The sequence below is a fragment of the Candidatus Desulfosporosinus nitrosoreducens genome, from assembly GCF_030954495.1.
In the GTDB taxonomy this organism is placed as follows: Bacteria; Bacillota; Desulfitobacteriia; order Desulfitobacteriales; family Desulfitobacteriaceae; genus Desulfosporosinus; species Desulfosporosinus nitrosoreducens.
On sequence record NZ_JAVHUW010000039.1, the window covers coordinates 1 to 54,604 of the forward strand.

General features: G+C 45.0%; 40 protein-coding genes, 1 pseudogene and 1 riboswitch. Of the genes and pseudogenes, 13 read left to right on the forward strand and 28 right to left on the reverse strand.

Annotated elements, in window-relative coordinates:
- Nucleotides 1-94 precede the first annotated feature (94 nt).
- The 5 genes from REC12_RS06655 to REC12_RS06675 all read left to right on the forward strand — a co-directional run bounded on the left by REC12_RS06655 (nt 95) and on the right by REC12_RS06675 (nt 8,309).
- The gene (locus REC12_RS06655; protein ID WP_308893041.1) at nt 95-460 is read left to right on the forward strand and encodes an ArsR/SmtB family transcription factor; all 366 of its coding nucleotides are present in this window, start codon (nt 95-97) and stop codon (nt 458-460) included.
- Nucleotides 461-511: 51 nt separating this feature from the next.
- On the forward strand, nt 512-4,741 hold the full coding sequence (locus REC12_RS06660) for an acyl-CoA dehydratase activase-related protein (protein WP_308893042.1): 4,230 nt from the start codon (nt 512-514) through the stop codon (nt 4,739-4,741).
- A gap of 124 nt (nt 4,742-4,865) precedes the next feature.
- Nucleotides 4,866-4,972: riboswitch (SAM riboswitch) on the forward strand.
- A gap of 181 nt (nt 4,973-5,153) precedes the next feature.
- Nucleotides 5,154-6,446, forward strand: a complete 1,293-nt coding sequence (locus tag REC12_RS06665) for a homocysteine synthase (protein ID WP_308893044.1) — start codon at nt 5,154-5,156, stop codon at nt 6,444-6,446.
- A 79-nt stretch (nt 6,447-6,525) separates the two neighbouring features.
- Complete coding sequence (metA, locus tag REC12_RS06670; RefSeq protein ID WP_308893046.1) at nt 6,526-7,449, forward strand: homoserine O-acetyltransferase MetA; 924 nt, start codon at nt 6,526-6,528, stop codon at nt 7,447-7,449.
- A gap of 239 nt (nt 7,450-7,688) precedes the next feature.
- Nucleotides 7,689-8,309, forward strand: a complete 621-nt coding sequence (locus REC12_RS06675) for a hypothetical protein (protein ID WP_308893048.1) — start codon at nt 7,689-7,691, stop codon at nt 8,307-8,309.
- A gap of 234 nt (nt 8,310-8,543) precedes the next feature.
- Here REC12_RS06675 and cooS read toward each other — a convergent pair whose 3' ends face one another.
- Nucleotides 8,544-10,457, reverse strand: coding sequence for an anaerobic carbon-monoxide dehydrogenase catalytic subunit (gene cooS, locus REC12_RS06680; protein ID WP_308893050.1), 1,914 nt, complete (start codon nt 10,455-10,457; stop codon nt 8,544-8,546).
- A 204-nt stretch (nt 10,458-10,661) separates the two neighbouring features.
- Between cooS and REC12_RS06685 the strand changes: the two genes are divergently transcribed.
- Nucleotides 10,662-11,009 carry a YggT family protein gene (locus tag REC12_RS06685; protein WP_308893053.1) on the forward strand — a complete coding sequence of 116 codons (348 nt, stop codon included), beginning with the start codon at nt 10,662-10,664 and terminating at the stop codon, nt 11,007-11,009.
- A gap of 191 nt (nt 11,010-11,200) precedes the next feature.
- On the opposite strand, the gene sucD is transcribed toward REC12_RS06685, so the two are convergent.
- Both sucD and sucC read right to left on the reverse strand, forming a co-directional pair.
- A complete protein-coding gene (gene sucD, locus REC12_RS06690) occupies nt 11,201-12,073 on the reverse strand; it encodes a succinate--CoA ligase subunit alpha (RefSeq protein ID WP_308893055.1) in 873 nt (290 codons plus the stop codon).
- A 61-nt stretch (nt 12,074-12,134) separates the two neighbouring features.
- Nucleotides 12,135-13,247, reverse strand: a complete 1,113-nt coding sequence (sucC, locus tag REC12_RS06695) for an ADP-forming succinate--CoA ligase subunit beta (protein ID WP_308893057.1) — start codon at nt 13,245-13,247, stop codon at nt 12,135-12,137.
- A 392-nt stretch (nt 13,248-13,639) separates the two neighbouring features.
- On the opposite strand from sucC, the gene REC12_RS06700 reads away from it, so the two are divergent.
- The 3 genes from REC12_RS06700 (at nt 13,640) to ytaF (ending at nt 16,496) form a co-directional block, all read left to right on the forward strand.
- Nucleotides 13,640-14,554 carry a CsxC family protein gene (locus REC12_RS06700; RefSeq protein WP_308893059.1) on the forward strand — a complete coding sequence of 305 codons (915 nt, stop codon included), beginning with the start codon at nt 13,640-13,642 and terminating at the stop codon, nt 14,552-14,554.
- 201 nt (nt 14,555-14,755) lie between these two features.
- Complete coding sequence (locus REC12_RS06705) at nt 14,756-15,703, forward strand: helix-turn-helix transcriptional regulator (protein ID WP_308893061.1); 948 nt, start codon at nt 14,756-14,758, stop codon at nt 15,701-15,703.
- Between the two features lie 160 nt (nt 15,704-15,863).
- Complete coding sequence (ytaF, locus tag REC12_RS06710; RefSeq protein WP_308893063.1) at nt 15,864-16,496, forward strand: sporulation membrane protein YtaF; 633 nt, start codon at nt 15,864-15,866, stop codon at nt 16,494-16,496.
- A gap of 212 nt (nt 16,497-16,708) precedes the next feature.
- Here the strand turns inward: ytaF and REC12_RS06715 are convergent, their stop codons facing one another.
- Nucleotides 16,709-18,673 carry a methyl-accepting chemotaxis protein gene (locus REC12_RS06715; protein ID WP_308893064.1) on the reverse strand — a complete coding sequence of 655 codons (1,965 nt, stop codon included), beginning with the start codon at nt 18,671-18,673 and terminating at the stop codon, nt 16,709-16,711.
- Nucleotides 18,674-19,002: 329 nt separating this feature from the next.
- Between REC12_RS06715 and REC12_RS06720 the strand changes: the two genes are divergently transcribed.
- Both REC12_RS06720 and REC12_RS06725 read left to right on the forward strand, forming a co-directional pair.
- Complete coding sequence (locus REC12_RS06720) at nt 19,003-20,280, forward strand: PocR ligand-binding domain-containing protein (protein ID WP_308893066.1); 1,278 nt, start codon at nt 19,003-19,005, stop codon at nt 20,278-20,280.
- A gap of 10 nt (nt 20,281-20,290) precedes the next feature.
- Complete coding sequence (locus REC12_RS06725; protein WP_308893067.1) at nt 20,291-20,950, forward strand: cobalamin B12-binding domain-containing protein; 660 nt, start codon at nt 20,291-20,293, stop codon at nt 20,948-20,950.
- Between the two features lie 35 nt (nt 20,951-20,985).
- Here the strand turns inward: REC12_RS06725 and REC12_RS06730 are convergent, their stop codons facing one another.
- The 12 genes and pseudogenes from REC12_RS06730 to REC12_RS06785 form a co-directional block, all read right to left on the reverse strand.
- Complete coding sequence (locus REC12_RS06730; protein ID WP_308893068.1) at nt 20,986-21,669, reverse strand: DUF1638 domain-containing protein; 684 nt, start codon at nt 21,667-21,669, stop codon at nt 20,986-20,988.
- A gap of 128 nt (nt 21,670-21,797) precedes the next feature.
- Nucleotides 21,798-23,300, reverse strand: coding sequence for a glycine betaine uptake BCCT transporter (locus REC12_RS06735; protein ID WP_308893069.1), 1,503 nt, complete (start codon nt 23,298-23,300; stop codon nt 21,798-21,800).
- A gap of 208 nt (nt 23,301-23,508) precedes the next feature.
- Nucleotides 23,509-24,153, reverse strand: coding sequence for a glycine betaine-specific corrinoid protein MtgC (gene mtgC / locus REC12_RS06740; RefSeq protein WP_308893070.1), 645 nt, complete (start codon nt 24,151-24,153; stop codon nt 23,509-23,511).
- A gap of 129 nt (nt 24,154-24,282) precedes the next feature.
- Entirely contained in the window at nt 24,283-25,698 is a 1,416-nt protein-coding gene (gene mtgB, locus REC12_RS06745; protein ID WP_308893071.1) for a glycine betaine--corrinoid protein methyltransferase, read from the reverse strand.
- 47 nt (nt 25,699-25,745) lie between these two features.
- The gene (mtgA, locus tag REC12_RS06750; protein ID WP_308893104.1) at nt 25,746-26,666 is read right to left on the reverse strand and encodes a [methyl-Co(III) glycine betaine-specific corrinoid protein]--tetrahydrofolate methyltransferase MtgA; all 921 of its coding nucleotides are present in this window, start codon (nt 26,664-26,666) and stop codon (nt 25,746-25,748) included.
- A gap of 237 nt (nt 26,667-26,903) precedes the next feature.
- Nucleotides 26,904-27,782, reverse strand: a complete 879-nt coding sequence (locus tag REC12_RS06755; RefSeq protein ID WP_308893072.1) for a glycine betaine ABC transporter substrate-binding protein — start codon at nt 27,780-27,782, stop codon at nt 26,904-26,906.
- 18 nt (nt 27,783-27,800) lie between these two features.
- Entirely contained in the window at nt 27,801-28,640 is an 840-nt protein-coding gene (locus tag REC12_RS06760; protein ID WP_308893074.1) for an ABC transporter permease, read from the reverse strand.
- A gap of 13 nt (nt 28,641-28,653) precedes the next feature.
- Nucleotides 28,654-29,466 (reverse strand): annotated as a pseudogene (locus REC12_RS06765) (quaternary amine ABC transporter ATP-binding protein); the annotation flags it as partial.
- A 249-nt stretch (nt 29,467-29,715) separates the two neighbouring features.
- Entirely contained in the window at nt 29,716-29,925 is a 210-nt protein-coding gene (locus tag REC12_RS06770) for a DUF1657 domain-containing protein (RefSeq protein WP_308893075.1), read from the reverse strand.
- 94 nt (nt 29,926-30,019) lie between these two features.
- A complete protein-coding gene (locus REC12_RS06775) occupies nt 30,020-31,744 on the reverse strand; it encodes a methyl-accepting chemotaxis protein (RefSeq protein ID WP_308893076.1) in 1,725 nt (574 codons plus the stop codon).
- Between the two features lie 393 nt (nt 31,745-32,137).
- Entirely contained in the window at nt 32,138-33,961 is a 1,824-nt protein-coding gene (locus REC12_RS06780) for an LTA synthase family protein (RefSeq protein ID WP_308893077.1), read from the reverse strand.
- A gap of 328 nt (nt 33,962-34,289) precedes the next feature.
- Entirely contained in the window at nt 34,290-34,961 is a 672-nt protein-coding gene (locus REC12_RS06785; RefSeq protein ID WP_308893079.1) for a GNAT family N-acetyltransferase, read from the reverse strand.
- A gap of 327 nt (nt 34,962-35,288) precedes the next feature.
- Between REC12_RS06785 and REC12_RS06790 the strand changes: the two genes are divergently transcribed.
- Nucleotides 35,289-37,151 (forward strand): ABC transporter ATP-binding protein, encoded by a 1,863-nt coding sequence (locus REC12_RS06790; protein ID WP_308893081.1) that lies wholly within the window; start codon nt 35,289-35,291, stop codon nt 37,149-37,151.
- Between the two features lie 291 nt (nt 37,152-37,442).
- On the opposite strand, the gene REC12_RS06795 is transcribed toward REC12_RS06790, so the two are convergent.
- The 12 genes from REC12_RS06795 to REC12_RS06850 all read right to left on the reverse strand — a co-directional run bounded on the left by REC12_RS06795 (nt 37,443) and on the right by REC12_RS06850 (nt 52,835).
- Complete coding sequence (locus tag REC12_RS06795) at nt 37,443-38,159, reverse strand: ABC transporter ATP-binding protein (RefSeq protein WP_308893083.1); 717 nt, start codon at nt 38,157-38,159, stop codon at nt 37,443-37,445.
- A gap of 14 nt (nt 38,160-38,173) precedes the next feature.
- On the reverse strand, nt 38,174-38,959 hold the full coding sequence (locus REC12_RS06800; RefSeq protein WP_308893084.1) for an ABC transporter ATP-binding protein: 786 nt from the start codon (nt 38,957-38,959) through the stop codon (nt 38,174-38,176).
- 12 nt (nt 38,960-38,971) lie between these two features.
- Nucleotides 38,972-39,934 carry a branched-chain amino acid ABC transporter permease gene (locus REC12_RS06805; protein WP_308893086.1) on the reverse strand — a complete coding sequence of 321 codons (963 nt, stop codon included), beginning with the start codon at nt 39,932-39,934 and terminating at the stop codon, nt 38,972-38,974.
- A gap of 12 nt (nt 39,935-39,946) precedes the next feature.
- Nucleotides 39,947-40,822: a branched-chain amino acid ABC transporter permease gene (locus REC12_RS06810; RefSeq protein WP_308893088.1), complete on the reverse strand. Its 876-nt coding sequence runs from the start codon at nt 40,820-40,822 to the stop codon at nt 39,947-39,949.
- A gap of 86 nt (nt 40,823-40,908) precedes the next feature.
- A complete protein-coding gene (locus REC12_RS06815) occupies nt 40,909-42,081 on the reverse strand; it encodes an ABC transporter substrate-binding protein (RefSeq protein WP_308893089.1) in 1,173 nt (390 codons plus the stop codon).
- 773 nt (nt 42,082-42,854) lie between these two features.
- Nucleotides 42,855-44,669, reverse strand: a complete 1,815-nt coding sequence (locus REC12_RS06820; RefSeq protein ID WP_308893091.1) for a sigma-54 interaction domain-containing protein — start codon at nt 44,667-44,669, stop codon at nt 42,855-42,857.
- A gap of 494 nt (nt 44,670-45,163) precedes the next feature.
- On the reverse strand, nt 45,164-46,369 hold the full coding sequence (locus REC12_RS06825) for an MFS transporter (protein WP_308893093.1): 1,206 nt from the start codon (nt 46,367-46,369) through the stop codon (nt 45,164-45,166).
- 61 nt (nt 46,370-46,430) lie between these two features.
- Nucleotides 46,431-47,228, reverse strand: a complete 798-nt coding sequence (locus REC12_RS06830) for a methyltetrahydrofolate cobalamin methyltransferase (protein ID WP_308893095.1) — start codon at nt 47,226-47,228, stop codon at nt 46,431-46,433.
- A 13-nt stretch (nt 47,229-47,241) separates the two neighbouring features.
- On the reverse strand, nt 47,242-49,203 hold the full coding sequence (locus REC12_RS06835) for a hydantoinase/oxoprolinase N-terminal domain-containing protein (protein WP_308893097.1): 1,962 nt from the start codon (nt 49,201-49,203) through the stop codon (nt 47,242-47,244).
- A gap of 27 nt (nt 49,204-49,230) precedes the next feature.
- Nucleotides 49,231-50,691, reverse strand: a complete 1,461-nt coding sequence (locus REC12_RS06840) for a trimethylamine methyltransferase family protein (protein WP_308893099.1) — start codon at nt 50,689-50,691, stop codon at nt 49,231-49,233.
- A 23-nt stretch (nt 50,692-50,714) separates the two neighbouring features.
- Entirely contained in the window at nt 50,715-51,347 is a 633-nt protein-coding gene (locus tag REC12_RS06845; protein WP_308893101.1) for a cobalamin B12-binding domain-containing protein, read from the reverse strand.
- 15 nt (nt 51,348-51,362) lie between these two features.
- The gene (locus REC12_RS06850; protein WP_308893102.1) at nt 51,363-52,835 is read right to left on the reverse strand and encodes a trimethylamine methyltransferase family protein; all 1,473 of its coding nucleotides are present in this window, start codon (nt 52,833-52,835) and stop codon (nt 51,363-51,365) included.
- A gap of 752 nt (nt 52,836-53,587) precedes the next feature.
- On the opposite strand from REC12_RS06850, the gene REC12_RS06855 reads away from it, so the two are divergent.
- A complete protein-coding gene (locus REC12_RS06855; protein WP_308893103.1) occupies nt 53,588-54,187 on the forward strand; it encodes a CHAP domain-containing protein in 600 nt (199 codons plus the stop codon).
- Nucleotides 54,188-54,604: the final 417 nt, after the last annotated feature.

A 54,604-nucleotide genomic window follows, 5' to 3' on the forward strand; every position in this document is an offset into this window, starting at 1 on the left:
AAAGAATTGCTGTAAAGCTTTTTAAAAGCCTGTTTACAAACATTCAAACAATCATTATAATGTTTATTAGATAAATAAAAAAGGGGAAATCGCTTTGAATCATCTTGATAATCATTTCTGTAGTGTAGATTGTCACATTCCCCAGCGACGTTTAAATGAATTAACTCACTCTCTTATTCAGATGGAGGGCGTGACCCCTATATTCAAAGCTCTTGCAGATGAAACGCGGGTAAAGATAATTTATGCCTTACTGCAAGAACCCAATCTTTGCGTTTGCGATCTTGCGCAGGTTACCGATTTAACGGTCTCAGCGGCTTCTCACCACTTGCGCCTACTTAAAAATTTGGGACTAGCCCGTTCTCACAAAGAAGGTAAGCTCGTACGCTATTGTATCCACGATGAGCACGTAAAAATCATCTTGGAGGAAGCGCTCAACCATTGCACCCACCTCCCAAGATAACAGCCTTTAATGTAGAATAATTTTGCACAATATATCCAGTGGAGGATGAAGATGAGTAGAGTTTTAAATATTGGACTTGATGTAGGTTCTACAACTGTAAAACTTGTGGTATTAGAGAACCGGACGATAGTTTATAAAAACTATTTAAGACATTTTTCCAATATCCGTAATACCGTTGTTATGATGCTTGAGGATGCCAAAGCCATTCTCCAGGGACATCCTTTGACCTTAATGGTCACGGGCTCCGGAGGGTATAACATTTCTCAAACATTAGACGTTCCCTTTATTCAAGAAGTTATGGCTTGCTCCAATGCCATTAAAATTGTCATTCCCAAAACCGATGCCGCCATAGAACTTGGGGGCGAGGATGCTAAGGTTACCTATTTTGGAGACTCCCTTGAGCAGCGAATGAATGGAACTTGCGCCGGGGGAACCGGAGCCTTTATCGACCAGATGGCCTCTCTCTTGCAAACAGACGCTCAAGGTTTGAATGAACTGGCCAAAAACTATCATACTATTTATCCCATTGCGTCACGTTGCGGAGTTTTTGCCAAAACTGACATTCAGCCGCTGCTCAATGAAGGAGCTGCCAAAGAAGACATTGCAGTTTCCGTCCTGCAGGCCGTCGTTAACCAGACGATCAGCGGTTTGGCTCAAGGACGCCCCATTACGGGAAACGTGGCTTTTTTAGGCGGTCCCTTATTTTTCCTCTCCGAGCTGAGAAAACGCTTTATTGAAACCCTTAAGCTTGATGAGAACGGCATCATTTTTCCCGAGGACTCTCAATTTTTTGTGGCCATTGGCGCCGCCCTTTCTTCCCGCGAACAGAAACCTTTTACCCAAGAGTGCCTTTATGAGCGCGCCCCCATGATTTATAAAATCAACAATGAGGATAATCTGGATCTCAAGCCCTTATTTAAAGACAGCGAAGACTATGAGTCTTTTAAAAAGAGGCATGCTCAGCACCAGGTCAAACGCGTGGATTTAGAAAGCTATGCGGGAAATGCCTATTTAGGCATCGACGCCGGATCAACGACAACGAAACTAGCCCTGATTGATGATGAGGGGAGCTTGCTTTATTCCTTTTACGGCAGCAATCAGGGAAATCCTCTGGAATCAACTATAGAAGCCCTTAAGGCTCTCTACGGAAAGCTCAATGCCAACATTGCCATCATCAATTCGACGGTTACCGGCTATGGAGAACATCTTATCAAAGCCGCACTAAAAGCCGATATCGGTGAAATCGAAACCGTAGCCCATTACGCAGCCGCAAACTTTTTCCTGCCGGGCGTTGATTTTGTTTTGGATATCGGCGGTCAGGATATGAAAAGCTTAGTCATTCGCAACGGAGTCATTGAATCCATTACTTTAAATGAAGCCTGTTCTTCGGGATGCGGTTCTTTTGTGGAAACCTTTGCTCAATCCCTTAATATGAGTGTCCAGGAATTTGCCCAGATTGGACTGGAATCAAAACATCCCGTCGATCTGGGGACACGCTGCACCGTTTTTATGAACTCGAAAGTCAAACAGGTTCAGAAAGAAGGCGCAGAGGTCAGCGATATCTCGGCCGGTATTTCCATTTCCGTCATTAAAAACGCCCTGTTCAAGGTAATCCGCTTGAGGAACGCTGATGAGCTTGGGAAAAAGATTGTTGTCCAAGGGGGAACATTCTATAACGACACAGTCCTTAGAGCCCTTGAGCAACTTGCCCAGCGCGACGTCGTACGTCCGGATATCGCCGGAATTATGGGCGCTTTTGGAGCTGCTTTACTCGCTAAAGAACGTTTTGTGACCGGTCATCAAACAACCCTCCTTCCTCTAGAGGAGCTTCAGGAACTCTCTTCAGAAACCACTATGAAGCGCTGCGGATTATGTGGGAACAACTGCCTTGTTACAATTCGGCGCTTTTCCAACGGCAATGAATTTTTCTCCGGAAACCGCTGCGAACGGGGAGAAGGCAAAACCATCGTAACGTCTGAAATTCCTAACCTTTTTGCCTATAAATATAAAAGGGTATTTAATTACGTCCCCTTAGCTCCGGCTCAGGCCGTGAGAGGGACCATCGGAATTCCCAGGGTTTTGAACATTTATGAAGATTACCCCTTCTGGTTCACTTTTTTTACGGAATTGAACTATCGCGTCATTCTTTCGGGCCGATCTTCAAAACAGCTTTACGAGCTGGGCATGGATACAATCCCCTCGGAATCCGCTTGCTACCCCGCTAAGCTGGCCCATGGCCATCTTGCGGATTTAGTGAAAAAAGGGGTAACTAAACTTTTTTACCCGTGTATTCCCTACAATCGCACTGAAGATCCCCAAGCCAATAATCACTACAATTGCCCTGTCGTCACGTCTTACCCGGAAACAATTAATGCCAACATGGACATTCTCCGAACTCCCAATATAACTTTCTACCACCCTTTCCTGCCCATTGACAACCCTCGCAGAATGGGCAAACGCTTAATTGAGGAGTTGGCCCCGGAAGGAATCCCCAAGGCTGAAATCCTCAAAGCGATGGAAAAAGCTTACGCCGAATTAGATAACTACCACAGGGATATCCAAAAAAAGGGTGAAGAAGCCCTTCACTATATCGCAGACCGCCAAATTAAGGGTATTGTCTTAGGCGGAAGACCCTATCACATTGATCCGGAAATCAATCACGGGATACCGGAAATGATTCAAGCCTACGGTTTTGCAGTCTTGTCAGAAGACTCTATTAACCATTTGGGCCAAGTTGAACGGCCTCTTCGGATTGTGGATCAATGGGTTTACCACACCAGATTGTATGCGGCGGCGAGCTATGCCGCCCAGCAGGAGTCCCTGGACTTAATCCAACTGACCTCTTTCGGCTGCGGCCTGGACGCTGTTACCACAGACCAGGTTAAAGAAATCCTCGAAGCCTACGGGAAAATTTATACCGTTTTAAAGATCGATGAAATCAACAATTTAGGGGCCGCCAGAATCCGCGTGCGTTCTTTAATCGCCGCCATTCGGGAACGTGATAAACGAAATGTTACCCCGCAAAGACTCATCACTAAACGCCCCCGGGTAATCTTTACCAAAGAAATGAAAGAAACTCATACCCTTTTAGTTCCGCAGATGTCCCCTATTCACTTTCAGTTTCTCCAGACCGGCTTCGAAACGGCAGGCTATCGTTTGGAGATTTTACCCTCGGTTGATAAATCCGCCATTGACGAAGGCCTGAAATACGTCCACAACGACGCCTGCTACCCGGCTATTATTGTCGTCGGGCAGATTATGAAGGCTTTAGGGTCGGGCAACTATGATTTAAACAACACCTCCGTGATCATCTCTCAAACCGGTGGGGGATGCCGGGCCACAAATTATATCGCTTTCATCCGTAAAGCTTTAGCGGATGCTCATCTGGAACATGTCCCCGTTGTTGCTTTAAACACGGGCAGCTCCTCAAGCTTAGAACAAAATCCGGGCTTTAAAATTACTCTGACCGTCTTTAGAAAACTTATGCAAGGCCTGGTTTATGGAGACCTTCTGATGCGTGTCCTCTACAAAGTACGGCCTTATGAACTTATTCCTGGTTCGGCTAATAATTTGTACGACAAGTGGGTCAAACAATGCCAGGAGTCCCTGAAGGCCGGCAAACGGAGAGACTTTGTTCAAAATGTTCGTGGGATCGTTGCGGATTTCGACAGCCTTCCTATTCACGAAGATTGGATCAAACCTAAGGTTGGCGTCGTGGGAGAAATCCTCGTCAAGTTTCACCCCACAGCAAACAATAATATTGTGGAGCTGTTGGAAACCGAAGGCGCTGAGGCTGTTGTCCCCGACCTGGCAGACTTTCTTTTATACGGTGCCTTTGACAACCGCATCAAATATGAGCAGTTGTCAGGCAAATTTTGGAGCATGGTTTCCGGAAACTTTACTATCAGCAGGATTGAATCTTACCGGCGCGAAATGAAAGAAGCCTTAAAAGCCAGTAAGCGCTTCACTCCTCCCAAAGCTATCGAAGAGATTGCTAAGTATGCCCGCAATCACCTCTCACTTTCCAACCAGTCAGGCGAAGGCTGGTTCCTCACAGGAGAGATGGTCGAATTGATTCGCAGCGGGGTCAACAACATTGTCTGCCTGCAGCCTTTTGCCTGTTTGCCGAATCATATCACAGGGAAAGGTATGGTTCGGGAGATTCGCCGCTCTTACCCGGCGGCAAACATCGCCCCTATTGACTATGATCCCGGAGCAAGTGAGGTCAATCAGCTCAATCGGATCAAACTGATGTTGTCCGTAGCCATGGATAATTCCTAAAAACCATATCCTTAAATTTAAGCCAAAAGCTAAAACGAGAGCAACCACTATTTTCCGGCTTGACACAGACCCCACTTTGTTTTATAGTAGCTATAATCCAGGTGAGACAATTATATATTAATTTCTCTTATCAAGAGCGGCGGAGGGACTGGCCCTATGATGCCCGGCAACCTATAGCTTAAGCTATGAGGTGCTAATTCCTACAGAACCCTAGGTTCTGAAAGATGAGAGTAGCGTGTTAAATAATGCAACGACCGCTTCTCTGAAGCGGTCGTTTTTATTTACCGTCGAGACTCCAACCGAAGCTTAGGCAGCCTGCCAAAACCAAAGTTGCTTTAAGATCACCTGCCTGTGCTGAGCATGGGCAAAGGCATCAGCTCAAAAAAAACAATAGTAAAGGGAGGAATTGACAATGACTGAAGAACGTCGGTTAGGATTTGAAACTATTTCTTTGCATGGAGGACAGAACCCGGACTCGGCAACCAACGCCCGTGCCGTACCGATATATCAGACATCATCCTTTGTTTTCAACGACACTGAGCATGCGGCCAATCTCTTTTCCTTAAAAGAACCCGGCAACATCTATTCACGGATTATGAACCCTACCCAAGATGTTTTTGAGCAGCGCCTGGCCCTCCTGGAAGGCGGAGTGGGAGCACTGGCAACATCCTCAGGGCAAGCGGCAATCACTTATGCTATCCTCAATATTGCCCAGGCAGGAGATGAAATCATCGCTTCAGGCTCCCTCTATGGCGGCACCTACACGTTGTTTGCCTATACCTTTGCCAAATTGGGAATCAAAGTCCACTTTGTGAACGTTGACAAACCGGAAGAATTCCGTTCTAAAATCACCTCGCGCACCAAAGCCTTCTATACTGAAACCATCGGCAATCCTCAGATCAACATTGCCGACCTGGCGAAACTGACCGATATTGCTCACGAAAACAACCTCCCTCTGATTGTCGACAACACCTTTGCCTCCCCTTATTTATGCCGGCCTATTGAACATGGCGCCGATATCGTTGTTCATTCCGCCACCAAATTTATTGGCGGGCATGGAACCTCGATCGGAGGAGTCATTGTCGACTCCGGGAATTTCGATTGGAACAACGGTAAATTCCCCGGACTGAGCGAACCCGATCCCAGCTACCATGGTATCGTCTATACTGAGGCCTGCGGTAAGGCAGCCTTTATCACAAAGGCCAGGGTGTCTCTGCTGCGCGACACCGGAGCAGCTCTCTCTCCTTTTAACTCTTTCTTGTTTTTACAAGGTTTGGAAACTCTCCCTCTCCGTATGGACAGACACGTCGCTAACACTCAAAAGGCGGCAGAATTTCTAAGCAGCCATGAGTTTGTGACCTGGGTTAATTACCCCAGCCTGCCTGACAGTCCTTATCACTCTCTGGCTCAACAGTATTTGCCTAAAGGTTCCGGGGCGATTTTTACCTTCGGAGTCAAAGGGGGCCTTGCAGAAGGAGCAAAATTCATTAACGCTCTGAAATTATTCTCGCATTTAGCCAACGTCGGAGATGCCAAATCCCTGGTCATTCACCCGGCAAGCACCACGCATCAGCAGCTTGACGAAGAATCCCAACGCGCTGCCGGGATCTCACCCGATATGATCCGCCTCTCCATTGGTTTGGAGACGATCGAAGACCTTCTTTACGATTTAGATCAAGCCCTACACGCCAGTCAAAAAAGCTAAGAGGTATCACGCTCAGGCTTGAGCAACGCTTTACACTTCGCGTCTTGAGCCTCGTGCCTCGCAAAGGTGGTTAGTTGCAATGCCTATTAAAATCCCCGAACATTTACCCGCTATGGAGATACTTAACCGTGAAAACATTTTTGTCATGGGAGACGAGCGCGCCTATCACCAGGATATCCGCCCTCTTAAAATTGTGATTCTCAACCTTATGCCCCGCAAAGAGACCACTGAAACCCAACTGTTGAGACTGCTCGGAAATTCTCCTTTACAGGTTGAAATCACTCTTTTGCGTATTGAAAGCCATCTTTCCAAAAACACCTCTCAGGAACATTTAGATGCTTTTTACCAAAGCTTTAATGACATCAAGCATCACAAATATGACGGTATGATTATCACCGGGGCACCTGTGGAGCACCTGGAATTTGAAGAGGTTACCTATTGGAATGATCTTCAGGCCATTATGGAGTGGACCAAAAACCACGTCACCTCTACCTTTCACATCTGCTGGGGTTCCCAAGCCGGCCTGTATTATCACTATGGTATCCCCAAATACCCTTTAACGGCAAAGATTTTTGGCATTTTCAAACACGATGTCAATAAAAGCGGCCTCAATGGTTCTCAGCTCCTGCGAGGTTTCGACGACGAATTTTATGTTCCCCATTCCCGCCATACGGAAATTAAACGCAGTGATCTCCTCAAGCATCCGGAGTTGGAAATTTTGTCCGAGTCTGACGAAGCCGGGGTCTATATCGCGGTTTCCAAAGATGGCCGTCAGGTGTTTGTTTCCGGGCACTCTGAATACGATACATTGACCCTCAAAGAAGAATACGAGCGTGATCTCGCCAAAGGTCTGCTCATTGCACTCCCTAAAAACTATTTTCCCAACAACGACCCCACAAAAACCCCGGTCCATAAGTGGCGATCTCATACGAATTTACTTTTTCAAAATTGGTTGAATTATTATGTCTACCAGGAAACACCGTATGATTTAGGCGGCCGCTAAATTGCCATCTGCACTATAAAGAAAAAGGGAATTGCAAGACGAATTCCGGTTCGTGGAGCAAGTTCCCTTTTCTTTTCCCAAAAACAACACTGCGAACCCCCGAAAGCCGCAGTGTTATACCTAAAATCTGTTCTCGCCAGAAAACTTCTCTTCGTTTAAAAACTTTATTCTAGCAAATTTTAACGTAATAGTTCTCTTAAAGCCGGGCAAGCTACGTTTAGAAATACGAGGTGATAATTTTGAGAAAGATAAATGACAGGTTTTGGTTAGGCACCATATCGGGCCTCGGAGGGAATTTAGCTAAATTAATGGCGGAACAACTGTTTAATAGAATCGGCTTCACGAAAACGAATGGTTATACAACTGCTGCGGGAATTTTTTTAAAAAAATCCAAGGTTGCATCCCCATACGGTAGAGCCGTGGGAATCCTTGCCGACAATATGATTGCTGTGGGACTCGGGGTAACTTGTACATATTGGCTTACGCTTATGGGAAAAGATAGGTTTCTGATTAAAGGCGCCGGATTGGGAGCTGCAGAGTGGGCCTCGCTATACGGAGTCGTTTCCAAACTTGGGGCAACGACAATATACCCCGTAAAGCCTCAAGACGCACTCGCTACATTCGTATCTCATCTTTTGTTTGGCCTGACAAAAACCACTATTGCCGTCACTTTAGGGGATGAACGTTTATTCAAGCCCAAAAACCTGACTTTAGAAATTAATCATCCGCAAAGTTTCAAACCTAAGCCCAGAGAGACAAGCACTAACTCTCAATCCCTAAGATATCTAAGTAAAAGCAATCGCCCACATAATTTCCCGCACCCCCAGGAATCCTTATCTCACTTTCCCTCGCCTTCATAAGCCCTTCCCTATCTATAGGAAATGATAAACATCCTTTGCAAGATTCCCATTTAGACCCATCAATGTCCCAGCCGAAGGATAGCGGGCCTTATCCTTTTCCCAAAACCTCTGCCATAGTGTCAATTCTTGCCATAACCGTCGTCTTGTCAAGGTTAACAGACCTAATTACTTTAAAATAATAGGTGGATAGATCTTCTACTGTTCTACTGATCTGTCCACCTATTCGTCATTTAGTTAGCTTAGCCCTAACCCTTTTCTTTTAGCTAAAATATGAGCTTCAATATTATTGGCGACTTCCACGGGATCATCTCCCAGAGCAATCTTTCCTCCGGTTAAACCCTCAACATCCTGAGTCAGGAGCTTTACAAGTTGAGGCGCCCCTGTGACGAAGGGAGTCGGAGATAAATGAGTATAGGCACCATAAGCGACAGCAAACACCCCATCAATCGTGGCCTTTTGCTCCATCCATTCAGGAGCGGTAACAGCAATCGGCAGTTGAGGAACATCGACATCCAGATGATCCGCCAGTGCTGTTACCAGCATAGAGATTCTGCCCGTATCCGTACAAGTGCCAAAACTCAAAACCGGCGGGATTTTCAAAGCGCTGCATACTTCTCCCAAGCCTTTACCGGCCATCTTAACAGCTTCAAGGTTACAAAGCCCCGCCACTTCCAAGGCATGATTGCCGCACCCTCCGGCTATAACCAAAATATCCTTTTTAATAAGTTCTTTCGTTAGGTTCACAGTGTTCCAGTCCTGGGGCCCATTTCTTAAGGTGGAACAATTGGCTAAGGCGACAACTCCTTTGATTTTTCCGGCGGCAATGACATCAACCAACGGATCGAGCTTGTTGCCTAAAACTCCCAAAACTGCTTCCGTTGAAAAACCCGCGATCGCTTTTTGAGTGATTTGGGGTACCTTGGCAACTATGTTTCCATGTCGCTTTTTAAAATTTTCGATACTTAAATTAATAAGCTGATCCGCCATGCTTTCAACATCACAGGGGTGATACGGTATTTTATGTTCCAGACCCGGAACTCCAATAATCGTGCTGACACTTACCATAGTGACTTGGTATTTTTCAGCATACATATCAATGGCCGGCGGAGAACAATTCTCCTCCATGGCTAAAACATCAACAGTCCCTGTCGCCAGCAGAGGCTCTATGGAGAGCCAATTCCCCATAAGCCCTACAAAGACAGCGTCGGTTTCAAACCTTTGCAGCAACTCCTGCCCTGTTTCGATGGAACCAACAATTCTCAGCCCTTTGGCGCCGGCTGCCTTGGCCCTCGCCTGGATTTCAGGGGTTCTGGCCTTTTGAATAGTTGCAACACCTGCCCAAGGCTGATGTCCGTTAAAAACGATGTTAATGTAATCCGGGTCCATAATCCCCAAATCAACGGTAACCTCGTGAGGATGAGGGGTACCGAATAAGATATCCTGAACCATTTCCAGTCCGATCTGAGCATTATAAATTGTAGCCAGCCCTAAGCGCAAAGCCTTGAGAGCCAGAGAAACATAATCGCCGTCAACATTCGTTAAACAGCTTGCCACAGCGTTCTGCTCTTCATGAACGGCACCTGCCGGATAAATATGTAGATCTCTCCAGATCTGTTTTCTCTTTTTGGGGGCAAATGCCTCAACCATGAGATTCGGTTCTTCCGTCCCAATGTTCATTTGCCGGTTAAGCAAATCCGCCAATTGAATTGCCATCTGGTTAGCATCCTGATTGGCATTAATTCCAAGCGTCTCACACATCCATTTTAATTTATCAGGATCAGCAATTTTAAAAGGGGTTTTCCCTTCTCCCGTTGCCCGGAGAGTTCGGAACGCTTCGTAGGCGTGATGACTGTATGTCCCTGCACCCATAATATTTTGCAGTAGCAGCTTTCTCATCGCCATAGCGTCCGCTCCGATCCCGCAAACGCCTTTGTCCTGACCGCTCTTCTCACTAATCCGGCAGGGTCCGTTTGAACATTGCTGACAGCTAAGACCTTGCAAGCAAAAGTTACAGCGAATTTTTTCCTGTTTAGCCCAGCGGTCAAAGACATTAGACATTCCATCTTCTCTAATTCTAGGCAGCATTTCCTCCACAGAATTATGATAGCTTACCCGTCCCTCTGACTTCTCTAAGATTGTTTCAGGCATGGCCTATCCTCCTTTATTAACTGCTAAAGAAAGTTTGCTCATTAGAATACTTAAATATGTACATGCTATAACAGAACCGGCGATACTTTCCGACAGTTAATTGAGGATTGACAGCCAATAATTTGGCTTACGAGAGTCAGTCTGCCGTTTAGTTAGCAGAGAATTTGAGAAAATAACACTGTATCTATTTATGGAGGGATGAACATGGACGAAATTACCGCCAAAAAACCCGGCTCAGAACACCTTAAAGCAAAACAAATTGTCTATTATGTCTTGGGGGTTATCGAGGTCTTATTTGCTTTTCGGCTTGTCTTTAAACTTCTGGGAGCCAACCCCCAAAGCCCGTTCGTATCTCTGATCTACTCTATAACCCAAGTGTTTTTAGCTCCTTTTTCCGGAATTTTCCCATCGGCTGTTACCAAAGGTCTGGAAACTCAGTCTGTACTGGAACCCTCAACCATCATCGCCATGATCGTCTATGCTATCCTAGCCTGGGGAGTGATTAAACTGATTGAAATTAACCGAACTCCACGTCATACGGAAACACATTAAATGCCCAAAACAGGCCAAGGGCGCAGCAAAACTTCTACAGTTTCACCGCGCCCGGCCGGTAGGACTTCGGACTGCCAAAAGCCCCTGAATTCTAAAATTAATCCCCATCAAATTGACCTCGGCAATCTGATGGGGATAGTTCATGTATAGAGTTTAAACTAAGCTTATGCTCCCTTCCGATTGTTCGGAAGCTACTGTTTCTCCAGTATGTCTTTTACAATTTCAGGAACTTCAAAAGGCAATTCAGCTACCCTTGCACCTGCTAAAGTCAAAGCTTCCACTTTGCCTTTATAAGTTCCATTGCCCCGCTCGATAATTGCCCCCGCATGTCCCATTCGTTTGCCGGGAGGTGCGCTTTTTCCGGCTATATAGGCAACCACTGGTTTCGTCATTTCTTTAATAAACAGGGAAGCCTCTTCTTCAGCGTTTCCGCCGATCTCTCCAATGAGAACAACCACCTTAGTTTCCGGATCTTGATCGAATTTCCTCAAGACATCTACAAAGGTAAGTCCTACTACCCGGTCTCCTCCCATCCCTACAACAGTGGATTGTCCAATGCCCCGGGCTGTCAGATTCCCGACGATTTCGTAGGTCAGAGTTCCTGAACGGGCCACAACACCTACCGAGCCTGGAATAAAAAATTGATTGGGCGGTATGCCTATCTTGCATTTTCCGGAAGATACAATGCCAAACGTATTGGGACCAATAACAACCGCATTAACCCGTTTAGCATAAGCGACAATTGTCATTTCATCGTGCACCGGAATATGCTCAGTGACCACTACAACAACCTTTATGCCGGCCTCTAAGGCTTCTAAGACTGCATCCTTGGCAATAGGCGCCGGAACAAAAATAACCGACGCGTCAATTCTATGCTCTTCACAAGCTGCCCGCACACTGTCATAGACCGGAACACCCTCAAGAATAGACCCGCCTTTCCCCGGGGAAGTGCCAGCCACAATATTTGTTCCATAGGCTAACATCTGCTTTGTATGGAAAATACCCTGTTTGCCGGATATTCCCTGGACCATTACATTCGTAGTTTCATCAATTATGATGGCCATTTTCCAGCCCTCCTTTTAACTTTTCAACATCTACGAGTGCCAAAGTCTCCCGCTCCGAACTTTATCCGGCAAGCTCAACTGCTTTTTTAATGGCGTCCTGCATGAAATCATAAGCCTCAATTCCAGCTTCCTTTAAAATGGCCCGTCCCGCATCCTGGTTCGTTCCCACTAAGCGAATCACCACCGGAACCGGGATGCCTATGTTCTTCTTGACTGAGGCAAAGGCTCTGGCAACGTCATCGCAACGGGTAATTCCGCCAAAGATATTTATGACGATTGCTTTGGGGTTTCTTGATAAAATAAGCTCAAGAGCCTTGGCGGTCCCTTCTTCGCCTGTTCCGCCGCCGGCATCAAGGAAGTTTGCCGATTTGCCGCCGAAATAGGCAATTGTATCCAATGTACCCATAGTAATCCCGGCACCGTTAGCCATAACTCCGATGTCCCCATCCAGTTCCACAAAAGAAAGCCCCAGGTCATGCGCTGCTTTTTCGGCGGCAGTGCGTTCTTCCACCCGCGGCAAATCCGATTGCCGATAGAGCGCCTCATCATCAATCGTTACCTTGGAATCTGCCGCAATCACCCTGTCACCGCTGATTACCAAGGGGTTGATTTCAACAAGTTCGGCATCTTTTTCAACGAAAAGTTTATATAGGCCTGTAATAATCTTGATCAACTCTTTGCCTTGTGGGCCGTTCAAGGCAATACCCATTTTTCGAACAACATCACTGGCGATAAATTTTTGCATCCCTAGTTCCACATCAATATGTTGTTTAATAATATGTTCTTCATCTACCTCTTCAATATCCATACCACCATGGGAAGAGGCAATGAGCACAGGCTTTTTCGCTGACGCGTCAACTGTGAGGGATAAATACAATTCTTTATCAATTTGAAGCTTTTCTTCCACAAGGACATGGCTTACCGGCAAACCCTGTATCGTCATCCCAAACAATTCCCGGGCTGCTGCTCTTACTTCCTCCGGGGTATCGGCAAACTGAATTCCTCCGGCTTTTCCCCGCTTACCTGACAAAACCTGGGATTTAACCACAACAGGGGCGCCTATCTCCCTCGCTGCTTGGGCAGCCTCATCTGGATTGCTAACCATTCGTCCTTTTGGAATCGGAATTCCAAACTCTGCGAATAGTTGCTTTCCCATGTATTCGAACATTTTCACAAGTAGTTCTCCCCTCTCAACTTGTTAGTTACTACCTAGGTTTTACAATAGCTTTTCCCTGTACTCCTAAACGAAGTACAAAAACCTCTCGTCTGGCAAACGACTGCGAGAGGTTCCCATATTCGCATATAAATTATACAAAACAGCATTGATTATATTATACAGGAGAGATTTCGCTAACGTAAGTGTTGTCCCAAAATATTTAATTTTCTAAAATATGCACCTGAAATCCCTCTCCTCGTTTCTGCCGTATCGATTTAGCGGAGATTCGATGTAATGGGATTCTAAAAATTTTACTGCTTGCCCAGATCATTTGCACAAAAACGCTGGTTTGAACGTAGACTAACTTAGGACAAGGATCATATTTTATCTGAAGAGAGGGAAGAGAAATAATGACAGATCGCAACTGTTGTCCACATGAGTGGATTCAATGCTCAACGTTTACTCCGGCTTGGGTTTCGGCCATGCCTCCAACTCCAGTTTCTCCTCAGCCGAATCCGGTCACACCCAATCCGGTTCTCCCCAGTTCGTCAACTCTCCCAATGTGCGCCCCTCTGGAATTGAGAAAAGTTGCCCCGCGCACACTTATAGTTACTGTGTCAATTCCTGCCGAATCGATTTTCACATTGCCGTCCAATGCACTGGAAATTAAAATGATCAGGAAAAATCTAAAATTGACACAATGCCGCTTTTTTAATTCTCCTCCGCCTGCGCCGTGTATTCCTCATGACACTCCGAAATTATTCCTGGGAGGTTTCGTCCGCAAAGACATTCAGTATTCCGAACCGGCACGACAAACTGTAAACACAGTTGAAGGCTCTATAAAAGACTTTGTCATAGATCTGCCTTTCACCTGTGTCGTTGATCTTGGCAATCTCCATGGAATATCTCCCACCCGCTTCAGCGGACAGCAGGAATATGAATTTTCCAGCACAACACCCCTTCCGCTTGGCTTCTCGACAAAGGACAAATTAATGTCGGGCGACATGACCGAATTCAACGCAGTAAGCCAAGAGTTCTATAATTCGTTGCCCAACTATGAGCTCATCTACAGTCAGATCCAGGACATGAATGATCCACTCGACCGCGTATCTATGGCAAATGGCCCCTTTGAAGAAGGTATTTTTAGAACTGTACAGGAAAAGATGGTCATTTTGCTTCAGCTTCGGGTAACCTTCCCAAATGAATTTAACCCTCCGCCTGTGCATTGCACTTGTCAAAGTCAAGATCAGCCCATTAAGAATCCCTGCTGCCCCAATCCTATTTTCGCGGCGCTGGCAAAATTACTGAAATGCCTTATGAAATAGCTAACAAGATAGCAAGATTAACCGCCTAACATCTTATGGCTTTTATAGGCATCCTATATCGTGTTAACAGTTACCGCGATATGGGATGCTATTTTTGTTATGCATTATGCTATAATGGTCTATATAAAAATAACCTTGTACATACTACAATAAAGGCCATTCTTTAAAAGAATTTAGGACAAGGGGTGGGTGCGGTTAATTATGTCTAATGATGTTTCCTATACCCCCGAAGAAGTCGCCAAAATCCTCAAGATTTCCAGGTTTACGGTTTATGAAATTATCAAGCGTGGCGAGTTAAAGGCCTATCATATTGGGCGCAAAGTCCGTGTTGAAGGAGCCGACATTGAAAGTTATAAACAAAAATTAAAAGGACTGCATTCCCCCGTATCTTCGCACACACCCCCTGCCCAATCTATAGGTTCATTTCATCAAGGGGAGTCCGAAGCGGCTTTAGTTATCTGCGGGCAGGATATTGTTCTGGATATCTTGACCCGTTATCTGGAGAAACAGTTCCCCCACGTTCGCTTCCTAAGACGCTACATAGGGAGCATTGATGGCCTCATGTCCCTCTATCGCGGGCTTGCCAATGTTGTCGCTGTCCATTTGTGGGACAGTGATACGGACGACTATAACATTCCTTATGTGCGAAGGATCTTGCCGGGACATTCAACTTATATAATCAATCTGCTTTTTCGAGTTGAGGGTTTTTATGTGGCTAAAGGCAACCCCAAAAGCATCCTTACTTGGAATGACTTAACCAAACCGGGTGTTCGCTTTGTCAACCGCGAAGTAGGGTCCGGGGCAAGGGTATTATTGGATGAACAACTGAGGATCTTGAAAATCCGCCACCAGGATATTCTCGGGTATTACGATGAGGAGATGACTCATCTGGCAATTGCCAGTAAAGTTGCGCGGGCGGAAGCGGACGTTGGTTTAGGAATCGAGAAAGTCGCGATGCAAGTTAATGATCTGGATTTTATTCCTTTGAAAAAGGAACGTTACGATTTGGTAATTCGTCAAGAGGACTTCGAGCGTCCTCATTTCCAGGCTTTAATAAGTATCCTGAAATCCCCCGCTTTTCAAAATGAAGTGTTAGGGATTGGAGGATATGACCTATCCAGTATAGGACAGATCATTGCCCAAGTATAAAAGACCTCTTGGAAACCAAGAGCGAGAGCTGTTAAATTGCTCTCGCTTTTGTCTTGCCGCCTATGCAATCTATTTATACCTGATCTTTATTAAGTCAAACACCACAGCTTTTCCCCTTGAATATTCTATCGTTGGATTCACGAGAAGGGGGAAAAGCGTAATGCACATAATATCATCATTACTTGTAGGCCTGGCGGCAAACCTCGACAATTTTGGAGTAGGAATCAGTTACGGAACGCAAAAAATCCGCATTCCTTTCCTCTCCAATTTCTTTATCGCCATCTTATCAGGACTTGTTACCCTGCTTGCAGTCTTTACCGGTCACTTTTTAAGCAATTTTATTGCAATCGCCAATACTTTAGGAGCATGCCTGATTATTATCATCGGAATTTGGGTCGCGGTCCATAAGACAACAATAGATCATACTCTGCCGGCGGCCATCCCCGCCATGAAAACATACTCGATTTCAATTAAACCCTTAAGCACTATCGTTAAAATAACAAAGAACCCTTCACTTGCCGACATGGACGCCAATGGCTTTATCTCTACAAAAGAAGCAGTGGCTTTGGGGTTAACCCTGTCTTTCAATTGCATTGCCACAGGAGTTGGAGCCGGGCTTACCGGACTTGCTCCCTTACCTTTAGCTATCTCTGTTTGTCTCTTTAGCATGCTGTCCATTAGTCTGGGATACTGGACCGGGTGGAAAACTGCTTCAAATCATTTTGAGCGCTATTCACAAACTCTCTCGGGAGCTTTGCTCATACTTATTGGCATCTACGAACTGCTAAATTGAATACTTCGCTGGTTTTTTCTTCTTTTCCCGAATTCATCACATCCAGCCTAATCCACTAGCGCTTATGCCCGTGCTCATTCATAGTTATTCAATATATAATACTTCATGTCAAATTGTACAAAAACAAATAAATAAAGCTAAAAAGAGCCTTTAAAGGCTCTTGGCGAACTTTGATTTAAAATGGCTTTCTTTTAATTATGGGGTTTTCCAAATCATACCTTAAGAGAATTCACATAGCGCAGGGCCTCTTCGCCGATACTTGCGCCTTTACTGATTTGCAGCAAAGCATTGTTTACACGGGGCATGTCCAATTTAAAATGCTTAACAAGATCATATAATTCCGGGTTTTCTTTGCTTAAGCCTTTTTTAACGAGGGTAGCGCAATGATCTTCCTTGCCGAAAACTTGTTTGGGATCACGCAAATACTTCAGGTCGTAAATACTGAACATATAGTGGGGCTGCCAACTTGTAATAATAATCCATTCTTGGTTGCTGATAGCGCTATGCAGAGCTTTCAGCAACACGTCTTCTTCGTTGTACTCAATCATAAGCCCACTGACGGAATAGGCCTCGGCCAGTTCTCCCGCCATTCTGCCCAAACTGGTACGCCTTTGCAGTGTATAGAGTTTATTTCTGAATTTGTGGGAATATGGTTGTATTTCATCAAGACTATTAATGGTGACATAGGAAGGAACGACAACTCCCAGCCGGCAGCCATCTAAATTGGAGCCAAGATTCTCCAGGCGGTCTCCGTATTCCTCCTCCAGTCCCCGGCATGAAGGCAGCATCGGCGCAACCGTAAAATCCGCTTTGCCCTCGGCTACCATTCTGAATATCTCCTGGTTGTTAACCAAGATACCTTCCGCAGCCAAACTCAATTTCCGTTTAATAACTTCTTTAAGCACTTCTACTTGAAAACTGGATTCAATATATTCGTTGTAAGCAATTTTAATATATTGATAATCCTCTAACTGACCGGAAATACTTTCAATTTTCTTTGTCAATTCACTGAAGCGCTCGGTTATATTCCCCATTGAATTGGCATTATCCTGCATCGTGGCATTTATCTCTTCAGCACTTGCCGCAGATTCTTGGCTGACTGCAGAAATACTTTCTATATCTGAGTTTACACTCTCAGTAAAAACAGTAAGATCATTGATTTTGGTGTAGATATTAAGAACCTCTTCCTCCACGACACTCATGGACGCGCTAATATTCGCGAAGGCCGATTCGGTATTCTTTAAATGCTTTTCCTGATTAATGACATTTTCTTTATTGCTGTTAATAACCTCAATAGAACTGTCAACACTGCTATTGACTTTTTGGATTAGACTCCTGACTTTCGTCGCTGAAGCATTGGAATCCTCCGCTAATTTTTTCACTTCGCTGGCAACTACCGTAAAGCCCCTGCCTGCTTCTCCGGCGCGCGCGGCTTCAATAGCGGCATTTAGGGCAAGTAGATTAATTTGGGATGATATATTGGAAATCGTATCGACGATCAGGTTAATTTCATGAGCCATATTTTTTAATTGACTGATCACACTTTCAAACTGCTTAAATGATTCAATGGTTTCTAAAGAAGTGATGCTTTGAATCTTTAAAGCTTGATTGCCTTCGTCGACTGTGTGTCTTGTATTTTGAGAATTCTCCTGGATAAGCGTTATTTGTTCCTTGATCTCTAAGGCAAATTGATATATTTTCGTCATGTTGTTCGATGCTTTCACGACGGAATTGGCAACTTCAGAGTTTCCCTGAGCCATATAATTCACTGCAGTGGCAATGTTCTCTGTCGCCTGAGATATGCTGTTAATATCTTTAGTTAAGTATATCCCCGTGTTACCCGCAATGCGAGCAACTCCATATATTTCGGAAATAACTTTTCGAATACTGCTCAGGTATTTTGCTAATTTCCCTTCAAGAATCCCGTCCTCCATTTCTCGTTGAGTATTGGAAAGGTCTCCGGATATCAGCTTATCGACAAGGGCGTCCGCTTCTACATTTCGAGATTTTTGATACTTAAACGACAGATGATCGCCAATAATTACAAAAACGAAAATTGCCATTTGGACAATGATAAAAACATAACTGCTTAGATTCTGATACCTCTTAGACAAATAAAAAACTAGACCGTTCAAAAGAACACAAACTATGGGAATGAGCAACGATTTTATTGCCATCCAACAACACTCCTCACAATCTCAAGCTTGACTGCTTGGGTCTAAACTGCCGACAAGAGCTAATTTACAGAGTATTTTTCTCATTTCTCCGCTTATTTAAGAGGTTTTCACAATGTTGCGACGAAATATTATCTATTAATATAAATTTCATGGGACTTGCATCGTTTTGCTTTTATCCGCTGACTAATCCGCTCTAAGACTCCCGCTTCGGCAAGCGGTGAGTTAAGAGCGGCTAAGTCTCTGGATAAGTGCGACTAAGATTCAGATGGAGTTAAAACTCCACCTGAATCAAGTCTTCTTTATCCTAAACAGGCAGTGAGGGAACGTAAATGACCACGAAAAATATCGAAACCTTCCTTGATCCGCAATACTTGGAGGAAATCCTCGGCAGCTTCTCGAAAGCTACGGGATTACACATAGAAGCTGTTAACAGAAAAGGGGAAACCCTGGCGATTTTGGGCAATAAAGAAAGAAATGATTTTTGCCAGTATGTCCGCAGCAATCTTAAAAGTGAAAAGAAATGTTTAGCCTCTTATAAAGAGGCAATTTTAGAAGCTTCCAAATGGAATGAGCCCTATTTTTTCCGCTGTCATGCCGGAATGATTATTTGGGCTGTTCCGATAATCTTTAATAACGTGTTTTTAGGAAGCATCATTTGCGGCCAAGTATTATTGTGGAAACCCGACGAATTCTTTCTGCGGGAATTAAAAAAATCCAACTCTAAATATCTGGATGTTAAAACCCTGGAGCAAAAGGTCAAAGCCCTTCCCATATCCTCACCAGAGCAGTCTCAAGCCGCCGCCGATATGCTTTTTGTCGTTGTAAATCACTTAGTAAAACGAAACATCCACACTCTGGAGGAGGAAACCGCCTATCATCAAAAACGTCTTCAAATCAAGACCGATCTGGAGAACAGGAAGAAGCATCATACGAATGCCGAGTTTATTGATTACGGAAAATATTTAAAGAAAGAACGACGTTTTTTAAGTTATATACGACTTGGTGATAAAACCAGAGCTGAGAATTGTTTGAAGGATCTGTTGACCGACCTCTTAACTAAAACCGCCGGCGAAAGGACTACGCTCAAAGTACGTGTGCTTGAACTGGCCTCCTTATCCTCCAGGGCCGCCGTCGAAGGAGGAGCCGATCCGGAACGGGCTATGGCAATCTTAAAGGATTTCAATACCGAAATCGATAATATCGAACGCGTCGAGGAATTTTTCGTTAAAGTTCACAAAGTCATATCAACATTTCTGGAGGGAATTTTTAATCTTGCGGACAAAAAGCATCTCAGTTTAGTCACCAATGCCCGCAATTTCATCATTGAAAATTACTATAAGCCTTTAACACTCAAAGCTACTGCCGACTACCTTTTTATCAGCCCTTCTCATTTATCGCGTTTGTTCAGGATAGAATTAGATTGTACGTTTAACGATTACCTGACGAGAGTACGGGTTGAGAAGGCTGTCGAACTCTTAAAGAAACCCGAGTATAGCGTGGCGCAAGTCTCCAAGGCCATCGGGTTCAAGAATCAGAGTTATTTTGCCGAGATATTTCGAAAATATATTGGAGTAACTCCCCTAATCTACAAGAACAGCTTATTCTAGGAGTGATATCATGATCTTTGACGACATCATTTATTCAATTGCCGAAGGGGAATCCGAGGAAACCATGGAATTGACCAAACAAGCATTAGCCCAAGGCTATTCGGCTGCTTCCATCCTGGAAAAGGGACTGATTACGGGGATAAATATCATTGCGGATAAATACCGCAATGAAAAAGTGAACGTTCCGGAGGTTTTGATGGCAACCCATTCCATGCACGCGGGACTTTCTGTGATTGAACCTATTTTGACTGCGCCCACGAAAAAAGGGCTCGGGAAGATGATCTTGGGCACGGTTGCCGGTGATTTGCACGATATCGGTCTCAGCATTGTCAAAGCTATGGCTATGTCCTCCGGTGCTCAAATCATTGACCTCGGAGTTAACGTTTCGCCTAAGAAATTTGCCAGAGCTGTCCGCAAGGAGAAACCTGATATCCTAATGATTTCAGCCTTGCTAACCACGACTATGTCGGTAATGAAAGATGTAATCGCCGAACTTGAAATTCAGGGACTGCGTAACAGTGTGAAAATCATTGTCGGAGGAGCGCCCATCACAGATGCCTTTGCCAAGGAGATCGGAGCAGATTATACCTTTGAAGATGCGTTCCAATTCCGGGATTTCTTAAAAGAAAACTTAAATAAGCTGCTGGCTTCGAATACAAAGCAAACTTAAGCGATTTTCCCCCAATAGTATCAATAACCTGATTTTCAGGTCTTATTCTTATCTTCAGGCTTTCCTCCAGCCAATAGCTCCAAGGTTATTGGTTGTCCGGCTTCCGCATAAATAGCTTCCGGTACCTTAAGCCCTTGGACAAGGGCTTGAAGAAGGTTAGGGTCTCCTTCAACCTCCTCTATTTCCCATTTGAAGAAGTCGGCGATTTCTTTTACCTTTTGCCGGTAGCTTTCAGGATCTTTGATCCCCGGAGTACTGATAAAGACAGCCTTTTGATAATTTCCGTATAAGATTTTAATTAATTTCAGCGCTTTTTTTTCACCGTATCTATCCTTATATTCGAGGTATTCTTCCAGAGGAGTTCGGCCATAATCCAACCAGCCCTGGCTAAAATAGTAGCGAAGAGAATTTTCTTTAAATAAGTTCATATGCCTGGCGGACGACCCCAGCATTAAGCCAATACAATCGTGGGTTGCCGGCAGCAAAAGAGGGACCTTGGGCGACACTAACCCCAAGACAGAATTTGAACAGCGGCTGTAGGTCAGGATGATCAGCTCATAGCTTTGGCTCTGATTAATGATCTCCTGAAGTTTGGCGTGCAATTTATCCGGTCTGGCATGGAAACTGTAATCTAGAAATTCACAATCCAGTTCTTCACCAATTCCCAGAGCCCTAACCTCATTCATAGTTGATTGACAACCAATTAGCTTAATGCTCACCTCTATCCTCCTTCGCAGCCTCAGCTGATTTTGTATATCTTATTATAAGTTATAAGTGGCTTTTTTAAAAACACCCAGGTCTCCACAACCTGGGTGTTCCATTTCTTAATAATGAGTATTGCTTAATATTAGCCTGGAAGTTTTTCTTGATGAAGGACTTTGTAAATGCTGTAACTCATGGCTAACATGATCAGCATGAAGGGGAATGCCGCCACAATCGAAACTGTCTGTAAAACGGATAAAGCAGCCGTACCTCCGCCAACCAGGATCAGAATAATCGTGAAAGCACCTTGGATGATACCCCAGAAGCTGCGTAATTTCTTGTCGGGGTTCATGTTGCCGTTCGATGTCAGCATGGCTAAAACGTAAGTCGCCGAGTCGGCAGCCGCAACGAAGCAGGCTACAATCAGGATGATTGCCAAAGGTGCGGTGAGCGCATACATGGGCATTTGCTGCAAGGTCGCGAACAGTGCCGTCGTATAATCCGCTTTAACAGCAGCCTGAATGGCCCCATTGGCGATCTTGTTCAGATTGAAGCCGGCGCCGCCGTAAATGGCTAACCAGATTAAGGAGAATCCGGAAGGCAGTAAGGTGACTGCCAAAACAAATTGCCGGATGGTGCGCCCTTTAGAAACGCGGGCAATGAATTGTCCGACGAAAGGAGCCCAAGCAATCCACCAGGCCCAATAGAACACAGTCCATCCTTTGAGCCAGTCGATGTTGCCCATCCATAGGGTCTGTCCGATAAAGTTTTGCAAGTAAGCGCCCAAAGAATCCGTAAAGTTGTTTAAGATTAAAACCGTACCTCCGAACAAGAAGATAAAGACCATGAAAGCGATCGAGAGCCAGACCTTGATATTGGCGGCAATTTGCATGGCTTTATGCAGACCGGAAATAGTGGCTAAGGTAAAGAGGATGGTCATCACCGCGATGACGATCGATATAGTTCCAGGCGTCGCTTTTATTCCCCAGATATACTGCATACCGGTGGCGATTTGGCTGGACCCCAGGCCTAAACTGGTAGCCACACCAAACACTGTAGCGAACACTGATAAGATATCGATAGCTTTACCGATAGGTCCATAAATTCTGTCGCCAATCAGTGGATAGAAAGCAGAACTGACCAAAAAAGGCAGGTCTTTGCGGAATTGGAAGTAAGCCAGAGCCAGACCGCAAATGGCGAAGATAACCCAAGGATGAATGCCCCAGTGGAAAAACACAATTCTCATGGCGGTGCGCATAGCTTCAGGGGTGGCGGCAGTCCCCATCGGGGGAGCCAAGTAGTCCATCATCGGTTCGGCAACCGACCAAAAGACAAGCCCGATACCCATACCTCCACCGAATAACATAGAAAACCATTGAAAATTGCTGAACTCGGGCTGATCGTTGTCTTTGCCCAGCTTAATCTGACCAAAACGGCTAAAGGCGATCCCATAAACAAACACTGTGAAAAAAGCAACCGCCAGCAAGTATAGCCATCCGAAGTCAGTTGTCAAAAAGGCAAACACAGCATTGGCAACCTTGCCCATTTCCTTTGGTACGAACATTCCGAAGATTACGAACAATAAAATAATAACTGAGGAGACGTAAAGGACAGTACGATTTGGTGTTGAACCCTTACCATTGTTCATGAACAGCACTACTCCTTTCATAACTTCAGGTAAACGTTGGCTTGTTATTTAAGCTGGAGTGTGGAGCCACCAGACTTAACCGCTCTCAGATCAGGTTATAACTGAAAGAAATCTTAGGGACTTTAAAAGAAAAAGTATTTTTAAGCCTCTTAAGGTCCCTAAGACTAGAGTATACTATCGCTTGATAGGAGATTCTTGGACTTCTTTTTTAGCCAAGCATACGTCCCGCCAGAGTAACTGCCTCATCAGCAGTCTCGGCCCAGCCGTCAGCCCCGATTTCGTCAGCCCATACTTGACTGGTTGGCCCGCCGCCTACAAACACTTTAAATTTATCCCGCAAATTATGCTCTTTTAAATAATCGATGAGTTGTTTTTGCCCTATCATGGTTGTTGTCAGCAGAGCACTGGCCCCGATAATGTCCGCGCCGACCTCTTGAGCTTTTAAGACAAAATCTTCGGCTTTAATATCTGTCCCTAAATCAAAAACTTTATAACCTGCAGCCGTAAACATAGCTCCTGTGATGTTCTTGCCGATATCGTGGATATCTCCTTCCACGGTACCTATGACGATCTTGCCCTTGCTTTCGCCCTCACTCATGCCTAATTTGGCAATCTCCGGTTCCAGCAAGCCTAATCCCACTTTCATGGCCTCTGCCGACATCATAACATCCGGCAAAAAGGCCTCTCCGGCTTTCCAAGCTTCACCGATAACTTCAATTCCCTTGATTAAACCAAGCTGCACCGCATCCACGGGGTTGATGCTTTCATCAATTACTTTTTGGGACAATTCGCCGACAATATCTTCATCTCCATCAATGACTCCCTGTTTTAATTCATCAAAAACTTCTTGCATGACGTATTCCTCCTGTTATTTAAACTATCATTGTCCATAAGATATTAAATTCAAGCTTACTCTTTGCTTTTGACTTCAGTCATAATACTGCTGCAGACTTCAGTCATAATACTGCTGCAGACTTCGCTCCTATTCCGAACGTTTGGCGATAAAATCCAGCAACTGGCTGTTAATCGTCTCATCCAGTACAGGGGGGACATAATTGGCCAGAACTTCCTGCCATTTTTTGCATGCCCTTTGATTCGTATCCAGCTTTTCCTTAGACCAGGATTCGAAAGCTGTCCGATCGCTTAATTGCGGTGTGCGAAACTCTCTTTTGTGGTTTTTGCGAGTATGCTTCTGGGTAAGGAAGTGCCCGCCGGGTCCGACCTTGGCAATAACGTCGAAAGCCATGCCGTCTTCGTCAAAGTTGAAGCCTTTCAGATAGTGTAAGAGCATACCGGCCATTTCATCGTCCATCATGAATTTTTCATAAGACATGGCCATGAAGTATTGCAAGATCCCGGCCGTATGCAGAACAAAGTTAATTCCGGTGACGCTGGCAGCCATTAAGGTCATCATCGACTCATACCCGGCTTGGGCATCCACAATCTTGGAATCATTCAGGCCTCCTCCGGACCGGCTGGGAACTTCGTAGAAACGGGCAAGCTGGGCGCTGGCCGAGATAAACAAGGCACACTCAGGGCTGCCGATGGAGAGGCTTCCGCTATGCATGTCGCTGAGCGCCGAAGTTGAGCCGTAGACAACCGGGGTTCCCGGATTAATGCTTTGCGCGAGAGCTATTCCGGCCAGCACCTCCGCATTTTGCAGGGCTAAAGTCCCAGCCAGAGCGGCAGGTCCCGTCGAACCGGCCATTACCAGGGAAGCGATCACAACTGCTTGACCGGCTTCAGCATAAGCCATCATTGCTCCCAGCATTCTTTCATCATATTTCAAGGGGGTTAAGGAGTTGATCAAGGAGATAAGCACAGGTTTTTCCTTAATGACATCTTTACCGCCGAAGAGAATGGCAGCCATTTCGATGGAGTCTTCGGCGCGTTCCCGACCCTCCGCACTGCCCATAAAGCACTTGTCTGAGTTGGTAATCGAACTGTAAAGCATTTTTAAATGGCGGATTTCATCGGGGATATCCTGGGGTTCGGCGACGGTCCCGCCTGTCATATGCATATTTTTGCTGGCACCCGCTAATTTTACAAAGTTATCATAATCCTGCATGGTCGTTTTGCGGCGCGTACCGTCAACCTCATGGATAAAAGGCGCCCCGTAGCCTGGCATATAGATGATATTTTCTCCGCCGCAGACTAAGTTGTGTTCTGGGTTCCTGGCATGGAGAGTGAATTGCGAGGGCGCTAAACGAACTTTAGCTTCGATAAAATCCCGTTTAAAATAAACACGTGTGCCCTCAACCCTTTGACCCTGTGCTTTGAAGACCTCCAAGGCCGGTTCATATTCAAACTCCATACCGATCTCTTCAAGAATCTTCATGGTTTCATCATGAATCAGCGTTACTTGCTCTTGGGTCAAAACATTATACTTTAGTAACACGGCAAACACTCCTTATCAGTTTCTAATATTGCAACGACCTTCGTCGTTTAGAAAAGCTTTAACAGCGGATGGTCGGAAGTTCCTAATTTCGTACCGGATAGTTTATTATTATAAGCCATCATAGCATCGGTAGTGGCCACTGCCCGGTATACCCACGGAGCGTTGACCATCGGACCGTAGAGAACAAAGTTGGCGCCTTGAGTGACCGGATAAGTAAAGACGGCGGCTCCGGCAACTTCAAAGAACGGCGATCCTTTCGAACGCATCTTCTTCCACAAGTAAACCGCATTGGAAGGTGCGCACCCTCCCGGATAGCCGAATTCCTCCTTGACAACGTTAATCGCTTCACTTGTCCAACTGGCACTGGGCACATCCAGAACACCGGGGTCAATTAAGAACTGTTCAATTCCTGCACGTTTTGCCGCGCTTATAAGCCCTTCCTTCTCCCCGTCACCCGTTAAAAGCTTAATTCTGGCTTTGGGCTTTAAGGCTTTATTGCTAAAGGCCAATATGACCGCGGTCTTAATTCCGCTTGCTTTGATCACTTCTAATTCTTGCTCAGAGTAATGTTCTTCAATCGAATTATAGATTAGTCTTTTACGAATTTCCGGATCTTTGCCAAGCTGCTTCAAAGCGCCTACCCGGACCTCAGGGCTGATACTATCCAGCAAGAAGGGAGCCTGCGAGTTTTTCATGACAAATTCCACATAACGGGTCAGGGCCTCCACGGACTCACCTAAAACATCGATAATACACGGATTGCCGGTCTCGGCACTTAATTCGGCTTCCTGATCCAAGAGAGCTTTGGCAGCGGCTTCATCAAAAATTCCTTTCATCCCATCTTGAACAATTTTATGCCCGCGATAAAAGATACTGCCGATCAATACTGTGGGGTATTGACCAGGTTGTCCGCCTACCTTAACTCCATTGATATCGTAGACATGCTGTTCCGAAGTATACTTAAGCATCATTCATTCCCCCAAATTCATAGTGTTAAGAACTTAACCTGGTGCAATTTTTTAATTATTTCTCCTGTTATTATCTTAACACCGAATCACTTGCCATTTTTCACTACATTTATGCTCGTTTTACTACATTTAAGTCCATATTTAAAATTCCGATTATTCTTTTAACTTAGCAGAAAATGTCAGAACTCAGGTGAATATCCTGAGTTCTGACATTTTTGGATTATTATTTATAATGATCTATTTCAGCCAACTGTTAACGACCGTTTGGTTAGTGCTGATCCATTTCTTGGCGGCATCCTGAGGAGACAACCCTTGGTTGATCAAATCCTCCAAAGTGCCTATTTGTTGATCATTGAGCTTAAACTTCTTCAGCATTGCGGCAACAGCAGGCTGCTTCAGGGTGAAGTCCTTGTTCGCCAGAACATGTAAACCCTCGGATGAGCCAAAATCCTTTTTAGGGTCTGTTAAATACTTCAGGTCATATTTGCTGAACATCCAGTGTGGACTCCAGGCCGTAATGACAATCGGTTTTTTTTCTTTGTACGCTTTGTCTAAGGCCGCCAGCATGGCGGCTTCGCTGCCCTGGACAATATCATAGTTCAAGGCGTAATCCTTCTGCGCTTTATCGGCGGATTTCATAATTCCCGCCCCGGGATCAATGCCAATAATTTGTCCGCCAAAATTAGCTTTTTGGTCGTTTAATTGAGTTATGGAGTCAAGATTGACATAGGTCGGTACCGCTAATCCTATTTTAGCCTCACCCGTATACCAGGAACCGTAATCATCAAGCTTGTCCTTGTATTTTTCCCAGTAGGCCTGCTGAGTTATCGGCAGCCAACTGTCTAAAAATAAATCCAGATCACCTTTATTTAAGCCCACAAAGAGAGGTGCGGCATCGACACTCAATAATTCAACCTGATAACCTTTTTCCTGTAAAATTTCCTGCCAGAGATAAGTAACCGCAACATCTTCCTGCCAATTAATATAACCGATTTTAATCAAGGGCTTAGCGTCCTGTCCGCCCGACTGTTGTCCGCAACCCGTTGCTATGGAAACAGTGAGCAAAATAATCAGGGCTAAGGCACTAATTGGGGTCCACCTTCTCTTTTTCTTCACGACTCTCCCTCCTCATGTTTAAGATCTGTTAATTTTTCTGGGGCTGCGAATAAACCCCTGGCTTAGACGATCTAAAATCATCGCTAAAATGACAACCGCCAAACCATTTTCAAAACCCTTGCCAATATCCATCTGAGATATTCCGGCCAATACCCCCTGTCCGAAACCACCGGAACCAATCATGGCAGCAATGACCACCATAGAAAGAGAAAGCATCATGGTCTGATTGATGCCCGCCATTATGGTCGGCAAAGCCAACGGCAACTGGATTTTCCACAGCAACTGCCAAGGAGTCGATCCGAATGCTTCCCCTACTTCGACCAAATCGACAGGCACCTGCCTTATTCCTAAATTTGTCAGGCGAATGACCGGGGGCATGGAGAAAATTACCGTTGCAAAAACAGCGGGCACGGTTCCCAAACCAAAAAACATCAAAGCCGGAATTAAGTAGACAAAGGACGGCATGGTCTGCATAAAATCCAGAAGCGGAGACATCAAACGTTCAAATCTTTTGCTGCCCGCCGCGGCTATGCCGATAGGTAGTCCAATAATCATGGAAACCAAGGCGGAAATCAGAACAAGTACCAAAGTATCTATAAAAGAAGGCCAGAGCTCTAAATTATAGATTAACAATAATCCTAAACCTGAACCAAGCGCTAAACGCCAATTTTTCACACGCCAGGCCAGCAACACTACCACCAGTATCAACAGCCACCAAGGCAATAGGCTCAGACCGTTTTTCAAAGCATGAATAAATACATTGATCCCAGCTGAGAAAGCGTCAAAGACGTGACCATAACGCCTGAGCAGCCAATCCACTCCCGTACTAACGTATTGCCCCAAAGGTATTCGATACATCTCCAGCGCCTCCCTTTGTCTGCATGATTATGTTAACGAACTTCGCAACATAATCGTCAACCGGACGATTGATGATCTCTTCAGGCGTGCCGACTTGTACTAATGAGCCATCCCGGACAAAGGCAATACGGTCACCTAATTTGAGTGCCTCCGATAAATCGTGGGTGATGAAGACAATTGTCTTATTCACTTGTTTTTGTAAAAGCAGAAGTTCATTTTGCATTTCTTCACGTATCAAGGGGTCCAAAGCGCTAAAGGCCTCATCCATCAACAAAATGTCCGGATTATTAGCCAAGGCTCGCGCTAAGCCCACTCTTTGCTTCATACCCCCGCTCAATTCGTCGGGATAAAAACTTTCCCTCCCCGCCAAGCCCACTAAAGCCAGCGCTTTTTGGGCCTGATGTTCCCGCTCTTCCTTCGCAACTCCTTGAACCTCTAACCCAAAAACAGCATTTTGTAAAACTGTTCGATGAGGCAGTAATGCAAATTGCTGAAAAACCATCGCCGTTTTCGTTTGTCTGATTTGCCGTAACTCACGTGAACTCAACTTTGTAATATCTTGCCCATCTAAGATTACATTTCCTAAAGTCGGCTCAATCAGACGGTTGAGACAGCGTAAAATCGTTGACTTGCCACATCCTGATAAACCCATAATCACAAAGGTTTCTCCCGCTTGTACCGAAAAACTCACATCATTAACCGCAACCGTTTGCCCCGTTTTAGTCAAAATCTCTTCCTTAGTGGCATCTTTCCGCAACATTTCCAAGGCCTTTTTCGTTTGAGAGCCATAGACCTTTACAAGATTTCTTACTTCGATTTTAGTCATAGTCTCCCTCCCTAGACAACTATAAATTTATGATAACACCTTTTCCTTTTAGACAATTACTACGTTTTTGCTTGTTTTACTACATATGTCTCATTTTTGAAAATTCCCACTATTACTGTCCAATTGCTGCGGCCGGCATTTTTATCCCTCCCTATTATAATCTAAATAATCCTGGTTTGTAGTAATCTTAGGGCAATTAAATACCCGCTCCGTTATTTGTCGGGAGCGGGTATTTATGAAGGCTGTGTTTTAACCCAAAGGCTTATTCATCGTGTTATTCTGGGTTACGTATGCAAGTCGACCTCTAAGTAGAGCGACATGACGCTCCATATCGGTGGACAATTCATTAAACATTTGCTTGGCAGTTTCATCGAGCGTTGAACAGGCAAAGGTTTCGTATGTCCCAAGGGCCGATTGTGCGGCGGCTACTGCCTTTTCCAAATCTGCTTGTACCGTCAAATTAATCCCTCCTTATTTAAGAATAGCATGCGCATTGCTTTTGTATTTAATACACTATCTTTAGTTTCGGCGGGATTTTACCTTTGTCATTGAGTTAGAGCTTAAACCGTCCAACCAACTCACTCAGTTTTGTGGACAGTTCTACCTGGGCTTGAGCCGATTGGCTGACCTGCTCAATGGCCATCGTCGTCTGAATTATACTCTTAGAAATTTCTTCAGAGCTCGAAGCAGACTCCTGGGCTGTCGAGGAAACATTCTGAATTGCCTGGCTGATCTGGGCAATGACCTGACTCATTGCTTGTGTCGATGATGACAGCTCTTCCGACATTTGATTTACGAAGCGGGCATCCTCTTCATATTGTGTTCCTGTGTGGGCATAAGCTTCATAATCCGGTCTTACTTTCGATTCAATAAATCCCAGCAATTCCTGAGTATTCAAGATCAGATTATTAAAGGCACTCTGCACCACACTGATAACATTGTGGATATTCCCGACGGCTAATTGAGACTGCTCCGCTAATTTACGGACTTCATCCGCAACCACAGAAAAGCCCCTACCCGCTTCTCCGGCCCGGGCGGCCTCAATACTGGCATTAAGGGACAGAAGATTGGTTTGTTCGGAAATGCTTCCAATCGTTTCCGCCATAACTTTAATTTCTTCCACGACTTTAGCTTCATCCAACGCTTTCTTGACATTTACTTCTTTGTCTTTATAGAGAATTTCTGCTTCATGGATCGCTCGCATACCTCGATTTTTAACGTTACTGGCCCGTTCTTTAATTCCCGCCGCATTATGCTGCCCTTCATCGGCTTTGGTTGCCAATTGTTTCGTGAATTCCTGGATTTCTAGCGAAGAAGCTCCAACTTCTTCGGTACTGGCACTAAGTTCTTCAGAACCTTGAACTATTTGCTGAGAGGACTGTTGAATAACCTGCATGCTTGCTAAAAGCTCCTCCGTGGTGGCGGACAATTCCTGGGATTGAGCGTTCATAGTTTGACAGCTGTCACTGATCGCTGTCACCAGCTCTTCCATATTTGAGGTGGCTTTATTAATGGAAATACCTAACTGTCCAATTTCGTCGCTGCCGTAAATTTTTAATTGCTGAGTTAGATCTTCATTACCCAAAGCCTCCGCAATACGAATGATATTAGCCAAGCGTTTCGTTAGATTCCGTGATAAAAACAAACCAATAATCAGGGCAAATAGGACGCTGATTCCAATCAGAGTAAACATAATAGCAAGAGTTCGTTCATAGTTGCTTTGATTATTTATTTGCCGTTGGCTGGCATCTCGCTCATGAGATGAAATTAGTTTATCCATGTCACCTAAACTTTTATCGGTAGCTTGGGCGAATTGGTCCAGAACCTTTCCGGCTTCAGTAAGATTCCCGGCCTCTACCAGCTGAAACATCTTGTTCCGTATGTTGCGATGCTCGATTTGATTATCTCTGAAATTTTTAAATAATTGCTTTTCCTCGGCTGAAAGGCCAGATCCATATTTCTTGTCGTAGTCATCCTCATCTTTAGTGTTACCGTTAGAGACGTCCGAGATTGATTGCTTTATGGTCTGTTGCTTAGCTTTATCTGTTGTGTAATAAAAAAGTATCGCTGAAAAGCGGTTTTCCAAGAAGTTTGCCCGCACACGATTGAGTTCTTCCATGGCCATAAGATCGTTGGAATAGATTTTGCTGCCATTGGCATTAATCGCTGTTAAGTTTTTTACTCCGATAAAGCCAACAATACCGACCAAACAAGCTAGTATAAGAAAGCTAACGGTCAGCTTTAATTTCCAGGATACGTTGTTTAAAAAACTAAACATTCCTCCACCTCTTTCTGTTCCTTAAATTATTGCCATTATACTACATATATCCTTCTTGCATTAGTTGTCAGGGGAGGCGCAGGCTATTTGTTATTTCTATGTAGAAACTATTAGTTTGAGAAAAGCTATTTTAATTTAAATAGCTGGTATTATTTTAAATAATACCATTTTTCACGAAATAGTCTGTAATTTCCTTTGGAGGCTTAAAGGCTGAACTAAGGCCCCTGGTTTCTTCCATATATTCAGCAAACATCGGCTTCTATAATTGTTGCCTGTTTTCTCGCCTTTTATCTGCCTCTTTGGCGCCTTATAAAATCTCCTATAACAGGGCTTTTAAGCAAAAAGAAATACGCTCGCAATAAATAAAATTGAGGATAGGAAAAAATGTTGTGATTATTTTTTTGACAATTGATAGACATTGGATTGAGAGATGATTTTGTTCATACTATCGGATAGTTCAATCTGGATTTTTAGGGGATATTTGTATTTGGATAAGTCCTCCAGACTGACGGACAGTCCGTTTGAATCTTTAAAAGTGGACTTAATTAATTTGCCATCAATGTAAACCTTGTCATTTTCCACAAAATTTTCGCCGGAAATCTCCAGCGCATCATTGGCAGCTGCGGCATTTGTAATGGTTACTTTTCCGTCTCCCTGGATATAGCCGGTATTCGCCGGGGGTTTTTGGTTTTCTCCACTTTGATAGGCATATTCTTTTCCGAAAAGCAGATCGTATTGCAACTGCTGATATTGATTTGCTTCATTAGGAGTTATTTTCTCCTGACCTGAATACTCGGAGGGAAGAACAACGTCCGAACCGTTCTGCATAAGGCCTGACAGGAAATCCGTCATGGGGCTGCCGGATTTTTGGGCAAGCTGCAGGGCATACGTTCCCATAAAGTTAGCCGACAAACGCAGGTTTTGCGTAGGCTTAGCCGTCGTAAAATTGTTCCAAGTAACAAAAGGAACGCTGTGCAGGTTTAAATAATCTTGATAGGAATTATCACCATTGATAAAACCGGCTTCCTTATAGACGCTATAATCGTCCCCAAGCATGGGGAGATGATCGCCATAGAAAATAACGACAGTGGGTTGATTAATCTGTTTCAAGCCGTCAATCAGTAACTTGATCGATTGATCGACATCAGCAACAGAGTTGCTGTAGTTATCCAGCAGCGCTTTGGAAGCCGCGCTTAAATTACTATCCGTACACTGGACAGTGTTTTGCGGATTTTCAAGATCAGAATAAGGTCCATGGTTCTGCATGGAAACAGCATAGATAAAATCCGGTTGATTGGTTTCTTTTACTTCGTCCAGAATTTTTTGACTTAATTCCGTATCGCGAATATATTGCCCTTTATATTCCGGATCATTGAAGAATTCTTTACTAAAAAATTTGTCAAAGCCCAATTCTTTATAGACATTATTTCGATTATAGAACCAATTGTCGTAGGTGTGAATAGCTGATGTCGCATAACCTTGCCTCTGTAAAATTGTCGGCAGAGCCTCAATCGGCTTGTTAACATATTGGGCATAAGGTATTGAGCCACTGGGCAGGTATTGCGTGGAAAATCCGGTTAAAGCCTCAAATTCCGTATTGGCTGTCCCACCGCCATAAACCGGCGAAAGCATGATACCGTTAGTCTGGGACTTTTGCAGGGAATGAAAAAAAGGAATGGGATCTTTGTTGAAGGACACATTTTTCAAAAGAGTCGGGTCCCAAAATGCCTCACTCATGACGAAAATTATATTAGGCTTGAAATTAGGGTCTGTTGAATAAGTTTTTTTCGTCGTGTCGATGATCTGCTGTATCGTACTTTCCTGATAATCCGCAGGAACTTGCACTTTAAGATATTCGGCATTAAGCAAAAATCCGAGCATCATGCCATTTTCGTCATAATTCATCCTCTGGCTCAAATTAATTAATTCCAGTGAAAAGGTTTCTTGTATGGCTCCAAACTTCGTGTAAAAAGCAGTCACCATTGCAACGGCGATTAAAAATATCGCTGCTTTGTTGCGCCATTTATAGTTCTCGTGAGGTGTAAACTTCAAAATTAAAACAATCAAAACAATGATGCCAAGAACAATGAGTGATAACCAGATATAGATATCCTTAAAACGTGCGGATATCTCCACAGCTTCTTTCGCTAAAGAAAAATCCGAAGGTACCAGGGGAGAGCCTTTGGCAACAAATTTTTCTCTGCTAATAGAACCCAAAATGGAGAATAAGCCCGTTTGAATGCATGAGACCGTTAAATAAACGGGGCGAGGAAAGATGTAAAAGACATTGATTATTCCAAACATTAATATATAATTTAGGAAAAATTGTTTAGGATATTGTAGAAGCCAGGTATAAACATCAAAAAAATTCCCATAAGAAAATAGCTCTAGAGCTAATAAACAAATTAACGGGATAAAAATTATGTATATAAAATTTACATTCTTTAATTTACACTTGGTTGAAAAATATTGTTTAAGCTTGATTCGCACTCACGTTCCTCCATGTATCATAATATTTTGCCATATTATTGTAACTTAAACCAAATCATAGTATTCGTGAGAAATAAACTGACGTTTCATTACATTTTTCTTCTGTCCAGCCATCTTTTTGGTAAAAATTTATCGCCCGGCGATTCCATCTCAATGTTGACAAGCCTACCTGTTTAAAACCCTTGACTTTCATTTCCTTGCAAAAATGACTTGTCAGTTTGCTTGCTACCCCCAGCCCCCTGTAGTGCTTGTCAACAGCTATCGCTAATAATCTGGCCGTCGCCAGCACAGGTGATTTCCTCTTTTGTCCGCAGTTATTGACACGTTTGGCGGAAAAGGAAAATAAAGCTTTTAGAGCGGTATATATATGTCCAAATCTCTTGCCGATATGTTTCCGAATAAAAGGGTCCCGAAAATATCTGGACATAGTAATTACGGCCAAGACCGGAAAGTTTTTACGATAAAATTTACTGAAAAGCGTATCTGTCGTAGTGGCCAGGATAAACCCCACTGCCTCATGATTAAACCAGGCCACATAGCCAAAATTATCTGCGGAATTCACAAACTCTGATACAAAAAGAGTAAGAAATCGTTGTCCCATATGTCCAAGAAAATGATTGCGAAAAGACTTTCTGTACAAGTTAACAACGGCTTGTATATCATCAGGTTGAATCTGCTCTACGATTATTGGTTTGGAGTTTTTGCAATTACAATTATTGATTGACACAAGCATACCTCTTTTTTGTATAATTTACCAGAGCCCTAGTATTAGGATAACCGTGCAATTAGGAATATATTTCGCAAAGATGTTAAGATATTGTCAACAGGGCTCATCCTCAGAGAAATGGATTATCTTGCCCCAGGCTGTGGATAATATATCCAGAATCCATAACCTTAGCATAATTTATAGGTATCAAGATATTGTGAACTCGCTATGATTTTTATATCAAGATCCCATTAAGATTGCTGGTTACGGCTTCCAATACCGATTATTTACAATTCTTTTTTCTGATCGTTGCTGAGTCAAAATGACTTGTTAGAGAGGTGTTATTAAATGGGAGTGGGCTTTCATAGTATGGGACTTGGTTCCAGTTCAGGAGGAGGCAGTTCGGGAGGAAAACGCTGGCAATTAAGAGAATTGGCCAGTAAAGAGCATCTGGACTGGACCATCATTAAGCGAGTGCTTAAGGCCTTTATCCCTTATCGGCCTAAAGCCGTTTTGGTTACCATAATAATTTTCATAACTTCCATAGGAGGCGTAATACCTGCTTGGCTGACACAAAAAATTATAGACGACGGTATCCAAAAGGGCCGGCTGTCTATCGTAATCTGGCTAACCATAGCCCTTATAGCAACGGCGGTCATTACAGGACTACTCGGTGTTTGGCAAAACTGGCTTAGTAATTTAATCGCGCAAAACATAATGGCAGATTACCGTTTAGCTCTTTTTGCCAACCTCCAACGGCAGACAGTAAATTTTTTTGCTTCGCGTCAAGCCGGAGATCTTGTATCTCGGATCATCAACGACGTCACAGCGATTCAAAATGTCATCACTTCCACACTCGTGGGATTTATCAGCAACTTGCTAACCATTACTGCCACTTTAATATTAATGTTTGAAATGAATTGGCGGATGTCCCTGCTCGCGATTATTGTTGTCCCCGGTTTCGTTATCCCTACCCAAAAGGTAGGCAGAATACGGCAGAAACTTCAGGCTGAAACTCAGCAATGGCTCTCTGCAGTCACGGTTCAGTTAAGTGAAACACTGGGAGTAAGCGGGGCGCTACTAATTCGAATATTCAGCCGCGAGTCCAGTGAAGAAAAAAAATTCGCCCTTGCCAACAATAAATTGCGGGATTTGCAAGTTCGTCAAGGACTTATCGGACGCTGGCTATTCATGTGGCTGGGAATGTTCTCCTCCATTGGTCCGGCTTTACTGTGGGGGTATGGCGGCTGGTTAGTCATCAACCAGAAAATGAATCTTGGGGTTATCGTTGCCTTTACTGCGCTGCTGTCAAAATTATACGGACCTCTCAGCCAGTTAGCTCAGATCCACGTTAATATCCTTTCGTCCATAGCGTTATTCCGGCGGATTTATGCAATCATGGACATTAAACCTCAAGTTGAAGATGGCCCTGTCACGATCCCGGCCAACAGTGTCCGGGGACGCATTGAATTGAAAGATGTCTCCTTTTCCTACCGAAATGAAACTAACACCGACGATGGGAAACTTGCTTTACAAGAGATAAATTTGACAGTGGAACCCGGACAAACCGTTGCCCTCGTCGGCCCCAGCGGAGCGGGAAAGACAACCCTCTTAAATTTAATTCCCCGCTTCAGTGATCCGATATCCGGGCGGCTATTATTGGACGGATTGGAATGCCGAACTCTGTCCTTGGAATCATTACGTTCCCAAATGGGACTGGTACCCCAAGACCCTTTCTTTTTCCACGATACGGTCTGCAATAACCTGCTTCTGGCCAAAGAGACCGCTACCCAAGAAGAAATGGAAGCTGCCTGTAAAGCGGCCCAGATTCATGACACCATCGCAGATTTACCTTTAGGCTACCAAACTGTCGTTGGGGAACGGGGATACCGCCTCTCCGGCGGAGAGCGGCAACGTCTGGCCATTGCCCGGGTTTTGCTGCAAAGTCCAAGAATCGTCCTTTTAGACGAAGCGACGAGTGCCTTAGACACAGTCGTGGAACGAAAAATTCAGGATGCCTTATCATTTTTACTCAAAGGCAGGACAGCAATTGTCATCGCCCATCGTCTATCCACTATTCTTGCAGCCGATAAGATTATTGTCCTGGAAAAGGGGAAAATCGTAGCCTCAGGAACTCATCATGACTTAGTGGATACGAATCCCCTGTACAAGAAGCTGTATGAAACTCAGTTCGGTATTCTGCACGAGTGAACTGACAGCGCCCCTTTCTCGGATAGGGGGCGCTTTCCTAGTCATTCTACAACCGGAAAAGGATCTGGATCAAACAGTATCTAACGGGGTTATTGGCAATGTAGTTGCTATAAGGATAGTTATTGGCCCCTAACTAGCCGGGCTGAGGATTTAAAAGAGAGTAAAAATAAAGACCCCAAGCAGCATCATGCAGGGTCCTCAAGGAATGTATATATCCCAGGGCATTTCTCCAATTCATCCAATCGTGAGACTCCCACTTCTACAAGTGGGAGTGGGACCCCCGGCTTCACTTCAGCTAAGGTCCTCTTGTCCGAGATAAACTCTCTTTACCATCTCATTGTTCATCAGTTCTTCGGCAGAACCTTCAAGTACAATAGCGCCTGAATCCATTACATAACCCCTCTTAGCGACTGACAGGGACAGAAACGCATTCTGCTCTACCATTAGAATAGAGATACCCTGGCGGTTTATGCGCTGAATTGTTTCAAAAATGGTTTCAACCACTATGGGGGCTAGTCCAAGGGACGGCTCATCCAGGAAAAGCAGCTCGGGTTTTGACATCAAAGCTCTGCCAATTACCAGCATCTGTTGTTCTCCTCCCGAAAGTGTCCCTGCCATCTGACGGGCGCGGTCCTTAAGTATCGGAAAAAGACCGTAAACCATTTCTTTATCCTCTTGGATGCCGGCCTTATCCCGACGCAAATAAGCTCCAATGCTCAGATTTTCCTGGACCGTCATACCGGCAAAAGCATGCCTGCCTTCAGGAACCATGGCTATTTTTTTAGCAGCTATCTTATAGGAAGGTTTGCCCGTGATGACCTCACCGTTAAGTTCAACCAAACCGCTGCTCACCGGGTTAACACCACAAATTGCTTTTAGTGTAGAGGTCTTTCCGGCGCCATTGTTGCCAATAAGAACGACAAACTCACCCTGATCAACAGTCAGGGAGATACCTTGTACTGCCTTTATCACACCATATTTAACCTCTAACTGACTGACCTTAAGCATTCTTTCACCCCTTGCTACTGCACTTTGGCGTATGTCGTCAGCTCACTTTTGCCTAAATAGGCCTGAACAACTTGCGGATCAAGCAGAACCTGTTCGGGATCCCCGTCCGCAATCTTACACCCGTGATCAAGCACAATCAGCCTATCCGATATATGACGTACAACGCGCATATTATGTTCAATAACGATAACCGTCTTGTGTAATTCCGTTTTTATGCGCGCAATGAATTCCATCAAATCTTTGGCTTCTTTGACATTCATGCCTGCCGATGGTTCATCCAACAAAAGAATCTCCGGATCATTGACCAAAGCACGGGCAATCTCGACCCGGCGCTGTTCGCCATAGGCCAGGGCCGAGGCCATTAAATCGGCTTTCGAGGTCAGGCCAAGAAGATCAAGTACGCCTTCGGCGCTCTGCCTCATAGTTTTCTCAAGCCGATTATTTCGGCCGGGAATTAAGAGGTCCAATACTTTAGGTTTCTGGCGTGACTGAGTACCGATCATGATATTGGCCAGAACGTTCATCGAAGGGAATAAGCGAATATTTTGAAAGGTTCGGGAAATGCCCAGAGCATGAATGCTATGGGCGGGATATCCCGCCAGGGATTTTCCATTGAAGCGAATATCTCCGCTGGTTAACTTGTAAGCACCGGTAATCAGGTTAAAAAGAGTGGTTTTCCCGGCTCCGTTTGGTCCGATGATGCTTGTGATTTCTCCCGCTGAAACTTCGGCGCTCACAGCATCCACGGCCCGCACTCCGCCAAAGAATTTAGAGGCATTATCAAACTCCAGAATAGGCATCCCCACTCCTCCTCACTGTTTTTTCTCCAAAGCCGCCAGTGTTTCTTTGCGCTGCCAGGGCCAGTGTATCCCTCCGCCTATGATCCCTTGCGGACGGTAAATCATCATGACAACCATTAATACCCCCACCACGAGCATTCGCCATGCCGCCAAAAAACGCAGAGCTTCCGGCAATATCACCAGGGCAACTGCCCCGAGCACCGGCCCTACGACAGTTCCCGCCCCCCCTAAAAATACCATTGCCAACAGGGTTGCCGAATCCTGATATACGAACGTGTCCGGGCTAATAAAGGTAATATAATGGGCATAGAAGCTGCCCGCCAGGCCGGCATACATTCCGCCTATCGTAAAGGCCATGATTTTATATTTGGAGATATTAATGCCCACAAATTCCGCGGCATCTTCATCGTCGCGTATAGCCCGAAAAGCACGTCCCAAAAAAGAACCGCTTATCCTGTATGCCGCCGCTAAACAGAGGAAGAAAGCGATCACGATCATATAGAAATACATTGTCTCGTCGAACATATGCCCAAACAATTGCGGACGTGAAATCCCCGGCAACCCCATGGGTCCATTGGTTAGGGAATCCCAGTTAACCAGAATCAAACGAAAGATTTCTCCAAAACCAAGAGTTGCAATCGCTAAATAATCTCCCCGCAGACGCAAGGTCGGAAACCCCAAAAGGGCGCCGAGAAGTCCGCTGGCAACCACCGCTCCTATAGCCCCGATCCAAATGGGCAAACCTAAGGACATGACGATTAACGCCGATGTGTAAGCTCCCATCCCATAAAAAGCCGCGTGGCCAAGTGAAAACAATCCGGTTTGGCCGAGGACCAGCTCTAAGCCGAGAACCAGAATTCCGTAAATAGCAATAGTTACCGCAATATGCATGATATAACTGCTTGTAATAAAAATAGGGCAGAGGATGAGAACTATACCGATCACTAGGTACTGTAAGAGCCTTGTCCTTGTCATTAACAATACCTCCTAGACTCTTTTTTGATAAATATTAGCGTTGAATAAGCCTCCCGGCTTAAACAGCAGAACCAGGACCATGACAATAAAAGCGATTCCGTCCCGATAGTTAGGTATCCAGGCTCCGGCAAAGTTCTCCACGACACCCAGTACTAAGCCGCCGACCATAGCGCCGGGTATACTGCCAATGCCGCCCAGGATAGCTGCCGTGAAGGCCTTTAATCCGGCTGCATAGCCCATAGTAGAATAGATAGCGTCATAATACGTTCCAACTAAAAGACCTGCCGCTCCTCCCAACGCGGAACCCACAAAAAACGTAACCACCAAAACCTGGTCCATACTAATCCCCATCAGGCCGGCTGTTTCCGAATCCTCAGAGGTCGCTCGAATGGCTTGGCCGTAGCGGGTATGGTTTACAAACCAGTTAAGCAGAAACATTAAGATCACGGCTATGACCAGAACCAAAATTTGGGTCGTATTAATCACCGCGAAAGAACCCAAATGAATTTGCCGGACTGCCAAAATTTTGGGCATGGGGTAAGTTTCCGAGCCAATAAGCAGCAGAGCTAAATTTGATAAAACGATGGACATCCCCAAAGCGCTCGTGGTAACTACTAAGCGAGGGGATTTTCTCAGAGGTTTATAGGCAATTCTTTCTACCAGAACGCCTAAGATTCCCGTGAGAATCATAGTAAGAATCAACACCAGAAAGTAATTGCCACCTAAAAGGCGTGCAAGGAATAAGCCGATAAAGCCTCCCCACATATAGACGTCACCGTGGGCAAAATTAATAAATTTCATAACTCCATAGACCATCGTGTAGCCTAAAGCCACCAGGGCATAGACACTCCCTAACATTAAGCCGTTAATTAGCTGCTGAAAAAACATAGCGGCAACTCCTTTCCGTTATTCTAAAGAAATAAAGAGTTTGGTAAGGCCGGAAAGATATTTCCGACCTTACCATAAGGTGTTTTTTAATTTTGGGACAGTTGCCACTGACCGCCCTTAATCACGAGTTTTGTCAAGGTTGAGCGCGTAGAATCGTGGTGTTCATCGAAAGTAACCGAACCTGTAACGCCCTTATAAGGTTCCGGCAGCTTGGCCAGATAAGCCTGAACTTTCTCATGATCAGTCCCCACGGCCTTAATTGCCTCAGCCAGAATTTTCATGGCATCATAGTGCAGTGCTGCGTAACTTCCCGGTGTCTTGCCATAAGCGGCAGTATAAGCTTTTATAAAGGTTTGCAGAGTTGGGTTGGGATCTGTAGGCAGGAATAAACCTGAAGTTTTCCAGCCTTCAACAGCATCCCCTCCTAAATCAATTAAACTCTTTTCATACAACCCATCTGTTCCATATACGGGAAGTTTTAGACCTAACTGCTGCATTTGTTTACCTATCAGTGCGCCTTCAGTATAAAGACCACCGATAAAGATCGAATCCGCACCGGATTCTTTAACGTTAGTCAAAAGGGCCGAATAATCCTTGGTTTGGTTAAGCATATAACTCCAGTCGCCGACTACTTTGCCGCCATTCTTGGCAACTTCATTACTGACGGTTTCTTTAAGACCACGGCCGTAATCGTCATTTTCCCAGATGATAGCAGGTTTTTTAAGTCCTTCATCGTTCATCCAATTAGCCACAAAAGCACCCTGGAAAGCATCGGTTACTGATATTCGGAACAAATAGTCATGTTTTTGTTTGGAAAACACGGGTGAAGTGCCAACGTGGATAACAGGTAATTTCCCTTGATCATAAATAGGCGCACCGGCTAAAGCACAAGAACTGTTATAATTTCCCAATACACCAACCAACCTCTTATCGCCGGTAAACATTTGGGCAATATTGGCTGCTTCTTTAGGGTCAGATTTATCATCCTGAGAAATAATCTCAATCTGTTTTCCGTTAATTCCCCCGGCATCATTAATCTCTTTCGCCGCTAATTTTGCCCCGTTCAACATCTGTTCTCCGTAATTGGCGCCACTGCCTGTGAGAGGAGCAACCCAGCCGATATAAATTTTATCTCCTTCAGAAGATGCTGATTTTGACGTATCGGAGGCCTTTGTATTACAACCCGTTAAAAGCAAACTCAAGCTCAATATCACACTTAAAATGCTAAAACCTCTAAGACTATTTTTTTTCATGTTCATTTTTTACCCTCCCTCAATTGTTTTAACCTGGGGATCTTCAAGGGGAATCTTATGAAATTTAGCATAATAATCTAATTATTTTGAAAATTAATTATCCTTAACTTCCTCATTCTTTTGTGATCATCTGGGCGAGAGACAGGAATAGGCTTGTCGATGCGCAAAATCTGTTGCTCAAACTCATGCCGGTCAGAGATCAAAAGGGGGCCGTCAATTCCGGAGTTGATAGTATCTAAGGAGAAGCTGCCTCGTCAATATGAGCCTGGGTTAACTTTTTCACTTTGGCAAGATTGCCGCTGATTATGCTTTGGGATAGCTTTTCAAAATTCGCCACTAATTTTAACTCCTTTCAACTTCATCTGGTTTTTGTCGTATTTATCTTGCAAATGTTATGCCAACATTAAACTGTCCCTTCCCGCTTTAAACAGGCCTAATCTCAGACGAAGATTTTCCAGCATCGGAATGGATGTCTCAAATTAGGATGAATAGCCGGGAATTTCCCCCCAAGAGCGCAATTCGCCTTATGTCATTTTGGGACATATATCTTTCTTGTCTTGAAACAAAGACAAAGGGAGCCCTTGCAACATATGCACGGCCCCCTTTTGATCACTATAAAGCAGACTTGATTCAGGTGGAGTTTTTAACTCCATCTGAATCTTAGTCACACTTATCCAGAAATTAGCCGCTCTTAACTCACTGCTTGCCGAAGCGGGAGTCTTAGCGCGGATTAGTCAGCGGATAAATTTTGTGGTTTACGACTGTTGAATCCCTACTCTCTACTCATTAATTTGAATTTCCAAACCCATCTCTTTAATTTTTCTGTAAAGGGTTGAACGGCTCATCCCCAGAGACCTCGCAGCATTTTCTTTGCCCCGGCTGCCCGGACCGAACCGGGCTATAGCCTCAATTAAGGCGTTTTTCTCCAAATCCGCTATCGATTGAATCCGCACTTGGTGCTGGGCGGGAGATTTGGTCGAAAGGTATTTAAGAATCCGATCCGGCAGATAGTTCACATCAATTACCAAATCAGGGCAAATATTAGCGGAATACTCCACAGCATTTTCCAATTCCCGGACATTACCCGGCCAAGGGTATTCGAACATCAGTGCTAAGGCCTCATTGGTATATCTCTGAATATTTTTATCCAGAATCAAATTATATTTTTCAACAAAACAGTGAATAAGTAAATCCAGATCCTCCTTTCTTTCTCTTAAAGGCGGAATATGAAAAGGTATGACACTCAAGCGATAATATAGGTCGCTGCGAAATTGTTTAGTCTGGATCATTTCTTCCAAGTTCCTGTTAGTGGCAGCAATAATCCGCACATCCACGATTAAGGGTTTCGTTCCGCCCACCCGCTCTATCATATAATCTTGAAGTACGCGCAATAGTTTGACTTGTAAATGCAAGGGCATATCACCGATTTCATCAAGAAATATGGTCCCTCCATTGGCCAATCCAAATTTTCCCGGTTTGCCGGTACGCAGTGCTCCTGTGAATGCTCCTTCTTCATAGCCAAACAGCTCACTCTCCAGCAGATTTTCGGGAATAGACCCGCAATTAAGCGCAACAAAAGGAGCATTCCTGCGCAAGCTCTCTTGATGAATGGCACGCGCAAAAAGCTCTTTACCCGTGCCGCTTTCACCCGTAATGAGTACTGTCGAATCAGTTGCCGCCACTCTGCTCATTTTCTTTTTTATATCAGTAATCGCCGTGCTTTGACCAAGAATGCCATCAAAGGTATATTTGCGTTCTTCCCGCATAATACGCCCGGCCAACTTACGCATTTCTCCGATTGAGCGTATAGAAATAACAAACCCGCTAAGCTCTTCTTTATACTTAACTTTTGTAATTGTACTCATGAAATGTACCGTTTGTTGCCGGGACTTATAAAATATATCCTGTTCAATATAAGGCTTCGTCATCTTTAGGAGAGTGCCCATGGTAATTCCGGTAAAAATTTCTTCAACCGGTTTCCCATGGATCTGATGAGCCGCTGTCATCAGGAGATTTTCAGCCGAGCGATTAATATGAGTTATTTTGCCCTGATAATCGATCGCCACAATTCCCTCGCAGACGGAATTAATCAAGGTGTTGAATTGTTCGGCCAACTTTTGGGATTGCTTGTATAAGGTCATTTCATTTAGTTTGCCCGCTATCAGCACAACTAAGTGTTTTAAGAAAGTTTCGAGCTTCGCGAAGTCTTTTAAAAGATTTTCCTTTTGCATTTCATTAAAGGCGTACAAAGAGATTGTACCTGCAAATCCTTTATCATCCAGCTCGATAGGATATAATAAACCCGCCAACACCTTACAAGTCTCTTTAAGGCTGCAGTTCTGACATAGATGACATTGACTCGGATCAGACAGTAAAAAACTCTTCTGGGTGCATTGCAAGTGATAGCTTATTGATCTCGAATCATAGATTATTCCAATTTGGTCTTTATATTTTCCTGTTCCTGCTACGACCTCAAGGTGTTCATCCACAATAGCAACTTCAAAATCAAGTACGGCGGCAAAGGCATCCGACACGCGTTGGATATAACCTTGAACCGCCTTAAGGTTGGATATGCCTGTACCATTTTTCCGCAAAGCTATTACCTCCTTGTATCTCCGACGATATAAAGTCATAGCCTTTTTCCAATAAGGTGCATTGGCAATTTTTGATTAAATTATCCATTATTTTGAGTTTACACCTTTCAAGGGAAAAATCCAATATATTATAAATATTCTTTATATTCTAACCCTCCTAAAATTTCTCGTCCCAGATGTTTTAGGTTTTGGGCTTTTTTAACCTATGAGCGAATGCTTGCTGAGGACCCTGACACCATCACACAAGCTTTGTTTTATCTTGTAGCCCATCGTCGGCAGCAAAAGCCGAAGACTGGATGAAGCGAGGATCGCGGAGACTGCAGGTTATGACGGTCATTTCGCGTTCATCATTAACAAAACATTTTAAAAACCGCCGAATCGCTGGAAATACCAGCGATTCGGCGGTTTTTTACCCCTCTGTCTTCGAACATCAGGAGCATACTAAATTGCCCAATTTATTCCCTCAATTTAAACAAGATGCATAATCTTACATTTTATCCCGGTAACAAGGGTTTAAAATTCATCCTCAGACCGACTGCGAGAGCTATACCATTAAAGAGAAAAATCAGGGAATAAATCCAACCCGGCCCAACTGACTGACCCAAAAAACCGGCAACTGCGGTTTGACCTACCATGCCCAAGCCAATTAATAGTTCCAGAAAGCCCATCCCGAATCCACGGTTTTCCTCACTCGTCCTCTCATTGACTAAAACCAGTACTGTCGGAAACAACAGTCCTGTTCCTGCGCCGGAAAGAAAAACGGCTAACAACAATAAAGGGAAGGTCTTAGCCAAAAGAAGAATTCCGGCCCCACCTGTGCAAAAAAGCAGCCCTGACAATAATGTCAACTTGCTTCCCCTATTGTCAAGCAATACCCGGCAGACCAAAAAAGCTATAGTGCGCAGACCCCAAAATAAGCCGAACAAAATTCCAATCCCGTCTGCCTGCACGCCAAATTCATTGGCTAAGGCGGAAAACAATCCCCAAATTGAATAAAGGAATCCTCCATAGGCGAAGCCAATTATGCCAATGGGCCATAACAATTTTAAAGTTCTGCGCCTGATTGTCTTTTCAAGCTGGTAAGACCCCTCATGATTTTTAACCTGTTTATTAGTAAAGCCCACAGCGATGAGCAGCAGTGCCGTTAAGCCCAAGACAGGATAACAGGTAAAAACAGTGAACCCTGCCTTGAAGATATTTGTTCCTCCAGCCAGGGTACCGCAGGTAACGCCTATTCCATAAGCTGCCGTAAAAGTACCCATTGCCCGGCCGGCATTGCCCGGATCAGAATTATCGGCAATAGCCGCTTCAGCCACAGGCCATAACATACCACGGCTCGCCCCTTCAGTGATCCGGGAGACTGCCAGTATGAACATACTCCCGGCCAGAAAATACCCGATTGAGGCGGCTAGGGATAAACTCAGACTTATTAATAACATGATCTTACGGCCAAAATGATCAGAGCGATGACCCGCTATAAGGGTCATAACTATGTAAGCTAACCCATAACCCGTCATCAGCAAACCGAGCTCCAGATAGCCGGCCCCCCAGCTTTTACCCAGTAAAGGTATGGCCGGCGCTGTCAGTCCCTCACCCATGGAAATTAAAAAGATCATTAAGCACATTAAAGTTTGGTTACGTTTCTTTGGTTCTTCAACACTCTTTGTCCGGCTGTCCATCACCTGCAAACCACTTCCCAAACCTGAATCGTAACTCCTCAGCTGACTGCATCCTGACCAACAAAAGGGCAATGGTTGCTGATTATTCGTACACCCCATTGCGATAAGCATTCAAATATTGCATGCAGAAAGAATCCTGTCCCAGCAAAGCTTGCGAGGCATAAACAAAGCCCATCATCACTTTATCCAGGGGATCTAAAATATAGGCATCCATTCCCGCTGCCATGGTCTGAATCATGAAAGCCTGATTTAAGACCTTGCGGTTAGGCAGCCCATAGGAAATATTACTCAGACCGCAAGCTCCGTGAACTTTCGGATAGGTCTGGCGAATAAAGCGAACCGTATCCAGTACATCGTTGCCGCAATGATCCCCGGTACTAATGGGTGTAACCAGGGGGTCCAGGTAGATATCGTCTTCAGGAACTCCTGCCGCTGTCAGGTCGCCCACCAACTTTTTGACAATGGTAATCCGCTGTTCCGCTGTGGCGGGTACACCTGTGTCATCCATACACAAGGCCACGACTTTAGCCTTATATTTCAGAATCAAGGGTAAAACCAGGGCATAGCGTTCTTTTTCCGCCGTAATGGAATTAACCATGGGCTGGCCGTTTTTACAAGCCGCCAAGCCGGCCTCCATGGCCTCCATTCTGGGTGTATCAATACAAAGCGGCGCCGTTACAACTTCTTGGATCGTGTTAACCAGCCATTCCATGGTTTCAACCTCGTCATGGACCATGGTTCCGCAGTTGACATCCACATAATGGGCTCCGGCCTCAACCTGCTTTTGGGCCAGATCCCGGATAAACGCAGCGTCCCTTTGTTCTACAGCGGGTTTAACAGCTTTTCTGCTGGTATTGATAAGTTCTCCAACGATTAACATCTTTCTCCTCCCCCTACTCTTCCCAGGTGGGATGTCCGCTTGCCGTAACCTCAATGCGGGTCTCCAGAAAAACAATATCATCCCCTCCGGCAGTATGACTTACTACCTCTTCTTTTTCCACTAACAGTTCGGGATTGAGTACTCCCGCACGCCGGGCTCTTTCTAAAGCAACTTCTTGCGCTTTCTCCAAGGCATGTTTTTCGGCATCTTCCAGATACAAATAAACTTCCCGTTTCCAGGGAGCGTGGACTGCATACCCCCCGGCCACCCCCGGCTTGATTAGGATGCGAATGATTTCCGTTACCTGCCCGGCGGCAGCCCCGACGGCATTGGCAACTTCAGCATGGGTGGGTATCAATACCGCAGTATTTAAGGAATTTCCCACCGCCGGAAGATAGCCGGTGACAGGAGCCCCCAGGGCAACAATGGGATAATCCAGGGTTATACTGGTCTTAAAGCCGGGCTGATGAGTTCTGTGCAGCAGATTCCCTAACAGGAATTCCACGCTGGCCTCGGAATTAAGCTCAGCTTTTAAACCATCACGGTAAGCAAAACTCTGCAGAACCGTCATACAAAGACTTGCCTGGATCTCATTTAAGACTTTTTCCGAGAACTTTTCTCTTCCTATCCGCAGCCGCTGGGCCAGAATCCGGGCCCCTTCCCGGGCAGCAAAGACATTATACGCTGTAAAGATATTCCGGACATGCAATAAATCCGTGGGGGTAAAGGAAATCCTTCCTATCACCTGGGCCTGCTCCAGGCCTTTTAAGGGCAACAGATTAGGGTCTTTGCCCAGAATATCGGCAAGGGTGAAAATATTATGAGCACGCTCTTGAAGAGCATGGATTATTTTCCATTCTGTTTCATGCCACTGACCGTTATCGGCAGGCTGCTTAATCAGCATGAAGCAATCAGCGGGCTGACTGTCGATGAGCTGAATACTGGGATCTACTTTTTGCAGTTCTTCCACTAAATTGGGATATTTATCGGCCATCACTGACAAGGGCCAGACTCTCCTGGGGCCTATGATCAGCTTTCTGTCCTTGGATACCTGAATATAGCTGTCACCGCCCAGTCCAAAGGTACTGATTTCTGCAGCTTCAACGCGGGTTTTCCATCCTCCTACTGTCGCTCCTTCGCGATTCATCCGGGGACGTCCGTTTTCTAAAATGGCGATATCCGTCGTTGTTCCACCCATATCCAAGGCCAGAGCAGAGTCACTCCCGGTCAAAAATACTGCGCCAACAATACTTGCTGCCGGCCCTGACAAAATAGTTTCAATGGGTTTCTCCAGGGTCATGGTTTCGCTCATCAGGGAACCATCCCCTTTGACGATCATCAAAGGGGTGGTGATGGCTTTTTCCTTAAGAACCGCTCTTACAGCGGTAAGGAGTTCGGCAATAATGGGCAATAGCCGGGCATTCAGGCAAGCGGTTACCGTCCGTTCATAATAACCAAGAGTGGTTGTCAGTTGATGGGCACAGACAACGGGTACATCCCAAAGCTCTTGGATTGCTCGCTGGGCAGCCTGTTCATGCTCAGGGTTGCGGATACTGAGATAGCTGGAAATAGCAATGGTATCCACCTGTCCGCGCATGTCTGTCACTGCTCTTCGGATGGCCTCCAAATCGAGTTCCGAAACAGGTATCCCCTTAATATCATGCCCGCCATTAACCACAAATACCTGCTGAGCAGGGAGGTTGCCGTTGGCTTCCCGGCCAATCAGAATTAAACCCACCCGGCAACCGCGACCCTCAACAATGGCGTTCGTTGCTAATGTCGTAGACAGAGATACGAGCTGAACTTGACGTGGATCTAACTCACCCATATTTTCGAGGCAATTTCGAATACCAATGGATAAGTCCCCACGTGTCGTAAATGCCTTGGCTTTTCTCTTCACTTCCTTGGTGTCTAAATCCAGAAGCACCCCGTCGGTAAAGGTTCCGCCAGTATCAATCCCTAGTATCAAAGGCATTTTCTGTCACTCCATTTCGCCCACTTACTACTTAGCAATTTTTTGCTCAGACCGTTCAACAATCCCCCTGATTTTTTGCTGGATGTCTTTAGGCAGCGGATCAGGTTGATAATTTTCAATGATATCTTTGACCCGTTCGTTGGCCCGCTCAAATAAAGTCTTTGAGCCGTTTTCTGTCCAGGACTCATAACGCTGACGGTCAATGAGATTAGGATAATAGGTTTCCGTTTTGAAGTTTTGCATGGTATGGTCCTCACTGAGGAAGTGTCCGCCGGGACCGATTTTGTGAATCAGGTCCAAGGCCAGAGTCTCTTCCGTGACTTCAATGCCCCGCACCAAACGGCGGGCCATGCCGATGACATCGTTGTTGATGGTTAAAAACTCCAGGGATGAGGTGGAACCATACTCAATATAACCCACATCGTGGTTGAGGTTGGGACCGGAAAGAGCGGTCATGGCAATGGACATAGCTGCTTCAATTCCCGCCTGCTCATCCACGATATTGGAATCTGAACAGCCGGCAGTACCGAACATGGGGATGTGCAGGTAATGGGCCATATCCGCCAGGGAGGACATGAGCAGGTTGAATTCCGGTGAGCCATAGCTGAAAATAGTGGTAGCCATGTCCATGATGGTAAAGACGCCGCCCATGATGAAGGGAGAACCTTCCCGGGTGGACTGGTTGATTACCAAACCGCTTAAGGATTCCGCCAAGCCTTGGGTCAGGACTCCTGCCATGGTTGCGGGTACGGTGCCGCCGGCCATGACACAGGGGGTATAAACTACAGGCAGTCCCTTTTTAGCGGCCAGCACTAATTTGGAAGCCGCCTCCCAAGCGTGCTGCAGAGGCGAAATTGGTTCGGCATAAAGAGTCATGAAGGGGTTGCGGCGCAGTTCTTCCTCGCCGCCGGCGATGATTTCGCACATCTCAATTATATCAGCAAAGCCATAAATGTCATGAGCTGTGGTAACAATAGGCTTACCGGTATTGAGAACTTGTGCTTCAAACTGATGGCGGTCTGAGATGAGGAGAGGCACGTCCTGGACAATTCCCAGGGACATGACGAAATCCAGGTTTTCCAAGGAGTCGATGACTTTGCAGGCGTTGCTGACGGAGAGCTTTGTAGAGCGCTGGCGCTTGCCGGTGTAGGGGTCAATGGTGAAAGGAGTATCTGAACCTGTGCCAAAATAGGCGTTATAGCCCTCTAAGCGGATATCCCGGGAGCCCGTGCGGCTATTGCAAAGAGTGACCCTTTTCGGTACGGATTGTAAAGCCCTGTTTACCACGGCGGAAGGAACGCGCACCAAAATACCGTCAACCCAACAGCCGGCTTTTTTCATAGTTTCCCGGGCTTCTTCATCATAGACAGTCACCCCGGTACGTTCGAGAACCTCTTGAGCAGCGAGAAGAATTTCTTCACACTGTCTAAGGGAAAGAATCCTGAACATCGGACTGGTATTTTCTGTGTAATTGCTTCTCACAGGCATTTTCATCCTCCTTTCTAAATTTACTAGGCCAAAAGTTTTTTGCATAGATCAGCCGCGGAACCGGCATCGGGAGCAAAACCATCGGCACCGATTTCATCGGCGAAATCCTGAGATATGGGAGCTCCTCCGATAATAACCTTCACCTTATCCCGCAATCCTTCTTCTTTCAGCAGTTCGATGGTATCCTTCATAGCCAGCATCGTGGTAGTTAACAAAGCGGACAGGCCGATAACCCCAGGCTGGTGCTCCTTCACTGCTTGGACAAACTTCTCCGGTCCGGCATCCACACCCAGGTTGATGATGGTATAACCGGCACTTTCCAGCATCATGCTGACTAAGTTCTTACCGATATCATGGAGGTCTCCTTTAACCGTTCCAATGACGATTTTTCCGGCGGATGGAATATCGCCGCTTAAAATTAATGGTTTAACAAGGTCCATCCCTGCATTCATAGCCCGCGCTGACATTAAAACTTCCGGTACGTACATTTTGCCGGCTTTAAACCGGGCTCCTACCACACTCATCCCCGGAATCAGTCCCTGGTTGATAATCTCCACAGGATTGCTGCCGGCCGAGATAGCCTGTTGGGTGAGGGACTTAACTCGATCCAGCTGCCCGCTGATAATGCTTTGGGAAAGTTCTTCAAAATTTGACATGGATTAATCGACCTCCTATCGTTTATTGGCTTCCCGAGCTTCCGCTCTGTCCACAATGGCCTGAATAGCTTTTAAGACATGGTCCGGTTTAGGTTCCGCCTGATGATTATTGATGATGTCCTGAGTTTTTTCCTTAACGCGCTGGGCCATGGTTTTGGAACCTTCTGCCTTCCAACCGTCATATCTAAAGCGGTTAATCAAGGTCGGAGTCCAGAATTCACGGAAGTGAGCCATGGTATGATCGTGAGCTAAGTAATGTCCGCCGGGACCAATGTCATTAATAACATCCAGGGCTAAATGTTCATCGTCCACCTTGACACCCTGAAGAATTCGTTTCACCATGCCGATAATTTCATCATCCATGGTCATCAGTTCCAGAGAGGAGGTAGCGCCGTACTCCATATAACTGCAGTCATGAATCAGATTGGCGCCGCTTAAACCGGCAATCAAAATTGAAAAGGCGGCTTCCAATCCCATCTGCACGTCAATGACTTTGGAATCCGTGCAGCCGCCGGTACTGAACATAGGTATTTTCATATAGCGGGCCACTGCCGTTAAGCCTGCTGAAAGGAGGCTGAGTTCTGCCGCGCCGTAAGAGAGAATGGTACTGGACATATCCATGGTGGAAATCAAGCCTCCCATGACAAAGCCGGAACCTTGACGCACCAGTTGCCCCGCTACCAGACCGACCAGGGAATCTGCCACGGCGATGACCAGAGTTCCCGCCATGGTGGCAGGTGCTACGCCGCCGGCAAAGGTGCAGGGAGTATAAACGATGGGGATATTGTTTTTGGCCGCAAAAATAGCCTTATCGATGGCTTCTGGGGAATGCCGCAGGGGCGGGCTGGATTCTGAATAAAGGAGAATGAAGGGATCTTTCTGCAGAGCTTCCAAACTGCCGGCTACAGCGGCGGCCATGTCAATAATGTCCTGATACTGGTCAATCCCAAATCCCCAGTGAATAATGGGTTTATTGGTGTTTTCCAGCATGGCCTGGAAGGCATGGACATCGGATAAGGTGGGAGTTACATCCATGACTGTACCGCAGTCCATGGCATAGTCAATATTGGGCAGGGCATCAATGACTTTAGCTGCTCTGACGGTATCGGACTTTCTGGGACGGCGTCGTTCCCCAGTGAAAGGATCAATGGTATAGGTATTGGTAGGACCGGGGCCGTAATAAATATTTTGTCCTTCTAAAAATAAGGCCCTTTCCCCTTTTTGATTGGAAACTACAATCCGTGACGGTGCGCTGCGGATCGCCCACTCCACAATATGGGAGGGAAAACGCACCATATTGCCTTCAACCCAGCATCCTCCTTGGCGGAAAACTTCCAAAGCCTCCGGACTGTGAATCTCCGCGCCGGTTCTCTCCAGTACCTCCAGGGCGCCGTTCAGGACCATTTCGCATTGGTCATTGCTTAACATTTTTAATTGTGGGGTAGCATTAACTTGATAGTTGGCCCTAATGTATTGGCTTTTGGACAAGTCACACACTCTCCTTTCTAAACCGACTAGGCTAGAAGCTTTTTACACAGATCAGCCTCCCGCTGATGATACTTTGGGAAAGTTCTTCAAAATAGCGTGACATTTCTTTTTTTCTACCTCCCTCGATAAGATGTAATTTCAAATTCAACATTTCCTGATTTCCGAAATTATTGCAAAAATTGTGCCATTAATTAAATCCCCATTTCAAGACATGCCTGCAATCGGAGTTCTTTAAGAATTATCTTATTTTGAGAAATAATAATGTTTGAATTCTTAAAAGTCTGTGATTGAACCATTTCTCAAAATCCTAAAATAGGATTTAAAAATCCTGTTTTAGGATTTTGACCCGGTTTCTTAGCTCTGGTTATGGACAATAAATCAAAAAAATTTTAAGTATCCATTATATATGACTCAACTTTCGCATACCGATTATACTAATAAGCCCTGACAGCACGATCTCCTCAAGAAAACGAAAGGGATTGCGGCTTTGAAAAATGAGCTGGAAAATGATTTGGAATACGACAGAACTAGAAATCCATAGGATTTGCGAACTCCGGCGCTGCTGAAAAGTTGTTCAGTCACTCCATTTAGCAAATTGGAACGGTGTTTTCTCCAAGGAACAAATTAATTGTGCCAAAGTTCACTTGTAAACCGGGTTGGAACTCAACTTTCGCTCTGCAAAAGTTGACTATATAACTTTATGAAGGGAGTAAAGATATTTCAATGACAGTTAGACTTAAGTGGGAAATCCGGTGAGAGATAACCCCCTGTTATATATCCTTGTCAAACTCAGCCTGGTCTTGCTCTGCTTTGCTTTTATACTCCATTATTTCTTTGCCAATTCTCAACTAAAAAAGCCACAGTACGAATCGGCTAAAGCCATTGACAGTTACAAAAATGTCCTTGTCTACAATAATGGACCTGATTACACCGCCAATCATGGAGAAAACTTCAGTTCTGACGGATACTATTATGGCCTGAAATGGCAATGTGTCGAATTTGTCAAACGATTTTACCATGACGTAAAACATGTCAACATGCCGAATGGTTTTGGCAATGCCAAAGATTTTTTCGATCCCGCGGTGCCTCAGGGACATCTCAATGGGCAAAGGGACTTACTTCAATATAGGAACGGCGGAAATATGGAACCAAAGCCCGATGACATTTTAGTTTTTACCAACGGCCTTTATGGTCATGTAGCCATTGTCACAAAAGTTACCCCTAGCTCTGTGGAAATTATTCAGCAAAATGAAAAAGATAGCCGCCAGGTTCTCAGTCTGACGGTAGAACATCAGCGTTTTTTTGTCGGCTCGGTTACCAAACCTGCCGGCTGGCTTAGAAAAGCGGAATAATCCCGCTAAAAGAAGAGCCAGGAATATTGCCTATACTTACCAGTCCCGCAACTGAACACTAACACCCATTATCATGGTATAATACCACCAAGGGAGTCTTATCCCTCAGTCTTTTTCATGTATGCTCCTATTTGCCCTCCGGGGACAGCAATTCGGAGGGACCTTTTGGAAGAGCTCGTCTAAGATGAACTTAGACAAGACTCTTTTTGCTAAACCTAAGACCTCTTTATCCTCTGGGATAAGTGGTCTTTTGTTTTGCCAGCCTTAAAAATCATTAAATTAAGTAGGAGGCGGGGTTTCCCCGCCGTCCTCTTACACCACCGTACGTACCGTTCGGTATACGGCGGTTCGCCAAGTGTTACGAACTTCTAGATATCGGTCCATGAGGCTGACTAATCCGAGCTTCTGCCAATATTC

What these genes read in the sequence shown, in the direction of transcription:
- REC12_RS06660 (WP_308893042.1), top strand. Translation starts at nt 512, where the DNA reads ATGAGTAGAGTTTTAAATATTGGACTTGATGTAGGTTCTACAACTGTA.
- REC12_RS06665 (WP_308893044.1), top strand. Translation starts at nt 5,154, where the DNA reads ATGACTGAAGAACGTCGGTTAGGATTTGAAACTATTTCTTTGCATGGA.
- metA (WP_308893046.1), top strand. Translation starts at nt 6,526, where the DNA reads ATGCCTATTAAAATCCCCGAACATTTACCCGCTATGGAGATACTTAAC.
- cooS (WP_308893050.1), bottom strand. Translation starts at nt 10,457, where the DNA reads ATGCCTGAAACAATCTTAGAGAAGTCAGAGGGACGGGTAAGCTATCAT.
- REC12_RS06685 (WP_308893053.1), top strand. Translation starts at nt 10,662, where the DNA reads ATGGACGAAATTACCGCCAAAAAACCCGGCTCAGAACACCTTAAAGCA.
- sucD (WP_308893055.1), bottom strand. Translation starts at nt 12,073, where the DNA reads ATGGCCATCATAATTGATGAAACTACGAATGTAATGGTCCAGGGAATA.
- REC12_RS06700 (WP_308893059.1), top strand. Translation starts at nt 13,640, where the DNA reads ATGACAGATCGCAACTGTTGTCCACATGAGTGGATTCAATGCTCAACG.
- REC12_RS06705 (WP_308893061.1), top strand. Translation starts at nt 14,756, where the DNA reads ATGTCTAATGATGTTTCCTATACCCCCGAAGAAGTCGCCAAAATCCTC.
- ytaF (WP_308893063.1), top strand. Translation starts at nt 15,864, where the DNA reads ATGCACATAATATCATCATTACTTGTAGGCCTGGCGGCAAACCTCGAC.
- REC12_RS06715 (WP_308893064.1), bottom strand. Translation starts at nt 18,673, where the DNA reads ATGGCAATAAAATCGTTGCTCATTCCCATAGTTTGTGTTCTTTTGAAC.
- REC12_RS06720 (WP_308893066.1), top strand. Translation starts at nt 19,003, where the DNA reads ATGACCACGAAAAATATCGAAACCTTCCTTGATCCGCAATACTTGGAG.
- REC12_RS06725 (WP_308893067.1), top strand. Translation starts at nt 20,291, where the DNA reads ATGATCTTTGACGACATCATTTATTCAATTGCCGAAGGGGAATCCGAG.
- REC12_RS06735 (WP_308893069.1), bottom strand. Translation starts at nt 23,300, where the DNA reads ATGAACAATGGTAAGGGTTCAACACCAAATCGTACTGTCCTTTACGTC.
- mtgC (WP_308893070.1), bottom strand. Translation starts at nt 24,153, where the DNA reads ATGCAAGAAGTTTTTGATGAATTAAAACAGGGAGTCATTGATGGAGAT.
- mtgA (WP_308893104.1), bottom strand. Translation starts at nt 26,666, where the DNA reads ATGCTTAAGTATACTTCGGAACAGCATGTCTACGATATCAATGGAGTT.
- REC12_RS06760 (WP_308893074.1), bottom strand. Translation starts at nt 28,640, where the DNA reads ATGTATCGAATACCTTTGGGGCAATACGTTAGTACGGGAGTGGATTGG.
- REC12_RS06775 (WP_308893076.1), bottom strand. Translation starts at nt 31,744, where the DNA reads ATGTTTAGTTTTTTAAACAACGTATCCTGGAAATTAAAGCTGACCGTT.
- REC12_RS06790 (WP_308893081.1), top strand. Translation starts at nt 35,289, where the DNA reads ATGGGAGTGGGCTTTCATAGTATGGGACTTGGTTCCAGTTCAGGAGGA.
- REC12_RS06795 (WP_308893083.1), bottom strand. Translation starts at nt 38,159, where the DNA reads ATGCTTAAGGTCAGTCAGTTAGAGGTTAAATATGGTGTGATAAAGGCA.
- REC12_RS06800 (WP_308893084.1), bottom strand. Translation starts at nt 38,959, where the DNA reads ATGCCTATTCTGGAGTTTGATAATGCCTCTAAATTCTTTGGCGGAGTG.
- REC12_RS06805 (WP_308893086.1), bottom strand. Translation starts at nt 39,934, where the DNA reads ATGACAAGGACAAGGCTCTTACAGTACCTAGTGATCGGTATAGTTCTC.
- REC12_RS06810 (WP_308893088.1), bottom strand. Translation starts at nt 40,822, where the DNA reads ATGTTTTTTCAGCAGCTAATTAACGGCTTAATGTTAGGGAGTGTCTAT.
- REC12_RS06815 (WP_308893089.1), bottom strand. Translation starts at nt 42,081, where the DNA reads ATGAACATGAAAAAAAATAGTCTTAGAGGTTTTAGCATTTTAAGTGTG.
- REC12_RS06830 (WP_308893095.1), bottom strand. Translation starts at nt 47,228, where the DNA reads ATGTTAATCGTTGGAGAACTTATCAATACCAGCAGAAAAGCTGTTAAA.
- REC12_RS06835 (WP_308893097.1), bottom strand. Translation starts at nt 49,203, where the DNA reads ATGCCTTTGATACTAGGGATTGATACTGGCGGAACCTTTACCGACGGG.
- REC12_RS06840 (WP_308893099.1), bottom strand. Translation starts at nt 50,691, where the DNA reads ATGCCTGTGAGAAGCAATTACACAGAAAATACCAGTCCGATGTTCAGG.
- REC12_RS06845 (WP_308893101.1), bottom strand. Translation starts at nt 51,347, where the DNA reads ATGTCAAATTTTGAAGAACTTTCCCAAAGCATTATCAGCGGGCAGCTG.